This window comes from Pyxidicoccus fallax (genome assembly GCF_012933655.1).
GTDB lineage: Bacteria > Myxococcota > Myxococcia > Myxococcales > Myxococcaceae > Myxococcus > Myxococcus fallax.
In genome coordinates, this window is record NZ_JABBJJ010000028.1 from 1 (window position 1) to 56703 (window position 56703).

The 56703-nt window shown below is 69.7% G+C and carries 49 protein-coding genes, 6 tRNA genes and 1 pseudogene (1 of these 56 only partly in view); 41 read left to right on the plus strand and 15 right to left on the minus strand.

The genetic code is table 11. The features are described from left to right. The 11 genes and pseudogenes from HG543_RS08525 to HG543_RS08575 all read left to right on the plus strand — a co-directional run. Positions 1 to 217, plus strand: a pseudogene (locus HG543_RS08525) (hypothetical protein); the annotation flags it as partial. 39 nt (positions 218 to 256) lie between these two features. Beyond that, positions 257 to 979 carry a tetratricopeptide repeat protein gene (locus HG543_RS08530; protein ID WP_169344200.1) on the plus strand — a complete coding sequence of 241 codons (723 nt, stop codon included), beginning with the start codon at positions 257 to 259 and terminating at the stop codon, positions 977 to 979. Positions 980 to 984: 5 nt separating this feature from the next. Further along, on the plus strand, positions 985 to 1920 hold the full coding sequence (locus tag HG543_RS08535; RefSeq protein ID WP_169344201.1) for an FHA domain-containing protein: 936 nt from the start codon (positions 985 to 987) through the stop codon (positions 1918 to 1920). Positions 1921 to 1986: 66 nt separating this feature from the next. Beyond that, on the plus strand, positions 1987 to 3027 hold the full coding sequence (gene selD, locus HG543_RS08540) for a selenide, water dikinase SelD (RefSeq protein WP_371876564.1): 1041 nt from the start codon (positions 1987 to 1989) through the stop codon (positions 3025 to 3027). 130 nt (positions 3028 to 3157) lie between these two features. Beyond that, positions 3158 to 3967 carry an N-acetylmuramoyl-L-alanine amidase family protein gene (locus tag HG543_RS08545; RefSeq protein WP_169344203.1) on the plus strand — a complete coding sequence of 270 codons (810 nt, stop codon included), beginning with the start codon at positions 3158 to 3160 and terminating at the stop codon, positions 3965 to 3967. A 95-nt stretch (positions 3968 to 4062) separates the two neighbouring features. Beyond that, positions 4063 to 4776: a ribonuclease PH gene (rph, locus tag HG543_RS08550; RefSeq protein ID WP_169344204.1), complete on the plus strand. Its 714-nt coding sequence runs from the start codon at positions 4063 to 4065 to the stop codon at positions 4774 to 4776. Next, positions 4773 to 5366, plus strand: coding sequence for an RdgB/HAM1 family non-canonical purine NTP pyrophosphatase (gene rdgB / locus HG543_RS08555; protein WP_169344205.1), 594 nt, complete (start codon positions 4773 to 4775; stop codon positions 5364 to 5366). Before rph ends, rdgB begins: the two co-directional genes overlap by 4 nt. A 69-nt stretch (positions 5367 to 5435) precedes the next feature. Then, positions 5436 to 5509: transfer RNA gene (locus tag HG543_RS08560), tRNA-Pro, on the plus strand. A gap of 40 nt (positions 5510 to 5549) precedes the next feature. Further along, positions 5550 to 5626 (plus strand) — tRNA-Arg (locus tag HG543_RS08565). 91 nt (positions 5627 to 5717) lie between these two features. Further along, a tRNA-His gene (locus tag HG543_RS08570) sits at positions 5718 to 5791 on the plus strand. A 26-nt stretch (positions 5792 to 5817) separates the two neighbouring features. Next, positions 5818 to 5891, plus strand: a tRNA-Arg gene (locus HG543_RS08575). A gap of 103 nt (positions 5892 to 5994) precedes the next feature. Here the strand turns inward: HG543_RS08575 and bet are convergent. Further along, positions 5995 to 7188, minus strand: a complete 1194-nt coding sequence (gene bet / locus HG543_RS08580; RefSeq protein WP_439332602.1) for a phage recombination protein Bet — start codon at positions 7186 to 7188, stop codon at positions 5995 to 5997. A 414-nt stretch (positions 7189 to 7602) separates the two neighbouring features. Here bet and HG543_RS08585 point away from each other — a divergent pair. The 9 genes from HG543_RS08585 to HG543_RS08625 all read left to right on the plus strand — a co-directional run bounded on the left by HG543_RS08585 (position 7603) and on the right by HG543_RS08625 (position 20387). Then, positions 7603 to 7675, plus strand: a tRNA-Lys gene (locus HG543_RS08585). 102 nt (positions 7676 to 7777) lie between these two features. Next, positions 7778 to 7859 (plus strand) — tRNA-Leu (locus tag HG543_RS08590). 104 nt (positions 7860 to 7963) lie between these two features. Next, positions 7964 to 9241: a trigger factor gene (gene tig, locus HG543_RS08595; protein WP_169344206.1), complete on the plus strand. Its 1278-nt coding sequence runs from the start codon at positions 7964 to 7966 to the stop codon at positions 9239 to 9241. Positions 9242 to 9281: 40 nt separating this feature from the next. Then, complete coding sequence (gene clpP / locus HG543_RS08600) at positions 9282 to 9902, plus strand: ATP-dependent Clp endopeptidase proteolytic subunit ClpP (protein ID WP_169344207.1); 621 nt, start codon at positions 9282 to 9284, stop codon at positions 9900 to 9902. 218 nt (positions 9903 to 10120) lie between these two features. Beyond that, positions 10121 to 11398 carry an ATP-dependent Clp protease ATP-binding subunit ClpX gene (gene clpX, locus HG543_RS08605; RefSeq protein WP_169344208.1) on the plus strand — a complete coding sequence of 426 codons (1278 nt, stop codon included), beginning with the start codon at positions 10121 to 10123 and terminating at the stop codon, positions 11396 to 11398. A 179-nt stretch (positions 11399 to 11577) separates the two neighbouring features. Then, positions 11578 to 13773, plus strand: coding sequence for a prolyl oligopeptidase family serine peptidase (locus tag HG543_RS08610; RefSeq protein WP_171817781.1), 2196 nt, complete (start codon positions 11578 to 11580; stop codon positions 13771 to 13773). 198 nt (positions 13774 to 13971) lie between these two features. Then, on the plus strand, positions 13972 to 16437 hold the full coding sequence (lon, locus tag HG543_RS08615; protein ID WP_169344209.1) for an endopeptidase La: 2466 nt from the start codon (positions 13972 to 13974) through the stop codon (positions 16435 to 16437). Positions 16438 to 16506: 69 nt separating this feature from the next. After that, a complete protein-coding gene (locus HG543_RS08620; protein WP_169344210.1) occupies positions 16507 to 16809 on the plus strand; it encodes a pentapeptide repeat-containing protein in 303 nt (100 codons plus the stop codon). A gap of 266 nt (positions 16810 to 17075) precedes the next feature. Further along, entirely contained in the window at positions 17076 to 20387 is a 3312-nt protein-coding gene (locus tag HG543_RS08625; protein ID WP_169344211.1) for an RCC1 domain-containing protein, read from the plus strand. Between the two features lie 355 nt (positions 20388 to 20742). On the opposite strand, the gene HG543_RS08630 is transcribed toward HG543_RS08625, so the two are convergent. After that, positions 20743 to 21078: a carboxymuconolactone decarboxylase family protein gene (locus HG543_RS08630; RefSeq protein WP_169344212.1), complete on the minus strand. Its 336-nt coding sequence runs from the start codon at positions 21076 to 21078 to the stop codon at positions 20743 to 20745. Next, positions 21075 to 21623, minus strand: coding sequence for a (R)-mandelonitrile lyase (locus HG543_RS08635; protein WP_169344213.1), 549 nt, complete (start codon positions 21621 to 21623; stop codon positions 21075 to 21077). Before HG543_RS08635 ends, HG543_RS08630 begins: the two co-directional genes overlap by 4 nt. A 460-nt stretch (positions 21624 to 22083) precedes the next feature. On the opposite strand from HG543_RS08635, the gene HG543_RS08640 reads away from it, so the two are divergent. From HG543_RS08640 to HG543_RS08675, 8 genes are all read left to right on the plus strand, one after another. After that, positions 22084 to 23673: a peptide ABC transporter substrate-binding protein gene (locus HG543_RS08640; RefSeq protein WP_246356854.1), complete on the plus strand. Its 1590-nt coding sequence runs from the start codon at positions 22084 to 22086 to the stop codon at positions 23671 to 23673. Between the two features lie 121 nt (positions 23674 to 23794). Further along, positions 23795 to 24679, plus strand: coding sequence for an ABC transporter permease subunit (locus HG543_RS08645; RefSeq protein WP_169344215.1), 885 nt, complete (start codon positions 23795 to 23797; stop codon positions 24677 to 24679). Next, positions 24676 to 25488: an ABC transporter permease subunit gene (locus HG543_RS08650; RefSeq protein ID WP_169344216.1), complete on the plus strand. Its 813-nt coding sequence runs from the start codon at positions 24676 to 24678 to the stop codon at positions 25486 to 25488. The genes HG543_RS08645 and HG543_RS08650 overlap by 4 nt, the downstream gene beginning before the upstream one ends. A gap of 104 nt (positions 25489 to 25592) precedes the next feature. After that, a complete protein-coding gene (locus HG543_RS08655; RefSeq protein WP_169344217.1) occupies positions 25593 to 26054 on the plus strand; it encodes a response regulator in 462 nt (153 codons plus the stop codon). Between the two features lie 67 nt (positions 26055 to 26121). Beyond that, positions 26122 to 26667, plus strand: a complete 546-nt coding sequence (locus HG543_RS08660) for a YqgE/AlgH family protein (RefSeq protein WP_169344218.1) — start codon at positions 26122 to 26124, stop codon at positions 26665 to 26667. Next, positions 26667 to 26924: a BolA family protein gene (locus HG543_RS08665; RefSeq protein WP_169344219.1), complete on the plus strand. Its 258-nt coding sequence runs from the start codon at positions 26667 to 26669 to the stop codon at positions 26922 to 26924. The genes HG543_RS08660 and HG543_RS08665 overlap by 1 nt, the downstream gene beginning before the upstream one ends. A 14-nt stretch (positions 26925 to 26938) precedes the next feature. Beyond that, positions 26939 to 27259, plus strand: a complete 321-nt coding sequence (grxD, locus tag HG543_RS08670) for a Grx4 family monothiol glutaredoxin (protein ID WP_169344220.1) — start codon at positions 26939 to 26941, stop codon at positions 27257 to 27259. 86 nt (positions 27260 to 27345) lie between these two features. After that, complete coding sequence (locus HG543_RS08675) at positions 27346 to 28767, plus strand: DUF2914 domain-containing protein (RefSeq protein ID WP_169344221.1); 1422 nt, start codon at positions 27346 to 27348, stop codon at positions 28765 to 28767. 22 nt (positions 28768 to 28789) lie between these two features. Here HG543_RS08675 and HG543_RS08680 read toward each other — a convergent pair whose 3' ends face one another. The 3 genes from HG543_RS08680 to HG543_RS08690 form a co-directional block, all read right to left on the minus strand. Next, complete coding sequence (locus HG543_RS08680) at positions 28790 to 30337, minus strand: aminopeptidase P family protein (RefSeq protein ID WP_169344222.1); 1548 nt, start codon at positions 30335 to 30337, stop codon at positions 28790 to 28792. 34 nt (positions 30338 to 30371) lie between these two features. After that, a complete protein-coding gene (locus tag HG543_RS08685; protein ID WP_169344223.1) occupies positions 30372 to 31136 on the minus strand; it encodes a 16S rRNA (uracil(1498)-N(3))-methyltransferase in 765 nt (254 codons plus the stop codon). Positions 31137 to 31224: 88 nt separating this feature from the next. Next, the gene (locus tag HG543_RS08690) at positions 31225 to 32379 is read right to left on the minus strand and encodes an alkaline phosphatase PhoX (RefSeq protein ID WP_169344224.1); all 1155 of its coding nucleotides are present in this window, start codon (positions 32377 to 32379) and stop codon (positions 31225 to 31227) included. Between the two features lie 250 nt (positions 32380 to 32629). Here HG543_RS08690 and HG543_RS08695 point away from each other — a divergent pair, with 250 nt between their 5' ends. Continuing rightward, positions 32630 to 33817, plus strand: coding sequence for a tRNA-uridine aminocarboxypropyltransferase (locus HG543_RS08695; protein WP_343073302.1), 1188 nt, complete (start codon positions 32630 to 32632; stop codon positions 33815 to 33817). Between the two features lie 18 nt (positions 33818 to 33835). On the opposite strand, the gene HG543_RS08700 is transcribed toward HG543_RS08695, so the two are convergent. From HG543_RS08700 to HG543_RS08710, 3 genes are all read right to left on the minus strand, one after another. Next, positions 33836 to 34189: a hypothetical protein gene (locus HG543_RS08700; protein ID WP_169344225.1), complete on the minus strand. Its 354-nt coding sequence runs from the start codon at positions 34187 to 34189 to the stop codon at positions 33836 to 33838. A 305-nt stretch (positions 34190 to 34494) separates the two neighbouring features. Next, positions 34495 to 36153, minus strand: coding sequence for a FecR domain-containing protein (locus tag HG543_RS08705; protein WP_169344226.1), 1659 nt, complete (start codon positions 36151 to 36153; stop codon positions 34495 to 34497). Then, positions 36140 to 36733 (minus strand): RNA polymerase sigma factor, encoded by a 594-nt coding sequence (locus tag HG543_RS08710; RefSeq protein ID WP_343073303.1) that lies wholly within the window; start codon positions 36731 to 36733, stop codon positions 36140 to 36142. Before HG543_RS08710 ends, HG543_RS08705 begins: the two co-directional genes overlap by 14 nt. A 303-nt stretch (positions 36734 to 37036) precedes the next feature. Here HG543_RS08710 and HG543_RS08715 point away from each other — a divergent pair, with 303 nt between their 5' ends. Beyond that, on the plus strand, positions 37037 to 38233 hold the full coding sequence (locus HG543_RS08715) for a DUF7107 domain-containing protein (RefSeq protein WP_169344228.1): 1197 nt from the start codon (positions 37037 to 37039) through the stop codon (positions 38231 to 38233). A gap of 32 nt (positions 38234 to 38265) precedes the next feature. On the opposite strand, the gene HG543_RS08720 is transcribed toward HG543_RS08715, so the two are convergent. Next, on the minus strand, positions 38266 to 39252 hold the full coding sequence (locus HG543_RS08720) for a class I SAM-dependent methyltransferase (RefSeq protein ID WP_246356855.1): 987 nt from the start codon (positions 39250 to 39252) through the stop codon (positions 38266 to 38268). On the opposite strand from HG543_RS08720, the gene HG543_RS08725 reads away from it, so the two are divergent. Both HG543_RS08725 and HG543_RS08730 read left to right on the plus strand, forming a co-directional pair. After that, the gene (locus tag HG543_RS08725; protein WP_169344230.1) at positions 39251 to 39940 is read left to right on the plus strand and encodes a UdgX family uracil-DNA binding protein; all 690 of its coding nucleotides are present in this window, start codon (positions 39251 to 39253) and stop codon (positions 39938 to 39940) included. The two genes, HG543_RS08720 and HG543_RS08725, sit on opposite strands and share 2 nt — an antisense overlap. Positions 39941 to 40121: 181 nt before the next feature. Next, on the plus strand, positions 40122 to 40601 hold the full coding sequence (locus HG543_RS08730; protein ID WP_169344231.1) for a DUF2147 domain-containing protein: 480 nt from the start codon (positions 40122 to 40124) through the stop codon (positions 40599 to 40601). Between the two features lie 33 nt (positions 40602 to 40634). Here the strand turns inward: HG543_RS08730 and HG543_RS08735 are convergent, their stop codons facing one another. After that, positions 40635 to 41420 (minus strand): TetR/AcrR family transcriptional regulator, encoded by a 786-nt coding sequence (locus HG543_RS08735; protein WP_246356856.1) that lies wholly within the window; start codon positions 41418 to 41420, stop codon positions 40635 to 40637. 60 nt (positions 41421 to 41480) lie between these two features. Between HG543_RS08735 and HG543_RS08740 the strand changes: the two genes are divergently transcribed. After that, positions 41481 to 42671, plus strand: a complete 1191-nt coding sequence (locus HG543_RS08740; protein ID WP_171817784.1) for an epoxide hydrolase family protein — start codon at positions 41481 to 41483, stop codon at positions 42669 to 42671. Between the two features lie 26 nt (positions 42672 to 42697). Here the strand turns inward: HG543_RS08740 and HG543_RS08745 are convergent, their stop codons facing one another. Beyond that, the gene (locus HG543_RS08745) at positions 42698 to 43825 is read right to left on the minus strand and encodes a hypothetical protein (protein ID WP_169344233.1); all 1128 of its coding nucleotides are present in this window, start codon (positions 43823 to 43825) and stop codon (positions 42698 to 42700) included. 102 nt (positions 43826 to 43927) lie between these two features. Here HG543_RS08745 and HG543_RS08750 point away from each other — a divergent pair, with 102 nt between their 5' ends. From HG543_RS08750 to HG543_RS08770, 5 genes are all read left to right on the plus strand, one after another. Beyond that, complete coding sequence (locus tag HG543_RS08750) at positions 43928 to 44689, plus strand: crotonase/enoyl-CoA hydratase family protein (RefSeq protein WP_169344234.1); 762 nt, start codon at positions 43928 to 43930, stop codon at positions 44687 to 44689. Between the two features lie 61 nt (positions 44690 to 44750). Beyond that, a complete protein-coding gene (locus HG543_RS08755) occupies positions 44751 to 45896 on the plus strand; it encodes a cystathionine gamma-synthase (protein ID WP_169344235.1) in 1146 nt (381 codons plus the stop codon). Between the two features lie 186 nt (positions 45897 to 46082). After that, a complete protein-coding gene (locus HG543_RS08760) occupies positions 46083 to 47960 on the plus strand; it encodes a metallophosphoesterase (protein ID WP_169344236.1) in 1878 nt (625 codons plus the stop codon). Positions 47961 to 48504: 544 nt separating this feature from the next. Next, complete coding sequence (locus tag HG543_RS08765) at positions 48505 to 50949, plus strand: FG-GAP-like repeat-containing protein (RefSeq protein ID WP_169344237.1); 2445 nt, start codon at positions 48505 to 48507, stop codon at positions 50947 to 50949. A gap of 12 nt (positions 50950 to 50961) precedes the next feature. After that, complete coding sequence (locus HG543_RS08770; protein ID WP_169344238.1) at positions 50962 to 51405, plus strand: MaoC family dehydratase; 444 nt, start codon at positions 50962 to 50964, stop codon at positions 51403 to 51405. An 82-nt stretch (positions 51406 to 51487) separates the two neighbouring features. On the opposite strand, the gene HG543_RS08775 is transcribed toward HG543_RS08770, so the two are convergent. Beyond that, a complete protein-coding gene (locus HG543_RS08775) occupies positions 51488 to 52861 on the minus strand; it encodes a pyridoxal-phosphate dependent enzyme (protein ID WP_169344239.1) in 1374 nt (457 codons plus the stop codon). A 348-nt stretch (positions 52862 to 53209) separates the two neighbouring features. Here HG543_RS08775 and HG543_RS08780 point away from each other — a divergent pair, with 348 nt between their 5' ends. Then, positions 53210 to 54250, plus strand: a complete 1041-nt coding sequence (locus HG543_RS08780; RefSeq protein WP_169344240.1) for an aminoglycoside phosphotransferase family protein — start codon at positions 53210 to 53212, stop codon at positions 54248 to 54250. Positions 54251 to 54278: 28 nt separating this feature from the next. Continuing rightward, positions 54279 to 55310 (plus strand): nucleotidyltransferase family protein, encoded by a 1032-nt coding sequence (locus HG543_RS08785; RefSeq protein ID WP_169344241.1) that lies wholly within the window; start codon positions 54279 to 54281, stop codon positions 55308 to 55310. A gap of 133 nt (positions 55311 to 55443) precedes the next feature. On the opposite strand, the gene HG543_RS08790 is transcribed toward HG543_RS08785, so the two are convergent. Together HG543_RS08790 and HG543_RS08795 are read right to left on the minus strand one after the other, a co-directional pair. Further along, positions 55444 to 56208 (minus strand): Stp1/IreP family PP2C-type Ser/Thr phosphatase, encoded by a 765-nt coding sequence (locus HG543_RS08790; protein ID WP_169344242.1) that lies wholly within the window; start codon positions 56206 to 56208, stop codon positions 55444 to 55446. 92 nt (positions 56209 to 56300) lie between these two features. Next, entirely contained in the window at positions 56301 to 56684 is a 384-nt protein-coding gene (locus HG543_RS08795) for a DUF192 domain-containing protein (RefSeq protein ID WP_169344243.1), read from the minus strand. Between the two features lie 17 nt (positions 56685 to 56701). Between HG543_RS08795 and HG543_RS08800 the strand changes: the two genes are divergently transcribed. Continuing rightward, positions 56702 to 56703, plus strand: partial view of a tRNA (cytidine(34)-2'-O)-methyltransferase gene (locus HG543_RS08800; RefSeq protein WP_169344244.1) — a 2-nt sliver only. It continues 502 nt past the right edge of the window; just 2 of its 504 coding nucleotides fall inside the window; the start codon is cut by the window's right edge — 2 of its three bases fall inside, at positions 56702 to 56703; the stop codon falls past the right edge of the window.

Sequence of the window (56703 nt, forward strand, 5' to 3'; positions counted from 1 at the left end):
GGGCGGGCCGGAGTGGGAGGAGCTGCGCCAGATGAAGGCGCGGGGCTACCGGGCGGAGGTCTGGTACGTCCGGCTGGAGCGGGAGGAGGCCATCGTCACGGAGCACTGGCGGCTCCAGGGGGCCCTCCCGGCCCGTCCGGTGGATACCCGGGGCGAGCGTCAACTGTCACTGACGCTTCGCGGTGATGAATTCTTGTTTTCGCCCGGGCTCATGTAGGCTAGCCGCCTCGGAGGCAGGGCCCGTTCGGGCCGATTCATGGAAGAGCCCCTCAAGCAGCTACTGACCCTCGGGCGCGGCTACTTCGAGAAGAAGCAGTACGCCCAGGCCGAGCAATACCTCGCGAAGATCGTCGAGCAGAATCCGACGTTCGCGGACGTATTCAACATGCTCGGCATCATCTACCACGACCAGGGCCAGTTCGCCCGGGCACAGCGCGCCTTCGAGTCGGCGCTCAAGCTCAACCCCGCGTACACCGAGGCGGCCCTGAACCTGGCCGTCATCTACAACGACATGGGGAAGTACGCCGAGGCGAAGGAGGTCTACCAGTCCGCGCTCTCGCAGCAGAAGGCGGGCCCCGGCGAGCTGGACCCCTACGTCGAGAAGAAGATCGCCAACATGTACGGCGAGATTGGCGACGTCTACGCCTCCAGCGGGGCGTGGGCGAAGGCCATCGAGGAATATCGGCGGGCGCTCGGACTTTGCCCCCAGTTCGTGGACATCCGCCTCAAGCTGGGCAATGCCTTGCGAGACGCGGGTGACAACGCGGCGGCCCTCGTCGAGTACGAACAGGTCATCGCGCAGAACCCGGCTTTCATCCCGGGCCGTATCCAGTATGGAGTGGCGCTGTACTCGGCCGGGAGACGGGCGGAGGCGGTGACGGTGTGGGAGGACGTGCTGGCGCGCAGCCCGGACAACAAGAGCGCGCAGATGTACCTCAACCTCGTCAAGGACCCCGGCAAGGCGGAGCAGGCAGGTTGAACACCATGGACACCTCAAAGACCTACGCCCTCAAGTTCATCTCCGGGAAGTACCAGGGTGGCGAGTTCCCGCTGAAGGCGGACAAGCAGGTCGTCATCGGCCGCTCGAGCGAGCTGGACATGGTGCTCGTCGAGGACATGGTCTCTCGCAAGCACGCGAAGATCGTCTTCTCCGACGGGAAGATCACCATCGAGGACCTGGGCTCCACCAACGGCACCTTCGTCAACGGCGAGAAGGTGAAGCAGGCCCGCCTGAAGGAAGGGGACCGCATCCTCATCGGGACCTCCATCCTCAAGCTCGTCCACCAGGGCGCCGACGGCGCCAACGTCGACGAGAGCATGGCCAAGCAGAAGCTGGAGGAGGCCGCCGCCGCCCAGGCCGCGCGCACCACCAACAAGGCCAGCTCCATGACGGGGAAGATTGAAGAGATTCCCCTGCCGGACCTGCTGCAGCTCTTCCACACGTCCAAGAAGAACGGCGTGCTGGTGGTGATGGGCGACCAGGAGGGGCGCATCTACCTGCGCCAGGGCCGCGTGTACTACGCCGTCATCGGCGAGAACCACAACCTGGGTCCGCAGAAGAGCTTCAACCGCATCATCACCTGGGAGACGGGCGACTTCGAGCTGCGCCCCGCGGACAACCAGGAGTTCATGGTGGAGCTGGACTCGTCCACCGAGGCGCTCCTGATGGACGCGCTCCGCCAGCTCGACGAGTTCAAGCGCCTCCAGGCGAGCCTGCCGCCGCTCAACGCGGCGCTGGCGCTGGCCTCGCCGCTGACGCCGCCGCTCAAGGAGCTGTCGCCGGAGCTCCTGGACGTGCTCCAGCTCGTCCACAACTACGGCTCGCTCGGCGCGGTGCTGGACCGCGCGGACGCGGACGACGTGGTGACGGCGGAAGCAGTGGTGCAGCTGTTGAAGCGCGACTACATCCGGCAGGCGTGACGGACTTTCGCGGCCTCATGGGCCGCGAGCAGGGAAGGGGAGAGCACCATGGCGGACGAGCAGCCGGTGAAGCCGAAGCGCCTCACCGAATTGAGTCACTGCGCGGGCTGAGCGGCGAAACTGCGGCCCGCGGACCTGGCGCAGGTCCTGCGCCACCTGAAGACTGCTGAGGGTCCTCACGCGTTGGTGGGCTTCAACACCAACGACGACGCGGCCGTCTATCGTCTTTCGCCCGGCATGGCCGTGGTGGAGACGGTGGACTTCTTCCCGCCCGTGGTGGACGACCCGTTCCAGTTCGGGGCCATCGCCGCGGCGAATGCCCTGTCGGACATCTACGCCATGGGGGCGCGGCCCCTGTTCGCCCTCAACCTGGTGGGCTTCCCGGACGGCCAGCCGCTGAAGGTGCTGTCGAGGATTCTCGCTGGCGGCCAGTCCAAGGCGGACGAGGCGGGCATCCCCATCCTCGGTGGCCACAGCGTGAGGGACCCGGAGCCGAAGTACGGCATGGCCGTCACCGGCGTGGTGCACCCGAAGAAGGTGCTCACCAACGCGGGCGCGAAGCCGGGCGACGTGCTCCTGCTCACCAAGCCCCTGGGCTCGGGCATCGCCACCACCGCCATCAAGCGGGGCGTGGCCTCGAAGCAGCTCTCCAAGCGCGTGGTGGCGGTGATGTCCGCCCTCAACCGCGCCGCGGGGGAGACCTTCGCTTCGGGGAAGTTCAAGGTGAACGCCCTCACGGACGTGACGGGCTACGGCCTCCTGGGCCATCTGCTGGAGATGATGACGGGCGCGAAGGCGCGCGCGGCGCTCGACCTGGAGCGCATCCCGCTCATCACCGAGGTCGCCGGGCTGGCCGAGCAGGGCGTGGTGCCCGGTGGCACCAAGGCGAACCTCGCCCACGTGAAGAAGAAGGTCCGCTTCCCGGAGGGGCTGCCCGAGCACATCCAGTGGGTGCTCGCGGATGCGCAGACCAACGGTGGGCTGCTGGCCAGCGTGCCCGCCCGCCACGCGTTGAAGGCCCTCAAGGCGCTCGACGCGGCTGGCGTGGACGCGGCCCTCATCGGCGAAGTGCGCGAGGGCAAGCCCGGCATCGACGTCATCGGCTGAGCCCCCGGCCGTGCGCTGTCGCCGGACGGGCATCGGCGTAGAGCCCGCGGGCGGCGCCCGGAGCGCCGTCATCGGCTGAACGCCCGGGATTTCGCCCTTGGGGGACACCTCCGCTAGCATTCCGGCCGTCATGCCGTCGCCGCACCGCCCCCTCCTGGCCGTCCTCTCGCTGCTCTGCCTCGTCCCCGTCACCGCCGGGGCGGCGGAGCGGCCCGCGCGCATCGTCATCGACCCGGGCCACGGTGGCTCGCAGGAGGGCGCGAAGGGCCCGGGCGAGATGCGCGAGAAGGAGGTGGCCCTCCAGATTGCCCAGCGCCTGCGCTCGCGGCTGGAGGCGGCCGGCGGCGACGTGTACCTCACCCGCGAGCGCGACTCGCAGGTGTCCCTCACCGAGCGCGTGGAGATGACCAACGACCACGACGCGGACCTGTTCATCTCCATCCACGCCAACTCCATGCCCACGAAGAGGATGCGCGCGCGCACCGAGGGCATCGAGACGTACTTCCTCTCCGCCAACGCCTCCGGCGACGCCGCCCGCGCCGTGGCCGACCGCGAGAATGCCGAGGCCCCCGTGTCCCGCGCCGCGCGCGGCGACTCCACGCTGGCCTTCATCCTCCAGGACCTGGTCCGCACCGAGGCCCACACGGACTCGTCCCGGCTGGCGTACTCCATCCACCCGCGCCTCATCCGCGCCACCCGCGCCGCGGACCGCGGCGTGCAGCAGGCGCCCTTCTTCGTCCTCTCCGGCGTGGAGTGCCCCGCCGTCCTCGTGGAGGTGGGCTACATCTCCCATCCCCAGGAGGGCCTGAAGCTGGGCCGCTCGGAGTACCAGGAGAAGGTGGCCGAGGCCATTGCCGACGGCGTGCTGGCCTTCCTCAAGGACACCCGCCGGCGCGACGCCGTCCGGGGCCCCGAGGTGGCCGGCCCCGTGTCGCGGTGAGTGCACACCGGCGGTGCTAGACGCCCCCGGGAGGCGCGGCTCTGGTAGACAGGGCCCAGGTCGCCCCCTTCCCACCCATTTCCCAGGAGCCCGCCGTGCGTTCCTTCCAACGTGGTGCGCTGGACCTTCGCCCCGTCGTCCTCACCCCCAACGTCTCCCGCTACGCCGAGGGCTCCGTGCAGGTGGAGTTCGGCCACACCAAGGTGCTCGTCACCTGCTCCACGGAGGAGCGCGTGCCGCCGCACCTGATGGGCAAGGGCACCGGCTGGGTGACGGCCGAGTACGGCATGCTCCCCCGCGCCACGCACTCGCGGAACCAGCGCGAGTCCGCCAAGGGCAAGCAGACGGGCCGCACCATGGAAATCCAGCGCCTCATCGGCCGCTCCCTGCGCGCGGCGGTGGACCTGGCCACCCTGGGGCCCCGCACCCTCACGCTGGACTGCGACGTGCTCCAGGCGGACGGCGGCACCCGCACCGCCTCCATCACCGGGGCCTACGTGGCGCTGGTGCTCGCGCTGCGCTCGCTCCAGAAGGCGGGCACCCTTTCGAAGCCGCCCAAGCTGACGCCGCTGGCCGCCGTGTCCGTGGGCGTGGTGAACGGCGAGGTGCGCGTGGACCTGGACTACGACGAGGACTCCAACGCGGACGTGGACCTGAACCTCGTGGCCACCGCGGACGGCCGCATGGTGGAGCTGCAGGGCACCGCCGAGCACCAGCTGTTCGACCGCAAGACGCTGGACGCCATGGTGGACGGCGGGCTGGCCGCCATCCAGCAGCTCGTCGCCGCCCAGGCCAAGGTACTCGGATGACGGCGACGAAGCCCCGGCTCCTCTTCGCCACCACCAACAAGGGCAAGCTGCGCGAGCTGCGCGAGCTGGTGGGAGACGCGGTGGAGGTGGTGTCCCTGGCGGACCTGCCGCCCATGCCCGAGCCCGAGGAGGACGCCGACACCCTGGAGGGCAACGCGCTGAAGAAGGCCCGCGAGTATGCCCAGGCCACCGGCCTGCCCGCGCTGGCGGACGACTCCGGCCTGTTCGTGGACGCACTGGGCGGCAGGCCCGGGGTGTACTCGGCGCGCTATGCGCCAGGGGATGACCGGGCCCGCTATGAGAAGCTCCTGGCCGAGCTGGCCGGCGTGCCCGACGACCAGCGCACCGCGTCCTTCCAGTGCGCGCTGGCGCTGGTGAAGCCCGGGGGCGAGGCCCGGGTGGAGGTGGGCCGGTGCGACGGCCGCATCGGCCACGCCCCGGGCGGCACCCATGGCTTCGGGTATGACCCCGTCTTCATCCTTCCGGACAAAGGCCGGACGATGGCGGAGCTGACGGCGGAGGAGAAGTCGGCCATCTCCCACCGGGGCGCGGCCTTCCGGAAGATGAAGCCCCACCTGCTGGGCCTTTAGGCAGGCCGTCAGGCACGTTGGCCTTGCGCGTCCGTTCGCAATGGTTCAACAATGCCGGACTCTACTTCACGGGGCGTAGCGCAGCCTGGTAGCGCACCTGCCTTGGGCGCAGGGGGTCGGAGGTTCAAATCCTCTCGCCCCGACTTGAAGTAAAGCAGTGGGAAGAAGCAGGCGGCTCGGCCAGCTCCAGTAGCTCAGCTGGATAGAGCACCGGCCTTCTAAGCCGGGGGTCGCAGGTTCGAGCCCTGCCTGGGGCGCCAATCTGCCTGCTGGAGTCGTGACATTTGGGCCTTGAAAGGCCCCGGTTTCCACGATAGGGAAGCCGCCGCTTCAACGCCGTACGCAGTGACGGCGGCCATAGCTCAACTGGTTAGAGCGCCGGACTGTGACTCCGGAGGTTACCGGTTCGATCCCGGTTGGCCGCCCACCTTTTCCCGACCCGTTTCGTTCTGCGCTCGTAGCTCAACCGGATAGAGCACTGGGCTTCGAACCCAGGGGTTGGGGGTTCAAGTCCCTCCGAGCGCGCTCCTCCCCTTCGCGAGTCGAGCGGCCGGAACGGAAAACGCCCCCGCCACTTCCTCGCGGCGGGGGCGCTCCCTCACTTCTTCAGCGGTGTAACGACGCCGGCTCAGGCCTCGTGGGCCGCGCCGTTGCGGGCGCTGGCGGGGACGCGGCAGCGCAGCTCCGTCTCCGCCTCCAGCGCGGCCAGGTTCTCACGCATCGCCTTGGCCCAGCGCGCCTTCGGCTGCTCCATCAGCTTCTCGTTGGCCATGTCGATGGTCTCGCTCAGCTCCTCGTCGGAGAGCTCGGACGCCGTGCGGCCCTTGTAGGGGCCGAAGGCCACCACCACCGCGCTCGGCTTCGGGCGCGGCGCCGCCACCGCCTCGACCACCACTTCCTTCTCCGCCACCGGCTCCTCGACGGGAACGGCGGCGCGGGCGGCCTTCTTGCCGGGGCCGCTGACGGGGGCGGGCTCGGTCTCCACCGCGGCCTCCCGCGCGGGGGCGGGCGGCGGCACCGGCACGTCGATGTTGAGCGGCTTGTCCTCCCGAGCCTCCCGAGCCTCCCGGGCCGGCGGCGTGGGCGCCAGCGTGGGGAAGGACGCCTTCACCGGGCCCGGCTTCGAGCCCAGCACCTCGTAGGGGCCACCCGCGTGGAGCGGCTCCTCGTGCGAATGCGCGGACTCGAAGTCCTCGGCCGGCATCTCCTCGCGCACGTACAGGCCGCCGAAGGCCTCCGGGTACGCCTTGCGCAGGGCCGCCACGCGCGCGCACTTCTCAATCATCGTCGTGGGAATCTTCGCCCACAGCGGCGTCTGCTGGACGTAGCCGCTGAAGTCCAGCCACACCACCACCGGCAGCTTCCCGTCGCGCACCACGCGCGCCCAGGCCCCCACCAGCGCGCCCTTGCGCTTGGCCGGGTTGAAGCGGTGCACCACCTCGCCCTTGCCCTGGTCCACGATGATGTCGTCCTCGGCGAACACCGCGCTCGCCTGGATGCCCCGGAAGTCCGGGAAGCGCTCGGCCCGGGCGAGCATGCCCGCCTCCGAGGGCTGGAACTCGTACTTGGTGACCCAGTTGGGCCGCTCGCGGTTGCCGGCGTTCTGCCGGCGCGCCACGCAGAAGGCCTCCTTGAGCAGGGGGTCCAATCCGCTGCGCTTGCACTGCTCGATGAAGAGGGCGAACTCGTCGTCGCTGATGCCCTTGGGGCAGATGGTCCGCTTGACGAGCTCCACGCGCTCCCGGCTCCAGCTCCCCTGCTGCTGGGGGCCCTGGGCCGTCGCCGCGCCGTCCGCCTTCAGGTGGGTGTTGGCTTCCGTCACTGTCGTCTCCTGCATACGTCCTTCGCGAAAAGGGCGAACGACCTCCGTCCGCCCGCCTGGGTGCCGCGGCGGCGAACCCTCATGCGGCATGAGTGCCCACGAATGCTTCGCGGTGCTTCGTGTCCCGGAGTGCGGCTCATTCCCACGGTGAGTGGGGCCGGGACGAAAAGCGTGCCGTGGCCATGTTGAACATCCGGGATGGGCGCCGGCTTCGGCCCCGCCGGGAGCCGTTCCGGGGGCTGGCCGCCGGGCGAGCGGACCGGCGTCAGGTGCTGGCCCACGCATCCGTCAGATGATCAGCAGGCGGGAATGAAGGGGGGCCCGAAAATACTTTTTGACAGCACGGTCGGGCTTCTGTAGTTACCGCCGCCACCTGGACGTCGCGCTGACGACGCGCCGGGACAAAGCAGTGCCGGGAGCGTAGCTCAATTGGCAGAGCAATGGACTCTTAATCCATAGGTTGTGGGTTCGATTCCCTCCGCTCTCACTCCGGGGCCCCTTCAGAAATGGAGGGGCCCCGTTTCTTTTTCGGGCCTCTGCCGTCCACCGGACGTTTCGCGGTAAGACGGCGCACGGTGTCGACGCACCCGGGCGGGTGGCGAAACTGGTAGACGCACCAGACTTAGGATCTGGTACCGCAAGGTGTGAGGGTTCGAGTCCCTCCTCGCCCATTTCGCGTTGACCCGCTCGTGCCTATCCCCTAAAGGCGCACGTCCCACTTTTCTCCGCGCCGCCCGGGTTTCACGTCCAGAGGCGGGCGGCGAGCGAGGCCCGAATGAAGGTCCAGGTCGAGGAGCTCTCTCCCATCGAGAAGAAGCTCTCCATCGAGGTCGAGAACTCCCGCGTGGCCGAGGAGCTCAACCGCGCGTACTCCCGGCTCGGTCAGCAGGTCCGGCTGCCCGGCTTCCGTCAGGGCAAGGTGCCCCGCCGCATCCTGGAGCAGCGCTTCCGCGACCAGGTCGAGGACGAGGTCATCCAGCGCGTCGTCCAGGCCGCCTACGTCGAGGCCATCCGCGAGCACAAGGTGGAGGTCGTCGCCAACCCCCAGGTCACCAACTCCGGCATCAAGGCGGATGCCCCCTTCACCTTCGAGGCCCGCGTCGAGGTGAAGCCCAAGGTGGAGCCGAAGGACTACAACGAGCTGCCGCTCACGAAGACGGACACCGCCGTCACCGACGAGCAGCTCAACGACCAGCTCGAGCGCATGCGCCGCTCGCTCGGCCGCCTGGATCCCGTGACGGACCGCGACACCGCGGCCGCCAACGACTTCGTCACCGTGGACTTCGAGGCCACCATCGACGGCCAGCCGTTCACCGGCAGCAAGGCCGACGGCATCAGCGTCCAGGTGGCCCCCGGTGAGCTCGTCGAGTCCAAGATCGCCGCCCTGGAGGGCGTGAAGGTGGGCGAGGCCAAGGACATCGACTACGCCTTCCCGCAGGACTACCGGGTGGAGGAGGTGCGCGGGAAGACGGCGCGCTTCCACATCACCGTGAAGGACCTGAAGAAGGAAATCGTCCCCGAGCTCAACGACGAGTTCGCCAAGGAGACCGGCATCGCCCAGTCCCTGGACGAGCTGCGCACCAAGATGCGCACCGACATGGAGCGCTCGAAGAAGGCCCAGGTCGAGGGCGAGGAGCGCGAGGCCCTGATGAAGGTCCTCATCGAGCGCAACCCCTTCGAGGTCCCCCGCGCCATGGTGGAGCGCGCCATGGACTCCATGCTCCGCGGCGCCCTGCAGCAGCTGCAGCGCCAGGGCGTGGACCCCAGCCGCCTCAACCTGGACTTCAACCGTCTGCGCGAGGACATGCGCGAGAAGGCCGTCCAGGAGGTGAAGGGCACGCTCCTGTTCGAGGCCATCGCCGAGAAGGAGAGCATCCAGGCCTCCGACGCGGACGTGGACGCCCGCATCGAGCAGCTCGCCAACGAGGCGGGCCAGCCCGTCGCCGTCGTGCAGCGCTACTTCAAGGGCCCGGACGAGCGGCTCGGGTTGTCTCTCCGACTCCGCGAGGAAAAGACGATTGAATTCCTGAGGAGCCGGGCGAAGTATTCGTGAGGTTCACCTTCCGAGCTTCCGGTTCCTCACTGAGGTCGACATGCCCTTCATGCCCGTTCCCTACGTCATCGAGCAGACCCACCGCGGTGAGCGCTCGTACGACATCTACAGCCGGCTCCTGAAGGACCGCATCGTCATGCTGGGCACCGAAATCGACGATGACGTGGCCAACGTCATCGTCGCCCAGCTCCTCTTCCTGGAGTCCGAGGACCCGGACAAGGACATCAACCTCTACGTCAACTCGCCCGGTGGCTCCGTCACGGCCGGCCTCGCCATCTACGACACCATGCAGTACCTGAAGTGTCCGGTGTCCACCATCTGCGTGGGGCAGGCCGCCTCCATGGGGGCCGTCCTCCTGCTCGCCGGCGCCAAGGGCAAGCGCTACTCCCTGCCCTCCAGCCGCATCATGATTCACCAGCCGCTCGGCGGCGTGCGCGGCCAGGCCACGGACATCGAAATCCAGGCCAAGGAAATCCTCCGGATGAAGGCCAAGCTCAACGAGCTCATCGTCAAGCACACCGGCCAGTCCATCGAGCGGGTCGAAAAGGACACGGATCGCGACTACTTCATGGGCGCGACCGAGGCCAAGGCCTACGGCATCATCGACGAAATCCAGAGCCCCCGGAAGGTCGTGGGACTGGGCAAGGAAGAGAAGAAGTAGTCGGGTTTCCGGGGCCTTGGGGCCTCGGTTGGCGGCCGGAGTCGCGGGAATTCACACCCGCGTCTCCGGCTTTCTGCTTTCTGCGTCGTGCGAATCGCCCTGTTAAGTACCTGGAAGCCGCGTGGACGTTCCGGACATGGGCTGACTAGATTGGGCCAGAGGCAGGGGTAGGGGCGTTTACCAGGAGTGGGGGCCTTTCAGGCGCAGCGAGGGAATCAATGGCGGGCAAGAACGTGGAGAAGCGAGACAACCAGACCCTCTGCTGCTCCTTCTGCGGCAAGTCGCAGAAGGAAGTGAAGAAGCTCATCGCGGGGCCGACGGTCTACATCTGCGACGAGTGCATCGGGCTCTGCAACGACATCATCGCGGAGGAGATCGACCGCGAGGAGACCAAGGACACCAAGCTGCGCATCCCCCGGCCCTCTGAAATCAAGGCCGTGTTGGACGAGTACGTCATCGGCCAGGAGCGCGCGAAGAAGACGCTGTCGGTGGCGGTGCACAACCACTACAAGCGCATCGAGTCCAAGGTCGCCATGGAGGACGTGGAGCTCCAGAAGAGCAACATCCTCCTCTTGGGCCCCACGGGCAGCGGCAAGACGCTGCTGGCGCAGACGCTGGCGCGCATCCTCAACGTCCCCTTCACCATCGCCGACGCCACGTGCCTCACCGAGGCCGGCTACGTGGGCGAGGACGTCGAGAACATCATCGTCAACCTGCTCCAGGCGGCCGACCACGACATCGAGCGGGCGCAGCGCGGCATCGTCTACATCGACGAAATCGACAAGATTGCGCGCAAGTCCGAGAACCCCTCCATCACCCGCGACGTCAGCGGCGAGGGCGTGCAGCAGGCCCTGCTCAAAATCATCGAAGGCACGGTGGCCAACGTTCCGCCCAAGGGTGGCCGCAAGCACCCGCAGCAGGAGTTCCTGCAGGTGGACACCACCAACATCCTCTTCATCTGCGGCGGCGCCTTCGGCGGGCTGGATCAGGTGATTGAGCGGCGGCTGGGCGGGCGCAGCCTGGGCTTCGGCGCGGACATCCAGTCCAAGAAGCAGCGCAACCTCACCGAGCTGCTCAAGCACGTGGAGCCGGAAGACTTGCTGAAGTTCGGCATGATTCCGGAGTTCATCGGCCGCCTGCCCATCATCACCGCGCTGGAGGAGCTGGATGAGCCCGCGCTCATCAACATCCTCAACCAGCCGAAGAACGCGCTCACCAAGCAGTACCGCAAGCTCTTCGAGCTGGACGGCGTCACCCTGAAGTTCACCGACGGCGCCCTCAAGGCCATCGCCACCGAGGCCATCCGCCGCAAGGCGGGCGCCCGCGGCCTGCGCTCCATCCTCGAGTCGGCCATGCTGGACGTGATGTACGAAATCCCGTCCCGCAAGACGGCCCGCGAGGTGCTCATCTCCGAGGAGGTCATCCTCAAGAAGAGCGAGCCCGTCGTCCTCCACGCCCACGAGAAGGAAGCCGAGGCGAAGAAGGAATCCGCCTAGCGGCCACCACCACCCCTGGAGCCCCTCGCGGCGCCAGGGGGACTCGAAGCATGACGGGGCGCGTCATGGAGCGGAATGGCTCCGGCGCGCCCCTCGCTTTGTGGAAGGGGCGGGCGCTTCCGGCCCCACCGCACTTTTTGTGGGACGGCCGGGGCCCTTTCTGTATGTGCTGGGACCCCATGAGAAAGCTGCTCGTCCCCGCCCTGCTGTCCCTCGCCGCGTGTGCCACCCAGAAGGAGGCGGCGCGGGAGGAACTTCCGGCGTCCGCGTCCGCGGCGCCTCCCCAAACCCAGGAGTCCTCGCGAATGGCATACCCGGCGACCCGGGCGGAGCAGGTGGTGGACACGCTTCACGGCGTGCAGGTGGCGGACCCGTATCGCTGGCTGGAGGACGAGAAGTCCCCCGAGGTCCAGGCGTGGATGAAGGCGCAGGACGCGCTCACGCGCGAGCACCTGGGGAAGGTGCCGGGGCGTGACGCGCTCGTGCGGCGCTTCACGGAGCTGTTCTACGTGGACTCCATCTCCCCGCCGGCGCGCCGGGGCGGCCGCTACTTCTACATCCGCACCCACAAGGACAAGGAGAAGGCCGTCCTCTACTGGCGTGACGGGGAGAAGGGCCAGGAGAAGGTGCTCCTGGACCCGAACACCTGGAGCAAGGACGGCACCGTGTCCATGGGCACGTGGGCGCCGTCGTGGGACGGCAAGAAGGTCGTCTTCGCCCAGAAGCCCAACGCCGCGGACGAGGCCGTGCTGCACGTCATGGACGTGGACACCGGCGAGTGGTCCAAGGTGGACGTCATCGAGGGCGCCAAGTACGCCTCGCCCAAGTGGACGCCGGACAACAAGGGCTTCTACTACGAGTGGCTGCCCACCGACCCGAGCATCCCCGTGGACGCGCGGCCGGGCTACACCACCGTCCGCTACCACGTGGTGGGCACGGACCCGAAGCAGGACGCGCTGGTGCACCCGCGCACCGGGGACCCCACCACCTTCCTGCAGAGTGACTTGAGCCGGGACGGCAAGTACCTCTTCATCTACATCGTCCGCGGCTGGAGCGAGAACGACGTCTACTGGAAGCGGCCGGGCGAGAAGGACTTCCGGCTGCTCGTGAAGGGGCAGGGCGCCAAGTACAGCGTCAACGCGTGGAAGGACCGCTTCTACGTCACCACGGACGAGGGCGCCCCGCGCCAGCGCGTCTTCGAGGTGGACCCGGGCAAGCCCGAGCGCGCCGCGTGGAAGGAAATCGTCCCCGAGGACAAGGTGGCCTCGCTCCAGGCCGTCAACATCGTCGGCGGACACCTGGCGCTGGAGTACCTCAAGGACGCCACCACCGAGGTGCGCGTGGCCACCCTGCAGGGCAAGCCCGTGCGCACCGTGCAGCTGCCGGGCGTGGGCGCCGCCTCCAACCTGGTGGGCCTGGAGGACCTGGACGAGGCCTACTTCGTCTTCACGTCCTTCACCGTGCCCCGCCTCGTCTTCAAGACGTCCGTGGCCAGCGGGAAGACGGAGGAGTGGGCGCGGGTGGAGCTGCCCATGGACCCGGACCTGTACACGACCGAGCAGGTCTTCTACACGTCCAAGGACGGCACGCGGGTGCCCATGTTCCTCGTGCACCGCAAGGACCTGAAGCGCGAGGGCAACGCGCCCACGCTGCTCTACGGGTACGGCGGCTTCAACGTCAGCATGGAGCCCACCTTCCGCGGCAGCATCCTGCCCTGGCTGGACGCCGGCGGCGTGTACGCGGTGGCCAACCTGCGCGGCGGCGGTGAGTACGGGAAGGACTGGCACGAGGCCGGCCGGCTGGGCCGCAAGCAGAACGTCTTCGACGACCTCCACGCGGCGGCCGAGTTCCTCGCGCGCGAGAAGTACACGCAGCCCAAGCGGCTGGCCATCTACGGCGGCAGCAACGGCGGCCTGCTGGTGGGCGCGGCCATGACGCAGCGTCCGGCGCTGTACGGCGCGGTGGTGTGCGCGGTGCCGCTGCTCGACATGGTGCGCTACCACCTCTTCGGCAGCGGCCGGACGTGGATTCCGGAGTACGGCACGGCGGAGAAGGCCGAGGACTTCAAGACGCTGCACGCCTACTCGCCCTACCACCACGTGCGGCCGGACGTGCGCTACCCCGCACTGCTGATGATGGCCGCGGACCACGACGACCGCGTCGACCCCATGCACGCCCGCAAGTTCGTGGCGGCCGTGCAGAACGCGCCTGGAAACCAGGCACCCGTCCTGCTGCGCATCGAGACGAACGCGGGACACGGTGGCGCGGACCAGGTGGCCAAGACTATTGAGTCCAGCGCTGACCTGTACTCCTTCCTCTTCCAGACCCTGGGGGTGGAGATGCGCCAGGGTGGGGTGGCGGCGCAGGGCCGCTGACACCCCGAGCGGACACCCGAGTGGGCACGGGGTGTTCCCTTGAAGGCAACGGGCCGTTCCCCAATCTTGTCCCGGGGAACGGCACACGAAATCGCCGTGTTATAGACGTGCTTCACCCCGTGTGCGCGCTCACTGAGCGGGCGGACGGGCAACTCTTCAGTGGCCTGCCCAGCAGGCGGGCCAGCAGGTGGCGGATACATGTTCTTCGGACGTGACGACAAGAAGGAAGCCCAGAAGCGGGGACTCACCGTCCCGCTCTTGCCCCTTCGGGACATCATCGTGTTCCCGCACATGGTGGTGCCGCTGTTCGTCGGCCGGGAGAAGTCCATCGCGGCGTTGAAGGACGCGATGGCGCACAAGGGGCCGGACGACAAGGCCGTCATCCTGCTGGCTGCGCAGAAGAAGGCCAAGACGAACGACCCCACCCCGGACGACATCTTCCACTTCGGTACGCTGGGCCACGTCATCCAGCTCCTCCCCCTGCCGGACGGCACGGTGAAGGTGCTGGTCGAAGGCGTGCGCCGCGCCCGGGTGAAGAAGTTCCACCCCAACGACGCCTTCTTCATGGTCGAGGTGGACGAGGTCGAGGAGCAGACGGAGAAGAGCGTGGAGCTCGAGGCGCTCGTTCGCAGCGTCCACTCCGTGTTCGAGGCCTTCGTCAAGCTCAACAAGCGCATCCCGCCCGAGATGCTCATGCAGGTGGCGAGCATCGACGACCCGGCGCGGCTGGCCGACACCATCGTCGCGCACCTCTCCCTCAAGCTGAACGACAAGCAGGCCCTGCTCGAGACGGAGTCCCCGGCCAAGCGCCTGGAGAAGCTCTACGAGCTGATGCAGGGTGAGATCGAGATTCTCCAGGTGGAGAAGAAGATCCGCACGCGCGTCAAGAAGCAGATGGAGAAGACCCAGAAGGAGTACTACCTGAATGAGCAGATGCAGGCCATTCAGAAGGAGCTGGGTGAGCGCGACGAGTTCAAGAACGAGATCCAGGAGATCGAAGAGAAGCTGAAGAACAAGCGGATGAGCAAGGAGGCCACGCTCAAGGTCAAGAAGGAGCTGAAGAAGCTCCGGATGATGAGCCCGATGAGCGCCGAGGCCACCGTCGTTCGCAACTACATCGACTGGATCATCAGCCTGCCCTGGTACGACGAGACCCAGGACCGCCTGGACGTCACCGAGGCGGAGCGGGTGCTCAACGAGGACCACTACGGCCTGAAGAAGCCGAAGGAGCGCATCCTCGAGTACCTGGCCGTGCAGCAGCTGGTGAAGAAGCTCAAGGGCCCCGTGCTGTGCTTCGTCGGTCCTCCGGGCGTCGGCAAGACGTCGCTGGCGCGCTCGATTGCTCGCGCCACGGGCCGCAAGTTCGTGCGCCTGTCGCTGGGCGGCGTGCGTGACGAGGCGGAGATTCGCGGCCACCGGCGCACGTACATCGGCGCGATGCCGGGCAAGCTCATCCAGTCGCTGAAGAAGGCGGGCAGCAACAACCCCGTCTTCCTGCTCGACGAAATCGACAAGATGTCCACCGACTTCCGTGGCGACCCGAGCGCGGCGCTGCTGGAGGTGCTGGACCCCGAGCAGAACCACAACTTCAACGACCACTACCTGGACCTCGACTACGACCTGTCCAAGGTGATGTTCATCTGCACCGCGAACACGATGCACAACATCCCCGGTCCTCTGCAGGACCGCATGGAGGTCATCCGCATCGCGGGGTACACCGAGCCGGAGAAGCTCTCCATCGCTCGCCGCTACCTCATCCCGAAGGAGCAGGAGGCCAACGGGCTGACGGACATCAAGGTGGACATCAGCAACGAGGCGCTGAAGACCATCATCCACCGGTACACGCGTGAGTCCGGCGTGCGCTCGCTGGAGCGTGAGATTGGCGGCGTGTTCCGCAAGATTGCGCGCGACGTGCTGAAGAACGGCAAGCGCGACATCGAGGTGGACCGCAAGACGGCGATGAAGTTCCTGGGCACCCCGCGGTTCCGCTACGGCGTGGCGGAGCGCGAGGACCAGGTGGGCATCGTCACCGGCCTGGCGTGGACGGAGCTCGGCGGTGAAATCCTCACCACCGAGGCCACGGTGATGCCGGGCAAGGGCAAGCTCATCATCACCGGCAAGCTGGGCGAGGTGATGCAGGAGTCCGCGCAGGCGGCCATGTCGTACGTGCGCAGCCGGGCGGAGCGCTTCGGCATCGACCGGAAGGTGTTCGAGAACTACGACATCCACGTGCACCTGCCCGAGGGCGCGATTCCGAAGGATGGACCTTCGGCGGGCGTCACCATCTGCACGGCGCTGGTGAGCGCGCTGACGCGCACCCTCATCCGCCGCGACGTGGCGATGACGGGCGAAATCACGCTGCGCGGCCGGGTGCTGCCCATCGGCGGCCTGAAGGAGAAGACCCTGGCCGCTCACCGGGCGGGCATCAAGACGGTCCTCATCCCGAAGGCCAACAAGAAGGACCTGAAGGACATCCCGCTGAAGATTCGCAAGCAGCTGCGCATCGTCCCCGTGGAGTTCGTGGACGAGGTGCTCCGCGAGGCGCTCGTGCTGGAGAAGCCGGAGGAGTTCGGCCGCAAGCCGCTGTCCACCGACGGCGCCAAGACGACGTCGACGACCGCCGCCGAGCTGCCGGCCTCGTCGCCGGCTTCGGCCCCGGCGTAGCGCTGAGTCGCACGGGTTGAAGGCTCCCTCCCTGGAAGGGGAGGGGCACCGGGTTGAAGAGAAGCCAGGATGCCGGACGACACAGGTCGCCGGGGTCCTGGCTTCTCTGTTTTCTGGCGAGGCAGCTCGCCCAACTTCGCGCGGGCGAAGCTCCAGGGGCGCTACATCACCCATCACTTCGAGGACTGCGACTTCACGAAGTCGAACCTGAGCGACTCCCACCTCGGAGGGACGTTCGTGCGATGCACCTTCTCGGGCGCCAACCTCAAGGGCGCGAACCTGCACCACTGCACCTTCGAGCGCTGTGTCTTCGAGGATGCCCGACTCGCTCACGTCTCGTTCAACGGCAGCACGCTGTCCGACTCCCCCTGAGCGCGGAGCAGGCCGCTGGCTGCATCCTGGTCAATGTCCGCCAGGTCGAGACAGGTTCCTAGCGAGGGTGCGCCTGGGTGCCTGTATGCCTTGGACAGACGTTCGCGCTCACGGTTCGAGGCTGACTCTCATGGTGCAGGGGTGACCCAGGTTCAACGGCGATTCGAGTCCTGTAGCTTCTCTCGGCTTCCACTCTGGGCTCCTCACGGCCGCCGTACCGCCGGGGTCCTCGGAATGGCGGCGCTCGCACGCCGAGAGAGGATTCCATGACGCGAGTAGGACCGAAGTGGTGGATAGGTGTGACGTTGGCCGTCTGCGCCGCGCTGGCGGGCTGCGGTCCGCAGGACGCTCAGGACACGACGCAGGCGGAGGTGATGCCGTCGGGCTCGTCCGACAGCACCTCGTTGGGATTGGAAGCCACGGGGCCCATCCTCGCCGCGGGTAGCAACCACACGGTGACCTTGAGGCAGGACGGCACCGTCTGGACCTGGGGCGACAACGCCTACGGCCAGATGGGAGATGGCACCACCACGCGCCGCTTCACGCAGGTGCAGGTGCAGGAGCTGACGGGTGTCACCGCCGTCGCCGGAGGTATCTTCCATACTGCGGCCGTGAGGCAGGACGGCACCGTCTGGACCTGGGGGCGCAACAACGCCGGCCAGTTGGGGGACGGGACGACCCTCACACGCCTCACCCCGGTGCAGGTGCCGGGACTGACGGGCATCACCGCCGTCGCGGCGGGTCGCAACCACACGGTGGCCCTGCGGCAGGACGGCACCGTCTGGGCCTGGGGCGGCAACACCTCCGGTCAGCTGGGGGACGGGACGCAGATCCAGCGCCTCGCCCCGGTGCAGGTGGTGGGGCTGACGGACGTCACCGCCATCGCCACGAACACCGAGCACACGGTGGCCTTGCGGCAGGACGGCACCGTCTGGGCCTGGGGCAACAACACCTTCGGACATCTCGGGGATGGGACCTTCACGCGCCGCGCCACGCCGGTGCAGGTGGTGGGGCTGACGGGCGCCACCGCCATCGCCGCGGGGAGCACCCATACGGTGGCCGTGAGGCAGGACGGCACCGTCTGGGCCTGGGGCTTCAACCTCTTCGGTCAGCTGGGGAATGGAACGAACTCCATCTCCGCCACGCCGGTGCAGGTGCAGGGGCTGACGGGCGCCACCGCCGTCTCCGCGGGTACCGGTCATACCCTGGCCGTGATGCAGGACGGCACCGTCTGGGCCTGGGGTGACAACGGCTACGGCCAGCTGGGCAATGGGACGACCTCCGCGTCCTCCATGCCGGTGCAGGCGCAGGGCGTGACGGGCATCACCGCCGTCGCCGCGGGTGCCGCTCACACCATGGCCATGAGGCGGGACGGCACCGTCTGGGCCTGGGGCTTCAACCACTCCGGCCAGCTGGGCGAGGGGTCCGCCAGCCAACGCCACACGCCGGTGCAGGTGCAGGGCGTGACGGGCATCACCGACATCGCCGCGAGTGACGGCCACACGATGACCTTGCGGCAGGACGGCACCGTCTGGGCCTGGGGTGACAACGTCTACGGCCAGCTCGGGGATGGGACGACCACGCGCCGCCTCACCCAGGTGCAGGTGCAGGGGCTGACGGAGGTCACCGCCATCTCCGCGAGTGACAGCCACTCGGTGGCCTTGCGGCAGGACGGCACCGTCTGGGCCTGGGGCCGCAACTCCAACGGCCAGCTCGGGGATGGGACGAACACGAACCGCTCCACGCCGGCGCAGGTGCCGGGGCTGACCGACGTCATCGCCGTCGCCGCGGGTAGCTCCCACACGGTGGCCTTGCGACAGGACGGCACCGTCTGGGCTTGGGGCCTCAACTCCAACGGCCAGCTGGGGGATGGGACGACCACCCAACGCCTCACCCCGGTGCAGGTGCTGGGGCTGACGGACGTCATCGCCGTCGCCGCGGGTAGCGCCCACACGGTGGCCCTGCGGCAGGACGGCACCGTCTGGGCGTGGGGCCTCAACTCCAGCGGCCAGCTGGGAGATGGAACGACCACGCGCCGCCTCACCTCGGTGCAGGTGCCGGGGCTGACGGACGTCACCGCCATCTTCGCGGGTGAAAATCACACGGTGGCCTTGCGGCAGGACGGCACCGTCTGGACCTGGGGCAGCAACTCCTCCGGTCAACTCGGGGACGGGACGAACACGAACCGCTCCACGCCGGTGCAGGTGCTGACGGATGTCACCGCCATCTCCGCGACTGACGGGCACTCGGTGGCCGTGAGGCGGGACGGCACCGCCTGGGCCTGGGGCGACAACTCCTTCGGTGAGCTCGGGGACGGGACGACCGACCAACGGCCCACGCCGGTGCAGGCGCAGGGGCTGACGAGCGTCGTCGCGATGGCCGCGGGGAGCACCCACACCGTGGCCCTGCGGCAGGACGGCACCGTCTGGACCTGGGGCATCAACTCCGTCGGTCAGCTCGGGAGCGGACCGCTCGCCTACCGCGTCACGCCGGTGCAGGTGCAGGGACTGACGACGAGCGTCACGGCCATCTCCGCCGGTGACGCCCACACGGTGGCCCTGCGGCAGGATGGCACCGTCTGGACCTGGGGCATCAACACCTACGGCCAGCTGGGAGACGGGACGACCACCCAACGCCGCACGCCCGCGCAGCTGCAGGGAATGACGGACGTCATCGCCATCGCCTCGGGGGCCTATCACTCCGTGGCCGTGAGGCAGGACGGCACCGTCTGGGCCTGGGGCTACAACGCCTACGGCCAGCTGGGCGACGGAACGTCCACCCAACGCCTCACGCCGGTGCAGGTGCAAGGGCTGACGTCGGTCGCGGCCATCGCGGCCGGTGAATCCCATACCGTGGCCTTGCAGCGGGACGGCACCGTCTGGGCCTGGGGGCGCAACTCCTGGGGCCAGCTCGGAGATGGGACGACGGCGCACCGCCTCAGGCCCGTGCGCGTGCAGGGGCTGACGGGCGTCGCCGCCATTGCCGTGGGCTCCCTCCACACCGTGGCCTTGCGGCAGGACGGCACCGTCTGGACCTGGGGCTACAATGATCTCGGCCAGCTGGGGAATGGGACGACCACGCGCCGCCTCACCCCGGGCCAGGTGCAGGGCCTGACGGGTGTCACCGCCATTGCCGCGGGCTACTTCCACACCGTGGCCGCGCGGCAGGACGGCGGCGTCTGGGCCTGGGGCTTCAACCCCTGGGGACAGCTCGGCGATGGCACGGCCACCAACCGCACCACGCCGGTGCAGGTGCAGGGGCTGACGGGCGTTGCCGCGCTCGCCGCCGGTTACGCGCACACGGTGGCCCTGAAGCAGGACGGCACCGTGGCGGCCTGGGGCAACAACTCCAACGGCCAGCTGGGCGATGGGACGACGACGAGCCGCTCCACGCCGGTGCTGGCGCGAGGGCTGACGGGCGTCGTCTCGCTGACGGCGGGCCGTCTGCACTCGGCGGCCATGAGCCCGGACGGCACCGGCTGGACCTGGGGACGCAACAACGCCGGCCAGTTGGGAGACGGGGCGACCGCTGACCGCTCCACGCCGGTACGCGTGCTGGTCCCGGCGGAAGGGACCTGAACCGTCCCATCGGTCAGGTCGCTCGATGAAGGCTCCCTCACGTCAGGTGAGGGAGCCTCGGGCCCGGGCAGTCGAAGGGGAGTGCGGCTGGAGCCGGTCGTTCATCGTCAGCGGGAGCGGGAGCAGTGAGTGAAGTCCCGGGCGGCCTCGGCGTCGCGCAGCGTGGCGGTCAGGACCTGGTCTCCTACGCTCAGGCGAAGCTTCCGGGTGCTTGCCTCGACCGGGGCACAGAGTTGAGCGAGGACGGGAGGCGCGGCCAGGGCCAGGCCGATGGCGAGCGACGCCATGACGGCCACCCGGATGCCTCTCGGGCTCGACCCAGGCGCCTGTCGCTTCCTCGCGGATGGCGCGGTGCTCAAGGCTCCTTCCTTCCAAGGAGCTCCCTGGCGCGCGTCATGGCGGACATGGCGTTGGGCCAGCCAACGTAGAACGCCAGGTGGGTGATGAGCTCGACGAGCTCCTCCCGCGTCACGCCGTTCTCGATGGCGCGAGGGAAGTGGAAGCCCATCTGCTCCGTCTTGCCCGTCGCCACCAGCGCCGCGCAGGTGATGAGGCTGCGGTCGCGCTTGGACAGCTCTGGCCGCTCCCAGACGTCCCCGAAGAGCACGTCATCGGTCAGCTCGGCGAGCTTGGGTGCGAAGTCGCCGAGGGCCTTCTGGGCGGCGGTGGCGGGCTTGTCGGTGGTGCTCATGGTGCGTTCTCCCTTCCAGGCTGCGCGCCGTACTGCGCGTCGGTGACCTTCTCCATCCATTCGACGACCTTGCCGTCGAGCGCCTCCTGGATGGCGAGGTGGGTCATGGCGGTGGTGGGCGAGGCGCCGTGCCAGTGCTTCTGGCCGGGCGGAATCCACACCACGTCACCGGGGCGAATCTCCTCGGCGGCGCCGCCCCAGAACTGGACGCGCCCAAGGCCCGCCGTCACGACGAGCGTCTGCCCCAACGGGTGGGTGTGCCACGCCGTGCGGGCACCGGGCTCGAACGTGACGGAGGCGCCCGAGGTGCGCGCGGGGGCATTCGCCGCGAACAGCGGGTCCACGCGAACGGCGCCGGTGAAGTTCTCGGCCGGCCCCTTGGCGGAGGGCTGAGAGCCGGCGCGGGCAATGCGCGGGGACGGAGCCGCACCGCGCGACGCGGCCGTGGAGGTGCCCGCGTCGGCGCTGGCGCTCCGGGGGTTGGCCTGGGCGAACGCGACGCCGAGCAGTGGCAGTGAGACGAGCGTGGCGACGAGCAGCTTCATGTTCATCCTCCGTTTCGGTACCGGATGGCAGCGATTGCTCGCCGGTCAGGTCTTGGAGCGCGTGGCGGCGCTCATGGAATCGACACCTGGAGGGATAAGCCCCGCCCCCGCGGGGAACTAGAGGGCACAAAGCCAACGGGCCGTTAACCCAGGATTGATAATCGGGTGCCGTCTTCGTGGATGTGCCGAGCCCTGCCTGCCGAGGCGCACCCGGGCGACGGCTCCCTCGGCAGGCGGGAGGGGCCGCCGGGTTGAAGAAAAGCCAGGAGGCCGGACGACCGAGGTCGAACGGGTGCTGGCATCTCCTTTTCTGGAGTGGCGCGCTTTCGGGGTACAACTCGGCACGGTGGCTTCGCGCGCTCGACTCCGGTGGTCATTCCTCCTGCTGGTCCTGGCGGCCACGGCCTGCGGGCCGTGCGGCTTCCAGCCAGACCCCGGCGTGAAGGTGGTGGTGCCGTCCATGCCCACCACGCTGGACTGGAGCCACTCGGACCCGGAGAGCTGGGCGAACTATCCGGTGATGCTCGCCACGCAGCGCGGGCTCACGGAGCTGGGCTCGGACTACGCCGTGCGGCCCGGACTGGCCGAGCGGTGGGAGCGCGTCACGGATGCGCAGGGCCGAGAGGTCTACACGTTCCACCTGCGGCGGGACGTGAACTGGTCGGATGGCTCGCCGCTCACCGCGCGCGACTTCGTCGTGGGCTGGAGGCGCGCGCTGCGCGGACGTGAGCGCGGGGAGATGGTGGACCTGGCGGGCGCGGCCGAGGCGCTGGCCGCGCAGGAGCGCGGTGCTCCCGAGGCGGAAGTGCGCGCGGCGCTGGAGCGCGTAGGCGTGGTGGCCGTGGACGCGCACACCCTGCGGGTGACGCTGGCCCGGCCGCGAAGCTACTTCCTGGCCCGCGTGGCCAACGTCTACATCTTCTATCCTGCGCCCGCGGCGGACCTGGCGGGCAAGTCGGACGAGGAGGTCCGCGACTACTTCGACCGGCCGCGCGATGGGCGCCCGTTGGCGCTCGGACCGTACCGCGTGGAGCGGTGGGACCGCGCCGGAGAGCGCGTGCGGCTGGTCTACAACCCGGCCACGGCGTTCCCTCCGCCGATGCAGCCCGGTGAGACGCCCGCGCCGGTGATTACGCTGATGAAGTCGGAGATTGGCCCGGCGCTGTACGAGCGTGGCCGGGTGGACTTCGTCTTCATGGACAGCGCCGCGGCGCTGCGCGTGAGCCGGCCGGAGGACCTGCAGCGCGAGCCGCTGCTGTCCACGTACTTCCTCGCGTTCAACACGGAGCGGCCTCCGCTGAACCGGCCCGAGGTGCGGCGCGCGCTGGCGAAGGCGCTGGACCGCGAGGCGCTGGTGGCGGGGCTGCTGCCGGCGGCGCGTCCGTCCAACGTGCTGCTGCCTCCGGACCTGCCGGGGGCCGCGACGACGGAGGAGGCCGCTCGCCTGCCGCGCTTCGACGCGGAGGCCGCTCGGAAGGAGCTGGCCGGAGTGCCAGGGCTGGACCGGCCGCTGCGGCTCGTCTACCGGCAGGGCGACGGGTTCCTCCCGGAGGTCGCCATCGCCGAGCGGGTGGTGGCACAGCTCGCGCGCGTGGGGGTGACGGTGGTGCTGGAGGCGCGCTCGGATTTCTCGGCGGAGATTGCCCGGCGCTCGGCGCAGGGGCCGCGCACGTATGACCTGTACCTGCGCCGCCTCGGCGGCGACTACGCGCACCCGAATACGTTCTTCACGCTGTTCGAAAAGGAAGGCAACCACCAGACGGGCTGGGAGACGCAGGCGGGCGGCGAGCCCATGGCCCGCTTCGAGCGGCTGCTGGAGGCGGGAGACGGAGAGCCGGACGAGGCGAAGGCGCGCGAGTTCTACGCGCGGGCCCAGGAGGTGCTGGTCGGCGAGCAGGCGGTGATTGCGCCCATCTACCACCCGGACCGGTACTTCCGTGCGCGCGCTCGGCTGCGCGGGCTCGACGTGGACCCGTTCAACTTCCTCGCGCTGCGCACGCTGCGATTGGGGCCGAACGCAGCGGGTGCCCAGGCCGAGGTCACGCGATGAGGGCTGGGACAGTGCAGCGATACGCAGTGGCCTCGTGTTTCCTCACCGCGTCGAGCGTGCCCTTCCTCTCGCGGATGCGAAATGACCTGCTGCGTGGGCATCGCCTCGCTGGGGTGACGCCATGAGGGCCATCGCGCAGCGACTGGCACGGCAGCTGGTGCTGGTGCCCGTGGTGGCGGTGGCCTCGTACTTCCTCATGGCCGCGCTGCCGCTCACCACCGAGACGGACGCGAAGCGCCAGGTGTCCAAGGAGCTGGCCGCTTCGTACCAGCGGGACCTCGGCATCGGCGAGCCGCTGGGCTTCCTGCGCCCCTGGGAGAAGCTCTTCCGGGGCGAGCGGCTGGGCACCAGCGCGCAGGGCATCACCGGCGACGAGCTGCTCCTGAAGCTCTCCGGCAGCGTGGGCGTGGGATTGATGGCGCTGCCGCTCGCGCTCGCCTGGGCGCTGGGCTTCGCGCTGCTGCGCACGCGGTGGCGCCGGGGCCGCTGGGCGGCGCTCGGTGACGCGGTGCCGGCGGTGGCCTTCGGCACGCCCGTGTTCATCCCCGCGCTGCTGCTGGCGCCCGCGGTGGTGGAGCGCGGCCACATGCTGCCGGAGCTGTGCGCGGCGCTCGTCACCTCGGTCTGGCCCGGCATCTTCCTGGGCACGCTCGTCGGCGACGCGCTGGAGACGGAGCTGTCCCGCGACTACGTGCGCACCGCGCTGGGGAAGGGGCTCGCGCAGGGCACGGTGCTGCGCCGCCACGTGCTCCCCAACGTGTGGCCCGCGCTGCTGGACGCGGTGGGGCCGGTCGCCACCTCGCTGCTGGCCGGCTCATTCGCCGCGGAGCGCGTCTTCGGCCTGCCGTACTTCGGCCAGCTCTACGTGCTGGCGGTGCTCAACAAGCAGGTGGCCGTCGTCGTGGTGGCCACCACCACCTTCGCCTCGCTGCTCGTCTTCGTGAGCCTCGCGGTGGAGGTGCTGCGCTACGTCGTGGACCCGCGCTCCCGGGAGGCCACGGCATGAGCCGCATTCCGCCTCGCGCGCGCTTCGGCCTCGTGCTGCTCGTGGGCCTCGGCCTCCTCAGCCTCATCGCCGGCCGCCTCTTCCCGGACGTCCTCTCCAGCACGTGCCCGCTCGGCATGGACCCCACGCGCCCGGACCGCACCGTGTGCGAGCTGGCCTTCGGCGGCCTCTGGGTCTCCCTCGCGGTGGGCCTCGCCGCCGGTGCCCTGTCCACGCTCATCGGCCTCACCGTGGCCGCCGTGGCCCGCCTGTCCGGTGGCACCGGGGAGCAGCTCATCCTGCGCGCCGTGGACGCCGTCTTCGCGCTGCCCGACGTGCTCGTCGTCATGGTGCTCCAGCTCGCGGGCCAGTCCCTCTCCGACGCGGGACAGGCCGGCGGACTGGGCCCCTTCGGCCTCATGGTCGCCTCGCTCGCCCTCGTCGGCTGGGCGGGCCCCGCGCGCATGTTCCGCAACCGGCTGGCCACCCTCGAAGCCCAGGAGTACGTCACGGCCGCCCGCGCGCTCGGCGGGGGAGGGGCACACCTGCTGCGCGTCCACCTGTGGCCCGCGCTGCGCCCCTTCGCGCTCGCCGTCTTCCTCAGCCGCCTGCCGGCCGCCATCCTCACCGAGTCCACCGTGAGCTTCTTCGGCATCGCCCGCATGGAGCCCATGTCCCTGGGCCGCTATCTCGGCACCAGCTACGCCGCCCTCATCTACGAGGGCGGTGGCCGCGTCGTGCTCCCCGCGTGGGCCCTGCTGGTCCTCCTCGTCCTCGGCGCCTCGCTCGCTTCCCAGGCACTCTCGGCGACCCCGCGCCGCGCCGCTTGAGGGGCCCGTCACGGGTGGGAGAAGCACCGCTTTCCTGAGGAATTCCCACCGATGGGAGGTGCGTTTCCATCTCACGGAAACCTTTTCCCCAGACCGGTGCCTTCATGTCCCTGCCCACCATCGAAGAGCTTCCCCTCACCACCGGACTCGATCGCGACGAGCGCAAGGAGCGCACCGACGAGCTGAAGCTGGAGCCCGCGCGCGGCGCGGTGCTGGTCGTGGAGGATGACCCGACGCACCGGGAAATCCTCGTGGAGATGCTCGCGGGCTGGGGCTACGAGCCGCTGCCGGTGGGCAGCGCCGAGGAGGCCGAGTTCGCCGTGCGCAACAAGCGCATGGACGCGGCCATCGTCGACGTCTTCCTCCCCGGCCGCAGCGGCGCCACGCTGATGTCCCGCCTGCGCGAGCGCTTCCCCCAGTCCGTCCTCATCGGCGTCAGCGCCATGAGCGACGCGGCCATGGCGCGCAAGTGCAAGGGCCTGGGCGCGGACCTCTTCATCGGCAAGCCCCTCAACCCCGAGAAGCTCGCCGAGGCGCTCCAGTCCAAGCACACGAGCTGGCACTGAGGTTGCCGGCACACACAGGGGGCGGGTTCCGGTTGCACCCTCTCCCCGGACGGCCGATGCTCTTCTCGTGAAGACCCTCGCTCCCGGATTCCTGCTGGCCATGCCCCGGCTCGGGGACCCGAACTTCTATCGCTCGGTCATCCTGATGATCGAGCACAGCGAGACGGGCTCCATGGGGCTCGTCATCAACCGGGGGGCCCCCCTGACGCTCGGCGAGCTGGCGCGCGGCCAGAGCATGGGCATCGCCGCCGCGCGCGAGCCGCAGCCCGTCTTCGTGGGCGGGCCGGTGGAGCCGCAGCGCGGCTTCGTCCTTCATGACGACGCGGAAGTGCTGGAGAAGCACCCCGTCATGCCCGGCCTGTTCCTCAGCGTCACGATGGACGCGCTGGGGCCGCTCTTGGAGAACCCCACGCCCCGCCTGCGCTTCTGCCTGGGCTACGCGGGCTGGGGCCCCAAGCAGCTCGAGAACGAGATTGCCGAAGGTTCCTGGCTGTTCGCGGACGCCACTGTCGAGGCGGTGCTCGGCCAGGACCCCGCGAAGCTGTGGGAAACCACTTTGCGTGGCATGGGCGTGGACCCGGCCATGCTGGTGATGGGAAGGGGAATGAACTGATGCTCAATGCCGACTTCGTCCGGGACCGCATCCTGGAAGCCCTGCCGGGCTCCGAGGTGGAGGTTAGAGACACCACCGGGACGGGAGACCATTTCGAGGCCCGCGTGGTGAGTCCCGCGTTCGCGGGAAAACCCATGGTGCAGCAGCACCAGCTCGTCTATGCGCCACTCCAGCAGTGGCTGAAGACGGGCGAGCTGCACGCCCTCGCACTCAAGACCTATTCGCCCGAGCAGTGGCAGAAGCTCGGGCAGCGCTAGAAGGAGACGCAGTCATGACCCCCGAGCTCAAGGCCCGACTGGAGAAGGAGACCCAGTCGCACAAGATCGTCCTCTTCATGAAGGGCAATGCCCTGTTCCCGCAGTGCGGCTTCTCCGCGCGGGCGCTGCAGCTGTTGCAGCCCTACGGCGAGGTCCACACGGTGGACGTGCTGGCGGACCCCGAGGTGCGCCAGGGAATCAAGGACTTCACGAACTGGCCGACGATTCCGCAGATCTTCATCAACGGGCAGTTCATCGGCGGCTCCGACATCCTGATGGAGCTGGCCGAGCGCGGTGAGCTGGCCGACCTGGTCGCGGGCAAGTCCCCGGCCTGAGAAGGCTTTTTCCGGCGGCGGGGGAGGGGGAGACCGCTTCCCCCCGCAGCGGCTAGGATGGGTGGCCGCTGCCGGAAGGAACCGCCGTGGCCACCGCTACACAGCCCAACACCCCCGAGAAGAAGGACGAGTCCGTCGAAGCGCCGGGAACCCCGGCCGCCTCCGGGAACGTCGTCATCCCCGACACGAACGCCGCCGTCGCGCTGCCGGCCACCTCGCCCCAGGCGGTGGTGGACCCGGATGACCTCGTCGCCACGGCGAAGACGCCCACGCTCATGGAGAAGGTGCAGGAGTTCCGCACCCGCCACGAGAAGTGGGAGATGGCCGCGTTCTTCTTCGGCGGCTTCATCTACGACATCGTCTCGCTCAGCCGCATCGACGACACGCTGACGCTCGTGCAGAGCTTCGCGTACCTCGTCATCCTCACGTCGCTGCTGCTCCTGGAGCAGCGCTTCCCGGACGGCACCGAGCCGCCGAAGCTGCTCGCGAAGGTGTGGCGCTGGCGCGAGGACGCGGTGCACTTCTTCTTCGGAAGCCTGCTCAGCGTCTTCATGCTGCTGCTGTTCAAGGCCACCTCGGGCGTCATGCCCTACCTCTTCGTGGTGGGCCTGTTCGCGCTGCTGGTGGCCAACGAATTGCCGCGCTTCCGGCAGGTGGGCCCCGTCATCCGCGTGGTGCTGCTCAGCCTGTGCGTGACGCTGTACTTCGCGTGCCTCCTGCCGGTGGTCATCGGCCGCATGGGCTTCTGGGTGTTCCTGCTGGCGGTGGCCCTGGGCAGCGCGAGCGTCTTCGGGCTGATGCGCGTGATTCAGCGCTGGCGCCCGGACGTGGAGTTCCTCGTGCGCAACGTGGCCATCCCCGGCTTCGGCGTGCAGGCCGCGATGCTGGTGCTGTACCTGGTGGGCGTGATTCCGCCGCTGCCGGTGGCCGTGCAGTTCGCGGGCATCTACCACAAGGTGGAGCGCGTGAGCCCCGGCGTGTACTACCTGTCCTCGGTGGACGAGAGCATCTGGTACAAGCCGTGGACGTGGTTCGGCCCGGACTTCGTCATGCAGCCGGGTGACAAGCCCAACTACTTCTTCCGCATCTTCGCGCCCAAGGGCTTCGCGCCGTACCGCGTGCGCGTGCGCTGGTACTACGACCACCCGGAGAAGGGCTGGACGACGAACGGCAGCGGCCACATGGCCAGCGTCAGCAGCAACGGCACGGACGGCGGCTACCGCTACTACGCCAACACGTCCAACCTGAAGCCGGGTGACTGGCGCGTGGTGCTGGAGACGGAGGACGGGCACGAAATCCACCGCATCAACTTCTCCGCCGGCCCCAGCCAGCGCACCGAGCCCCGCGAGTACGCGGTGGAGGTCTCCACGCTGAAGGAGGTCAAGCCGCTGCCGCTGGAGGAGTTCCTGGCGACGCGCAAGACGCCCGCGAAGCCGGGTGAGCCCACGCCGCAGGCCGGTGGGACGGGCACCGAGCCCGCCCCGCAGGCGGCGGGGACGGCGCCGTAGCACCGTCCCTTCGGAAGGCCGCCTACTTCTTCTTGGCGGCCTTCCACACGGACTTCATCCACGCCTCCACGTCCCTGGCCTCGCGCGGAATCTTCGCGGAGAGCACCTTGCAGCCGCGCTCGGTGACGACGACGTCATCCTCGATGCGCACGCCGATGCCGCGGTAGCGCTTGGGCACGGTGAGGTCGTCCGGCTGGAAGTACAGGCCGGGCTCCACCGTCAGCACCATGCCCGGCTGGAGCTTGCCGTACTTGTACGCCTCCTGCCGGGCCTGCGCGCAGTCGTGCACGTCCAGGCCCAGCATGTGGCTGACGTTGTGCAGCGAGTAGCGCTTGTAGAACTGGTGCTCGTCCTTGAGCGCGTCCTCCGCGTCCTCGAGGATGCCCAGCGCCTCCAGGCCTTCGGCGAGCACGCGCATGGCCACGCGGTTGGGCTCCATGAAGTCGTTGCCCGGCTTCACGGCCTTGATGGCCTGCGTCTGCGCCTCCAGCACCAGCTCGTAGATTTCGCGCTGCTCCTTGGAGAACTTCCCGGAGATGGGCAGCGTGCGGGTGATGTCCGCGGTGTAGAGCGTCTGTCCCTCGACGCCCGCGTCCAGCAGCAGCAGGTCGCCGGGCACCAGCGGGCCGTCGTTGTGGCGCCAGTGCAGCACGCACGCGTGCGCGCCGCTGGCGGCGATGGTGTTGTAGCCCACGTCGTTGCCCTCCACGCGGGCGCGGAGGTTGAAGATGCCCTCCACGTAGCGCTCCGTCTTCGCCGTCTTCAGGCCGCGGATGACGTCCTCGAAGCCGCGATGGGTGGAGTCGATGGAGGCCTGCAGCTCGCTCAGTTCCTGCGCGTCCTTGAGCAGCCGCATCTCCGACAGCGCCTGGGCCAGCTGCTTGTCGCGCTCGCCGCCCTCGGACACCGTGGTGTCCACCATGGGCGAGTAGCCACGCAGCACGCGCGTGGGGCGGCTCACCGCGCCGCTGAGGCCGGAGAGGTAGCTCGTCAGCTCGTTGAGGCCGCGCGCCTCGTCCACGGCGTAGCGGGCCTTGCTCTCCGGCACGCCCAGGCGCGGGCCCTCCCACAGCTCACCCTTGCGGCGGTCCGTGAAGAAGGTGGCGTCGCTGCGGCCCGGGTTGGGCTCCACGAAGAGGATGTCCGTGTGGCCGCCCCCCTCCTTGGGCTGGAGGACGAGGACGCAGTCCGGCTCCATGTTGCCGGAGAGGTAGTAGAAGTCGGTGCCCGGCCGGAAGCGGTAGTAGGTGTCGTTGGCGCGCACCTTCTCGTGGCCGGTGGGGATGATGAGCGTCTCGCCGGGAAACAGCTTGGAGAGCGCCTTGCGGCGGGCGCGGAACGCGGCGGCGTTCTTGAGCTTCGGCGGCAGCTTCTTCGCCTGCGGCTTCCAGCGCTTCATCATGAAGTCGAGCAGGGCCGGGGGCGGCACCGTGTCGTGGCTGGCGGGCTTCGCGGGCGCGGCCTGGGGGGCCTGCGGCTCCGAGGTGACGAGGGGCTGCTGCTCACCGATGGCGGGCTGCACGGTGCCGTCGGCGACGGTGGAGGTGGCGGAAGGGTTGGACGTGGCCATGGCGTGTGACTCTTGAACAACGCCCGGCGGCCCTTCAAGCCCGAGATGGCTGATGACGCGGGGCGGTGTCCTCTCGCAGAAGGGCGACCTGCCCCAGGAGGACGGGCACGGCCGTCTCCACCCGGAGGATGCGCGGGCCCAGGGAGAAGGGGCGGAAGCCGTGCGCCTCCAGTAGTTGGGCCTCGAAGGGAACCCAGCCCCCGTCCGGACCGATGGCCAGCACCACCCGCTCGGCGGTGTCCGCTCCCGTCGCGCGCAGCGGCTGGCTCGCGGGCGGGTGGGGGAGCAGCCGGACGGCCGTGGGGCCGAAGAGGGCGTCGGCCTCGTCCTCGACGAAGGGGCGGAAGCGCTCGCGCACCAGGACCTCCGGCAGGTGCGTGTCGCGGGCCTGCTCCAGGCCCTGGATGAGCAATTCGCGGACGAAGGCCTCGTCGAGCACCTTGGAGTCGAAGTAGCTCTTCTCCACGCGGGCCGCGTTGACGAGCACCACCCGGTCCACGCCGAGCGAGGCCACCGCGGGCAGCACCTTCTTCAGCGCCTTGGGGCGCGGAATGGCGAGCAGCAGGTCCACGCCCGCTCGTGGGGGCGGGGGCTCGGAGAGGGAGACGCGCAGGTGCAGCACCCCGGCGCTGTTCTCCAGCACCTCGCCGGTGCCGGTCAGGCCCCCGAGCCGGCCCACGCGCAGGGACTCGCCCGGCTCGGCGCGCAGCACCTCGCGCGCGTGCTGGGCCCGGCGCCCGGTGAGGCGCGCGGTGCCGTCCGGGAGGAAGTCCTCATCGAAGAGCAGCAGCAGGTTCACTCGCTCTCTGTACCCCGTCACCTGGGCGCATTGGGGGACATTCTCGGCCCGTGCACGGCGTGGTACCCGGCCGCGCCCGGGCGGAGGCTCAGCGGAAGGGCCCCGTCACCTCGAAGGTGACGCCGCGGCCGTTCGTGCCGCGCTGCGAGCTGAAGTAGAGCCTGCGCCCGTCCGGGCTGAACGCGGGGCCGGTGATTTCCGAGCCGGCGTGGCCCTCGAGCTGGAGGAACGGCGCCACCACCCGGTCCGGGGTGATGATGCAGATTTGGAGGTCGCCGCCGTCCTCGGCCACGTAGAGGTCGCCCGAGCGCGACACCGTGACGTTGTCCACGCCCGTGAGCGGCGAGTCCGGGTGCAGGCCGTCGTCGTAGATGATTTCCAGCTTCCCCGTGGCCGGCGTATGGGCCCACACGCGGTTGTCGCCCTTCGTGGTGAAGTAGACGACGCCGCTGTCGTACCAGCAGCCCTCGCCGCCGTCGAAGGCGGAGGTCCACAGCGCGGAGAGCTGGAGCCACGCGGGCACCGACGCGGACACCTTGTGCCAGCTCAGCGTGGCGGTGCCCGCCAGCGCGTCACCGGAGATGCGCGCGGCCTCCAGGGTGCCGGACTCCAGCGACGGCCAGCTGGACGGGGTGAAGCGGTAGAAGCGCCCGTTGGAGCGGTCCTCCGTCAGGTACAGCCGCCGGCCCTCCGGGTCCACCGCCACGGCCTCGTGCGCGAAGGTGCCCAGCGCCTTGCGTCGCACGCCCTGCGAGGAATTGTACGGGTCGCATTCCCAGACATGGCCTCCGTCCCACTCCTCGCAGGACAGCCACGTGTTCCACGGCGTGGGCCCACCGGCGCAGTTGCTCACGGTGTTGCCGAGGATGCGGTACGCGGACACCATGGTGCCGCCACCGTCGAAGCGCACCGCGGACGCGCCGCCGCCCAGGGGCAGCTCGCTGTTGGACGTGTAGACCCAGCCGCCGTCACCCGTGGCGAAGCAGGCGCCACCGTCCGGGCTGCCGTGCCACGTGTAGCCCGTGCCCGGAACCACCTCGCCCGTGCGCGCGATGATGCGCGAGGCGAAGCCCGCCGGAAGCCGCACGCCCTGGGCATCCGGCGAGCCGGAGATGGCGCCGTAGGGGCTCGGACCGGGCAGGGCCGGCGCCGCGTAGGCCTTCTTCCAGAAGCCGGGGCCCAGCACCAGGGCACCGCTGCCCACCGCGGAGAGGTGAAGGAAGTGACGACGATTCAAGCGCATGCGGATTCCTCCCGTTCGTCAGGGAGGGCGGAGCCTTCCGCTTCCGCCGCGCGGGCATCGTCAACACCCGGTCAGGAGTGGCTGACGAAATGGTCGAGGCCCGGTGACGGGTCCGAGCGGACTGGAAAGGCGGCAGGGGGGCTGCAACGCCCCCTGGATGGACGGCCCGGGGCCTGCCCGGCCGGCCGGGGTGCTCCCGGCGTGTCGGCAGTGCTTGCCCCGCCCGGGGGCGTACCGTAAAGCCTGGAACGTGCGTTCCCTGTGCCTTCGCTGCCGCCGTCCCGAGAGCGCGTGCTACTGCGCGCAACTGCCGCCCCAGCTGGAGACCAAGACCCGCGTCGTCTTCCTCCAGCACCCCCGTGAGCGGAAGGTGGCCATTGGCACCGCGCGCATGGCGCACCTGGCGCTGAGCAACTCGGAGCTGCACGAGGGCGTGGACTTCACGGGCCACGCGCGCCTGGAGGAGCTGGCGAAGCGGCCGGAGTCGGTGGCCGTGCTCTTCCCGGGCGAGGAGGCCATCAGCGTGGAGGAAGCGCGCGGGCGCCCGCCGGAGACGCTCATCGTCGTGGACGGCACGTGGCCGCAGGCGCGGAAGATTGTCACGCGCAACCCGGTGCTCGCCGGGCTGCCGCGCATCGGCTTCGTGCCGCGCCGGCCGAGCAACTACCGCATCCGCTCCGAGCCGGCGGACCACTGCGTGTCCACCATCGAGGCGGTGGTGGAAATCCTGGGCATCCTGGAGGGCGACTCGGCGCGCTTCGACACGATGCTGAAGGCGTTCGAGTACATGGTGGACACGCAGCTCGACCGGCAGTCGACGCGGACGTCGCCGAACCGGCGGCGCATCTACTTCGGGCCGTGGCGTCCGCCGCTGGAGCTGCGCGAGCTGGCGGAGAGCTACGAGAACCTCGTGCTCTTCTACGGCGAGGCCAACGCGCATCCGGATGGAACGAACATTCCTTCCGAGCTGGTGCACGCGGTGGCGTGCCGCCCGGCGACGGGGGAGCGCTTCGAGGCCATCCTGGCGCCCGAGCTGGAGCTGGCGCGCAGCACGCCGCTGCACGTGGAGCTGCCGGAGGCGACGCTGCTCGCGGGAGAGCGCCGGGCGGATGCGCTCGCGCGGTTCGAGGCGTTCCTGCGGCCAGACGATGAGCTGGCGGTGTGGACGACGTTCGCCCTGGACCTGCTGTGGGCCGGAGGCGTCACCCGGCGGAAGGCGCATAACGTGCGGCTGGCCACGGCGCGGGCGCTGAAGGGCAAGGCGGGTGGGGTGGAGCAGGCCGCTGAGTTGCTGAAGGGGCCGGACCTCCCGCTGTGGGCCCCGGGACGCGCGGGCCGGCGCATCCGCGCGCTGGAGTCCGTGGTGCGTGAACTGGTGGCGCGCGGCAATGCCACGGAGCCGCCGCAGAAGCTGCCCCGGACGGGGACGGGCGGCTGAATCGGAACCGGGGCCGCTTCACTCGTCGCCAGCGAATGAGGAGAGCAGCCTCTCGATGACTGCCTCGCCAGCCTCGTCCGTCGCATCGGCGGTCGCCCACAAGAGCAAGGGCCCGTTGACCGTTCCGGCGACCTGCCGGCCCGCGGGCGCCTGGGCCTCCAGCTGGGCCTCCGCCGCACTCGCTTCGTCATGGCTGTCGAACAGGTAGACAGACGCTCGGACCGAGGTCGACGTCCAGGCCCGGCCGAAACCCGCTCGGGCGCCGATGTCCCGGACAGAAGGAGCCGGCTCGGCCGGCAGGACCTCTTCGCCGCCTGCGCCGCGGCGCACCAGCGCCTCGGCTCGTCCGAGGTGTGAATCGTCGTGGTTCACGAGGCTCCTTTGCCGCCGGTGAGCATCCCCGGGCTCTCCCGTGATTGTCGTCGCACCTCGTGACGGAGAGCCCGCACACCCGCACAGCAGCAGCGGGAAGAGCAGCGCGGGGCCGGCAAGCGGCGCGAAGAGGTGTCGCATGGCCTCATGCGATAACACCTCCCAGCGCCACACCGCCAGCCGGCCTCCGCGCGACGGTGAGCCGTGTCATCCGCATCCGCCGGCCGGCCCCATCGCGTCTGAACCGGCCGTACGGGCGCGAGCAGACCGGATGGAGCCGCCCGGATGCAGGCAGCGCACGTGACTCAAGGCAACAGCGCGGTCCGGGCCTCGTGCACGTAGCGGCCCCGGGGGAACTCGTTGAGGTACTGGCGGTACTCACCCTGGGCGGCCTTCGGCTGGAGCTTCTCCTCGAAGCAGCGCGCGCGCAGGTAGCGCGCCTGCTCGCGGTGGCTCGCGCGCGGGCTCTTCCGGGCAATCTCCTCCAGGCCCACGAGGAAGCTCTCGCAGGTGCGGGGGCTCAACTGCAGCCGCGCGTACCCGAGGAACCGCTCGTCCGCGTCCTTCGACAGCAGCGCCATCGGAATCAGCGGCTGCTTCTCCTTGGGCCGCTTTGGCGGCTCCGCCACCGCGACGGGCGGCGCGGGTTCGGAGGCAGTCTTCGGCGGCAGCTGCGTCGTCACGGACTCGACGGGGTAGGGCGCGAACTCCTCGTCCGGCTCCGCTCCGGCGGGCACGGTGGCCACCTTCATCGGCGCGGCCGGAGGAGTCGTGGCCAGCGCCTGCGCGGGAGCAGGAGGCTCCACCGGCTGGATGATGGGCTCTGGTGGGACCGGCGGCGTGCGCGGCGCCGCCAAAGCCACCTGCGTCCGGCGCTCCAGCACCGCGGGCTTCACCGCGGCCGGAGCCTGCGTCGCCCGCGCTACCGCCGGCAGCGTGGCGGTCCCGGCGGCCGGCGTGGTCGCGGCCGTGGGCACCACCTCACCCGGCAGCGGCCCCGACTCGTTCAGCTCCTCGAAGGCCCGCTGGTCCGGCACGGACACCGGCTGGTGCTTCAGCGTCTTCTCGTTCGCGTTCAGCTCCACCCGCTCCCCGGCGCTCACCAGCAGCGCGGGCTGACCGTCCACCTCCACGCGGACCCGGCCCTCCGCCACGGCCACCGCCGCGCCGTGCTCCGTCCGCTCCACCGTGAAGACCGTGCCCACCACGGACACGCGCAGGCCCGCGGCCTCCACCAGGAACCCGCGCCGCTCCGCGTGGGACGCCTGCACCGACAGCCGGCCCTGCCGCACCGTCAGGTGGACATCGCGCGCCTCCGCCTTCGACAACTCCACCTCCGAGCCCGAGGACAGCCGCACACGGCTCGCGTCCGGCAGCCGCAGCAGCGCCGTGGACCGCGTGGGCGTCCGGACCGCCACGCCCGAGCGCAGCTTCGTGCCCGCCTCCAGCGTCCGCTCCGCGCCACCGGCCTCCCGCAGCACCGCGCCCGCGACCCGCTCCGCCTGGGCGGTGGCGCCCGTCGCCGCGGGAACACCGTCCACGGTGGGCTCACCCTCCGCCTGGGCAGTGGCCGCCGCATCCAACACGCCGCTGCCGGAGCCCGCCCCCGTACGCTCCGCCACCACCTCCGCGCCCGGAGCCGCCTCCGGCACCCGCAGCATCCAGAACCCGAGCATCGCCGCGCACGCCCCGGCGAACGCCATGACCCACGGCAGCCGCGCCCGGGGCGGCTGCGCCAGCTTCCGCGCCACCGCTTCCCGGAGCCCCGCGTCCACCCGCGCCCAGCGCACCTCCGGCTCCACCGCGCGCGCCTCGTGCAGCACCGCGCGCGACCGCCTCACCCGCTCCAGCTCGCGCGCGCACGACTCGCACCCGGCGACATGCAGCTCCACGCGCGCCCGGTCTCCCGCCCCGAGCTCGTCCGCCGCGAGCGCCCACAGTGCCTGGACCTCATGGCGCGCCATGGGGACCTCCAGGGTCGCGGGTGACGAGCAGTCGCTGCATGGCCTCGTTGAACTCCAGTCGCGCGTGGTGCAGGCGGCTGCGAACAGTATTCACCGAGCTTCCCACGGACTCGGCAATCTCATCCGGACTCATCCCACACAGCTCGTAGTACACGAAGACGATGCGCTTCTTCGGCTTCAGCCGCTCCAGCGCCAACTCCACCAACCGCGCCGCCTGACGCCGCTGGGCGGCGCGCTCCGGGTCCTCCCCGTGCGCCTCCTGGTCCGGCGGCTCCGCGAACGGGTCCTCCGGCCTCCGCCGCTTCCAGCGCAGGTGCGACAGCGCCACATTCGAGCACACCCGGTAGAAGAACGTCCGGAAGCGCGACTCGCCCCGGTAGCCCTTCACCGCCGTCAGAAGCCGCAGGTACGTCTCCTGGAGCAGGTCCTCCACCTCCACCCGGTTGCCCACCAGGTGCCGCAGCGTGCGCGCGGCATCCGACCGCGTCAGCGCGTAGAGCTGATCGAAGGCGGTGAGGTCTCCCTCCTGGACCCGGCGGACCAGCAGCTGCAACCGCGGCTCGTCACCGCCCCCGGGCACGTCCCGCTCCTGGCGCTCCCCGGGCGCGGGAACCTCTGCCAGTGACCGGACGCCGCGGAACGACACCGGGGGCTCTCCCTTAGGGGCGCGCGTCGAGCCGGTCCCACCGAGCAGCGCCCCGCTGTCCATGTGAAAGGTCCAGGCCAGCACACTACCTCCGTGTGCCTGGGTCGCCGAGGCGACGGAAGACGATCAAAAATTATTTTTGATCACCCGTCACGTCCTCGGCGTCCTACGACGCTGAAACCGGATAACTCACCCGGTGGCCGGACCGGTCCCCCAGTTTTCTCGGAGTCCCCACTCATGAGGAACACCCCTGCCCGCGGCTGGCTATTGCCGCTTGTCGTGCTGCTCGGAGCCACCCTCTCGGGTTGCATCATCCACGAGAAGGACGACTACGACGACTACGACTACGACTACTGCGAGAGCACGGCGGACTGTCACGACGGACAGATCTGCCGCTCGGGCTCGTGTCGGAACATCGACCCGGACGCGCAGAACTGCCTGTCGTCCAGCGACTGTGACTCGGGCGAGATCTGCATCAACTCGGTGTGCAACCAGCCCTGCCGCCGGGATTCGGAGTGCGCCTCGGGCAGCCGTTGCCAGAACCACTTCTGCACGCCCACTGGCTCCAGTGACGGCGGCACGCGCCCCGACTCCGGCACCGACGGCGGCACGCGCCCCGACTCCGGCACCGACGGCGGCACGCGCCCCGACTCCGGCACCGACGGTGGCACGCGCCCCGACTCCGGCACCGACGGCGGTCCGACTTCCGCGTGCCGTGTGAACGCGGACTGCGGCTCGGGCAACTACTGCATCAACAACCAGTGCCTCCACGGCTGCTCGACGGACGCGCAGTGCTCCTCCACCGAGGCGTGCGTCCAGGGCGTGTGCCGCCCGCGCCCGCCGGACCCGAACGCCTGCACCACCGCGTATGACTGCCCGTCCGGCAAGGACTGCGTGGACGGCCAGTGCCGCGCCTCCTGCGACTCCACCACCGAGTGCCCGACCGACTACACCTGCCAGATTGGCTACTGCATGCCCATTCCGAGCGGGGGCGAGTGCCGCGCCAACTGCGAGTGCCCCGCCGGCCAGGTCTGCACCAACGGCCAGTGCCGCTCCACGCAGCCGGACCCGGGCCAGACGTGCGTGGCCAACTGCGACTGCCCCTCGGGACAGGTGTGCACCAATGGCTACTGCAAGTCGCCTACGCCTCCGCCCCCGCCCCCGGACGCGGGCACGGGCACCGCGTGCAACGCCAACTGTGACTGCCCCTCCGGTCAGGTGTGCACCAGCGGCTACTGCAAGGCGCCCACGCCTCCGCCCCCGGCGGACGCGGGCACCTCGCCGGTGTGCCGCGCCAACTGCGAGTGCCCCTCCGGCCAGGTCTGCACGGAAGGGCTCTGCAAGCCGGTGAACCAGGGCAGCGGCCAGTCCTGCGTGGCCAACTGCGAGTGCCCCGCCGGCGAGCGCTGCCTCGACAACGTCTGCTGGCTGTAGCGCGGGCACCCCGGTGGCGCCCGGGCCTCACCTCAGGGCGCCACCATCCGCCAGCAGCGGTGGATTTCCTTCCGCTGGAAGTCCTCGGGGATGGAGCCGGGGGTGATTTCCTCCACGTCCATTCCCCGCGTCGCGGACTCGGTGAGCTCGAAGCCGAGGAAGTTGGTGGAGAAGTAGAGGATGCCGCCGGGCGCGAGCAGCGCCCGGATGGCCGCGAGCAGGCGCGGGTGGTCTCGCTGCACGTTGAAGCTGCCCGTCATCTTCTTCGACGTGGAGAAGGACGGCGGGTCGCAGACCACCAAATCGTAGCGGTCCGGCCCTTCGGCCTGCGCCTCCACCCACGCCTTGGCGTCCGCGCGGATGAGCACGTGCCGCGCGTCGGCGAGCCCGTTCAGGTCCAGGTTGTCCTCGGCCCAGTCGAGGTACGTGTTGGACAGGTCCACCGTCGTGGTGCGCGCGGCCCCTCCGGCGGCGGCGTAGACGGTGAAGGCCCCCGTGTACGCGAAGAGGTTGAGGAAGCGCTTGCCCTTCGCCTCCGAGCGCACCCGCGCGCGGGTGTTGCGGTGGTCCATGAAGAGGCCGGTGTCGAGGTAGTCGCCCAGGTTCACCCAGAACTTCAGGCCCTGCTCCTCCACCACGATGCGTCCGCTGCCCTGGCCCACCCGGCCGTACTGCGAGCGGCCCCACGGCTGGGGGGTGTGCGTCTTCACGAAGATGCGCTCCGGAGGGACGCCCAGCACCTCCGTCACCGCGGCGAGCACCTCCTCGCGCTGCGTCTCCGCCGTGCCGGACTTGAGGGCGCGGCGGCGCGGGTACTCCACCACGTGGGCGCAGTCGCCGTAGACGTCCACGGCGTAGGGGTACTCGGGAATGTCCCGGTCATAGACGCGCCAGGCCGTCAGCCCCTGGGCGCGGGCCCACTTGCGGAAGCGCTTCACCCCCTTGCGGAGGCGGTTGGCGAACATACCCGCCGGGTCGGGTGCCTCTTGCGTGTCGTGGTTACCTTCTGAATCAGCCATGCCCAAGCGTCCTCCCGTCCAGACCGCCGCCCCTCTCATTCCCGAGTCTCCGACGTACGACAAGCTCCGAAAGGCGGCTTCCGGCTGTCAGGCGTGTCCTCTTTGGAAGACGGGCACGCAGACGGTCTTCGGCGAGCCCGCCGGCAGGCCCCATCCCGGCCCCCGCGTCATGCTGGTGGGGGAGCAGCCGGGGGACCAGGAGGACCGCGCGGGGAAGCCCTTCGTGGGCCCGTCCGGCCGGCTGCTGGACGAGGCGCTGGAGGCGGCCGGCATCGACCGCTCGCAGGTGTACGTCACCAATACGGTGAAGCACTTCAAGTGGACCGGGGAGGGGAAGCGCCGCATCCACGCGAAGCCGAACACGACGGAGATTCGCGCCTGCCTGCCCTGGCTGGAGGCGGAAATTCGCGTGTTCCGCCCGGACGTCATCGTGTGCCTGGGCGCCACGGCGGCGCAGGCGCTGCTGGGCAAGGACTTCCGGGTGACGCAGTCGCGCGGCCGGCCCATGCCGTCCGACCAGGCCCAGGTGGTGGTGGCCACGGTGCATCCGTCCTCCATCCTCCGCGCGCCGGACCCGGAGGCGCGCGAGGCGCAGCTCGCCGCGTTCATCGACGACCTGCGCGTCGTGGCGCGGCTCATCCACGGCCGGGGCGCGAAGGCGCACGAGGACGCGCACGCGCCGATGTGAACGGTAGGGCCGCGGCCACGCCACCATGCGCAGTGCGTCATGACCGGAAGCCGGGTCACGCACGCGGTGCGCCATGTCTTCTCCGATTCCCGAATCAGCCAGGGTAGGCTTCCGCGCCGAGTGAAGAGAAACGTCGCCCGGACGTCTCTCCGCACATGACCCCGCGCAGGAGGACCTCAGAATGAGTGCAAGCCGTTGGTTGGGACTGGCCACGCTGACCGTGCTGTTCGCCACGAGCTCCCTGGCACAGGAGGCGACCCCGGTGGGGCGCTGGACCACCATCGATGACGAGACGAAGAAGCCCAAGTCCGTCATCGCCATCTACGAGGAGAACGGCAAGCTCTTCGGGAAGATCGAGAAGCTCTTCCTGGAGCCCAACGAGAAGCCGGACCCCGTCTGCGAGAAGTGCGAGGGCGCGCTGAAGAACAAGCCCATCATCGGGATGGTCATCATGCGCGACCTCAAGAAGGACGATGACGAGTGGACGGGTGGCTCCATCCTCGACCCGAAGAATGGCAAGACCTACAAGTGCAAGATTGCCGTCGAGGACAAGGGCAAGAAGCTGAAGGTGCGCGGCTACATCGGCACGCCGATGCTCGGCCGCACCCAGCACTGGGTCCGCGCGGAAGAGCAGCAGCCGGCGCAGACGCAGCAGCAGTAGTCCGCCGCGGCCAAAGCCCGGCGGGGGAGGGCGCTACCTCCTCCGCCCGGGCTTCGCCGTGCGCCGCTCGATGAGCACCTCGATGCCGTCGAGCACCCGCTGCAGCCCGAACTCGAAGGCGTGCTCGGGCTCCACGGCGGCGCCGTACGCCTCGCCCGCCGCCGCGCCGACCCGCGCCGCCGTGGGATGGCGGCTGGCGTCGAAGACCTTCTCCAGCAATGGAGCATGGGCGCGCCACCACTGCTCGTGGCTCATGCCCGTCTGCTGCTCGGCCTGGGCGGACTCCAGCGCCCGCCGCGCCGCGCCCTCCACGTGGCCCAGGACGAGGCTGAGCACCGAGTCCATCTCCACGTCCGTGAGGCCGATGCCCTCGACGGCGCGCAATTCGTGGTCGTACTTGGCGATGGTGTTCGGCCCCATCACCGGGCGGCTGGTGGCAATCTGAAGCAGCCACGGGTGGCGGCGGTACAGCTCCCAGTTGCGCCGGGCGACGCGCTCCAGACGGGCCCTCCAGCCCGTGTCCGCTTCCTCGGGCCTTTCCACCTCGCCGTGGACCGAGTCGAGCATCACGTCGATGAGCTCGGCCTTGCCGGGCACGTACGTGTACAGCGACATGGTGCCGACCTTGAGCGCGTCGGCCACCCGCCGCATGGACACCGCGGCGAGCCCCTCCGCGTCGGCGACCTCGATGGCCACCCGCACGATGCGGTCCACGCTCAGCTCGGGCTTGCCCCTGCGGCTCGACGGCTCCTGGGTCTTCGTCCGCCACAGCAGCGCGAGGCTGCGCGCGGGGTCTCCGCGTCCGCTGTACTCCGTCATGAGGCCCGGCATCCTACGGGTCCTTGACCCTTCCGTACGGTGTACGGTACAGCGTACGGAATGAGCCTGCCGACGCCCCTGGACGAGACGAAGACGTTGCGGCCGTTCCGTATCGACATCCCCCAGGCCGACCTGGAGGACCTGCGCGAGCGGCTGTCCCGCACGCGCTGGCCGGACGAGCTGCCCGGCGCCGGCTGGTCCCTGGGCCCGCCGCTCGGCTACCTGAAGGAGCTGGTCGAGTACTGGCGCACCACCTACGACTGGCGCGAGCACGAGGCGCGGCTCAACGCGCTCCCGCAGTTCACCACCCCGATTGACGGGCAGGACATCCACTTCCTCCACGTGCGCTCACCGGAGCCGCACGCGGTGCCGCTCATCGTCACGCATGGCTGGCCCAGCTCGGTGGTGGAGTACCTGGACGTCATCGGCCCGCTGACGAATCCGCGCGCGCACGGGGGCAACCCGGCGGACGCGTTCCACCTGGTGATTCCGTCACTGCCGGGCTACGGGTTCTCCGGGCCGACGCGCGATGCGGGGTGGGACGTGAAGCGCATCGCCCGCGCGTGGGCGGAGCTGATGCGCCGGCTCGGCTATGCGCGGTACGGGGCGCAGGGTGGGGACTGGGGCTCGTGGATTTCGCGCGAGCTGAGCCTGGTGGACCCCGAGCATGTCATCGGCGTGCATGGGAACGGGTTCATCACCTTCCCGTCCGGAGACCCCGCCGAGTTCGAGGGGCTGAGCGACGTCGAGCAGCAGCGACTGGCCTTCAGCGGCTACTACCTGCGCGAGCTGTACGGCTACAAGCAGATCCAATCCTCGCGGCCGCAGTCGCTGGCGTACTCGCTGGCGGACTCGCCCGTGGGCCAGCTCGCGTGGATTGTCGGCGTGCTGAAGGAGTGGACGGACTGCGAGCACACGCCGGAGGAGGCCATCGGCAGGGACCGCATCCTCACCAACGTGATGCTGTACTGGCTCACCAACACGGCGGGCTCGGCGGCGCGCTCGTTCCTGGAGACGCCGGACACGCCGGACGAGGAGGGCGCGAAGGAGAGCGTCGTGGTGTCCACGGCGCCGATTGGAATCGCGGTGTTCCCCAAGGACATCCTCCGGCCCATCCGCCGCTTCGCGGAGCGGATGAACAGGAACGTGGTGCACTGGACCGAGTTCGACCGGGGCGGGACGTTCGCCGCGATGGAGGAGCCGGACCTCTTCACCGGCGACGTGCGCGCCTTCTTCCGCCGCTTCCGCTGAGCGCCCGCGGCCCCCACGGCCGCTCATCAGCTCCTGCCGCTCGGGCTCGAGGTGGGCGGTGGCACGCTCGTGGCCATGACATCCGGGCCCTCGTGCTTCTCCGCCATGACGACCAGCCTGTTCAGCACCTTGTCCATGACGGGGCCCAGGCGTCTCTCGGCCGAGAAGCCCACCGCGATGAACAGGAGGGCATAGGTGCAGACCAGGGCCTTGTCGCTGCCCAGGACAATCTGCACGGGAGGGTCGGAGCGGAGCTGCTCCTGCTGAAGCGCCGCGGGCCTGCTCTCGATGCTGAAGAAGAGCTGGGAGACGGCGAGCAGATAGAAGACGAACGCGGCGATGGCGCCCATGGAGGGCTTGATGAAGAGGTAGTAGACGAATTGCCTCCAGATGGGGCCCTTGGTCGTGGCGACGGGCTCCTCCGAGAGCATGTTGGCCGCGATGGCGCCGCCTGCTCCCAGCAGGATGAAGGACAGGTCTCTGAGCATCGTGATGCCCTCGGGGCTTCCCCCCGTGTCTCCGTCGATGAATCGGTAGAACTCCCTGGGCAGCTCGAACATGGCCGCCAGGATGAACAGGAGCACGAGCAGGACGCCGCTCATGCTCCGGATCCACATGGTGAGGGTCAGCTGCCGGAAGTACCTGTCCGAATGCTTGTTCACCACACTCAAGGCGCTGCGCAGGACCTGCCGGGCATGGTCCAGCCGGGCCTCCCCGAAGGACTTCGAACCTTCCTCGGCGGCCTTGCAGATGACACGGATGGCCTGACAGAGCGGGCCTGACTTTCCGTCGTGCCCCAGCCACGTCGCTGCCGCGATGGGCTCCCGGATGTTCCGCCGGAAATGCGACTCCACGGACAGGGCCTCGGAAGCCAGCATGTCGATGGGCATGATGAGCAGCAGCCCCTCATGGACCCGATGGACGAGTCCCCAGAACCGGGGATTGTCCAAGGCCGGGAAGAGTCTTCTGCGGCGCTTCTGGATGCAGTTGCTCGCCTCGACCAGAAATTCCCGGTACTGGCGGATGGCGCTCAGCACGTCCTCGGAGGCAGCCGACCTGCTCTCCAGGAAGCTCAGGGTGCATCGCAGGTCCTGGATTTTCGCCCAGAGGATTCCCGTGGGAATGGGCTCCGCGGAGCGAGCGGCGTCTTCCATTGCAGACCTCCCTTGGGAGAGGGAGGCGGCACCGTGGCCCGCGTGACGGGGCCGACCTTCGTCGGATGGTGCGCCCGGGCTGCTCCATGCGAGGGTGGCGTCATGAGCGTGCGCATCGCGAAGAACGGCCCCATCACCACCGTGGTCCTCCACCGTCCCGAGGTGCGCAATGCCGTGGACGGCCCCACCGCCCAGGAGCTCGTCGCCGCCTTCCGCGCCTTCGACGCGGACCCGGACTCGCGCGTGGGCGTGCTGTACGGCGAGGGCGGCACCTTCTGCGCGGGCGCCGACCTCAAGGCCATCTCCGAGGGCCGGCTCAACCGCCTCGCTCCGGACGGCGACGGCCCCATGGGCCCCTCGCGCATGGTGCTGAGCAAGCCCGTCATCGCGGCCATCTCCGGCCACGCCGTGGCGGGCGGACTGGAGCTGGCCCTCTGGTGTGACCTGCGAGTCGCCGAGGAGGACGCCGTGCTCGGCGTCTTCTGCCGGCGCTGGGGCGTGCCGCTCATCGACGGCGGCACCGTGCGGCTGCCCCGGCTCATCGGCCTGTCGCGCGCCATGGACCTCATCCTCACCGGCCGCCCCGTACCGGCCCAGGAGGCACTGGCCATGGGCCTGGTCAACCGGGTGGTCCCCAAGGGCCAGGCCCGCGAGGCCGCCGAGGCGCTCGCCCGGGAGGTCGCCGCCTTCCCCCAGGCGTGCATGAACGCGGACCGCATCTCGGCCTATGAGCAGGCGGGCCTGCCCATGGAGGAAGCACTGCGTCAGGAGTTCACCCGCGGCGTCCAGGTCCTGGAGTCCGAGTCCATTGGCGGCGCCACCCGCTTCGCCCGGGGGGCGGGCCGGCACGGGAAGTTCGAGTAGGGAAGGGCGGGTCGGCGGCGCTCCTGGTGCGTGGCCCGGAGGGCTGTGTTAGTTCCCGCCCATGCGCTTCGACACGCTTGCCATTCATGCCGGCCAGGAGCCGGACCCCACGACGGGCGCCATCATGACCCCCGTCTATCTGACGTCCACCTACGTCCAGGACGGGCCCGGGGAGCACAAGGGCTACGAGTACAGCCGGACGCAGAACCCCACCCGCAAGGCGCTCCAGGACTGCCTCGCCGCCCTGGAGGGCGCGAAGTACGGCGCCGCCTTCGCCTCCGGCCTCGCCGCCACCGACACGCTGATGCACCTGCTGGACGCGGGGGACCACGTCGTCGTCTCGGATGACGTGTACGGCGGCACCTTCCGCATCTTCGACAAGGTCTTCAAGCGCCTCGGCCTCAACTTCTCCTTCGTCGACCTGTCGAAGCCGGAGAACTTCGAGGCGGCGATTACGCCGAAGACGAAGATGGTGTGGGTCGAGTCCCCCACCAACCCGATGCTCAAGCTCATCGACCTGGCGCGCATCGCCGAGGTGGCGAAGAAGCGGAACATCCTCTCCGTCGCGGACAACACCTTCATGACGCCGTACTTCCAGCGCCCGCTGGACCTCGGCTTCGACGTGGTGACGCACTCCACCACCAAGTACCTCAACGGCCACAGCGACGTGGTGGGCGGCTTCGCCTGCACCAGCCGCGATGACGTCGCCGAGCGGATGTACTTCCTGCAGAACGCCGTGGGCGGCGTGTCCGGCGCCTTCGACAGCTTCCTCGTGCTGCGCGGCGTGAAGACGCTGCACGTGCGCATGGACCGCCACGCGCACAACGCGATGAAGGTGGCGCAGTACCTCTCCACGCACCCGAAGGTGAAGAAGGTCACCTACCCGGGCCTGGAGACGCACCCGCAGCACGCGCTCGCCCGCCAGCAGATGAAGGGCTTCGGCGGCATGCTCACCTTCGACATCCACGGGGGCCTGGAGGCCGCGCGCCGCTTCCTCAAGACGGTGAAGGTGTTCGCCTGCGCCGAGTCGCTCGGCGGCGTGGAGTCGCTCATCGAGCACCCCGCCATCATGACCCACGCCTCCATCCCGAAGGAGACGCGCGAGAAGCTCGGCATCGCCGACGGCTTCATCCGCCTGTCCGTGGGCATCGAGGACGCGCAGGACCTCTGCGACGACCTCGCCCAGGCGCTCGACGTCGTGAAGTGAGGTAGCCACCCGGGCAGCCAGCCCGACGGGCCAGGGCCTCCCCGCTCCCCCTCCTGGGGATGCGCGGAGGCCCTTCGTCTGTCCGCGGTTGCAGCGCTCGCCTGTCCGTCCGCACTCCGGCCGGGCCATGGACTGCCGGGTCCCTCGACGGAATGTCCGCTGGTAGACACCGTTTGGGGTCCCACCATGCGCAACCGCTTCATTCCCTCTTCATGTCTGCTGGGTGCGTTGCTCGTGGCCGGTTCCGGCTGCGACACACCTCCCACTCCCATCGACCAGGACTTTCCCGTCGAGCTTCCGGCGCCGGACGCCCGGGGCTCGGCGGCGGAGCTGACCGCTCCCGGCTGCAGCATCCTCACCACCGCGTCCGTGACCGCGAGCGGTGATGACGGCACCGGCAGCGTCGCGGCCAACTCGCAGGACGACAACCTCACCACCCGCTGGAGCGGGCCGGGCAAGGGCGCCTGGCTCAACATGGACCTGGGTGCGAGCAAGTCCGTCGCCGGCGCCACCGTGGTGTGGCACCAGGGCAACACGCGGCAGAACTACTTCGTCATCTCCACGTCGACGGACGGCACCAACTTCACCCAGGCGTTCTCGGGGACGAGCGCCCTCAACACCTCCGCGCAGACGTATGCCTTCAGCGCGCGGCAGGCCCGCTACGTGCGCGTCACCGTCAACGGCAACACGGTGAATGACTGGGCCTCCATCCTGGAGGCGCGCGCCTGCGCCCAGCAGACGACGCCTCCGGCGCCCACGGCGGACTCGGGCCCGGTGCTGCCTCGGCTGCCGTACCTCCAGAGCGTGGGCCAGACGAGCGCCATCGTCGCGTTCCGCTCCGGCGTGTCCTGCACGCCCTTCGTGCGCTACGGGGAGGGCACGGACCTGTCGCGCACGGCCACCGCCACGGCGGCGGGCTGGCGGCACGCGGTGAAGCTGACGGGCCTGCAGCCGGGCCGCACGTATGGCTACAGCGTGGAGGCCTGCGGCTCCGTCACGGGCGTGCGCAGCTTCCGCACCGCGTCCGCGCCGGGCACCCCGCGCGTGCGCTTCACCACCATGGGTGACTTCGGCACCGGCGGCTCCTCGCAGAAGGCCGTGTTCGCGATGATGAACAAGCCCGAGTGGCGCGGCGAGTTCCTCGTGGCGCTGGGCGACAACGCCTACTCCTCCGGCACCGAGCAGGAGTTCCAGGACCGCATGTTCACCCCCATGGCGCCCCTGCTGCGCGAGGTGCCGATGTTCCCCTCGCTGGGCAACCATGAGTACGTGACGAACCAGGGGCAGCCGTACCTGGACAACTTCTACCTGCCGACGAACAACCCCGCGGGCACCGAGCGCTACTACTCGTTCGACTGGGGCAACGTGCACTTCGTGGCGCTCGACTCGAACTGCGCCATCGGCCTCGCGTCGTCGGACCGCTGCACGACGGCGGCGCAGAAGGCGTGGCTGGAGACGGACCTGGCGGCCACCACGCAGCCCTGGAAGATTGTGTTCTTCCACCACCCGCCCTGGTCCAGCGGCGAGCACGGCTCGCAGCTGTCCATGCGCCGCAACTACGGCCCCATCCTCGAGAAGTACAACGTGGACCTCGTCCTCACGGGGCATGACCACAACTACGAGCGCAGCAAGCCGATGAAGGGCGACGCCGTGGCCCCCGCAGGCACGCGCGGCATCGTCTACCTCGTGGTGGGCAGCGGCGGCGCGACGCTGCGCACCTTCCCGGCCGCCCAGCCCTCGTGGACGGCCGTGCGCGACAACCAGGTGTACGGCTTCATGGACGTGGTGGTGGACGGCGGCACCCTGACGGCGAAGCTCATCACCTCCACCGGCTCGGTGCGTGACAGCCTCACGCTGACGAAGACGCTGCCGGCCGTTACCTCCACGCAGACGTCGGCCCTGAAGGCCTCGTCGATGGAGACGGCGCCCGGCCCCGTGGACGACCCTGCGCGTGCCCCCGCGGGCCTGCGCTTCGAGAAGGAGCTGCCGCCCGCGGACCGCCTGGAGGACGTGGCGGACCATGACGAGCCCGCGCCCGAGGCCAGCACTCCCGCTGCCCGGTAGTCACCGCTCGCTGTAGCAACAGGGAAGGGCCTCCCGTCCTCTTCGGGGACGCGGAGGCCCTTCGTGTTTCCGGGACGCCCGCGACGAATCGCTCCAGCACGCGGGCCCGCACCGTCTCCAGGCGGGTTGCCGCGGCCCGCTCGGTCCGGGAAACCAGGCTCCGTGGAACGGCGCGCCGTGGGAAGAGCTTTTCCCTATGTGGGCATCCGTGGACACGGTCGCCGCGGATACCGGACGGCAGGCATCTCGGGGAACACGACAGTGCCCTGCCGGGCGGACTTGCCGCTTGCGCGAGGCATGGCACGTGCACACCTGCTGCGCGGGGTCGGGCTGGGGAGCAGGGCCAATGCGGGCGGGAGCGGTGTTTGGGCGCGTGGCGCGCGTGTCTGCGTGCGCGCTGGGGTTGTGGCTGTCTGTCGGGTGCGGTGGAAATGGCGGGGAGGGGCCGGCGGGGGAACAGCCGCCCCCGGACACCGCGCCGTCCGTGACGTCCGACGCGGGGACCGACTCCGGGACGGACACGCCTGACGGGGGGAGCGTCATCGTGGAGCCTCCGCCGGATTCCGGCTCGGAGCCGGACGACGGCACCGAGCCGTTCCCGGACGCCGGAACTCCCGATGGTGGCGGTGGCACCCCTCCCGGAAGGGATGGCGGCACTCCGGGCCGGGACGACGCGGGCACCGACGCGGGCACGCCGGACGGCGGCACGAAGCCGGAACCGGACGCTGGCACCGAGCCCGAGCCGGACGCGGGCACGCATGAGCCTCCCATCTCGGGCGGCCCCGCCACGCGCAGCCAGCAGTGGCGCGCCTCGTACTACGCGGGCGTGGCGCCGGGCGGCCTCGCCGTGGCGGACTTCAACGGCGACGGGGCGCAGGACGTCGCCGTCAACGCCATGGGAGACGCCCACCAGAGCCAGTACAGGGCACGGCTGGGCAACGTCTTCCTGCTGCTCAACGACGGCGAGGGGAGACTCCAGACGTCCACCTCGCGGCACCTGCTGAGCAGCTCCTCCGGCCTCATCGCCGCGGGAGACGCCGACCGGGACGGGAAGATGGACGTGGTCGTGGGCACGATGCGCCTGGCCACCCTCCTGCGAGGGCAGGGGGATGGCACCTTCGTGGAGGCGTATCCCTCGTTCGCCCAGGGCGCCATCTCCAGCCTCGGCTTCTGGCCGGGGGAGGGGGACTCCGCCCCGCGCGTCTGGGCCGCGGGCAACAGCAGTGTTGCCTACGACATGCCTCGCGCGCAGGCGGGCATCGAGTACCTGAGCGTCACCAACGGCGAGTTCATGTCCCACCGTTTCCTCCGGCCCGACGGGTTGCCGGTGGTCTACTGGGGGGACTCGCGCGTCTCGGCCACGGCCGCTGACTTCAACGAGGACGGCCAGATGGACGTGGCCGTCGCCTCGGACGACCAGCCCCTGACCCGCTACCTCGCGACGTCCACGGGCTTCTACTCGGGGGAGACCGTCGCACCGGTGTACGCGAACTCCGTGGAGACCGCGGACATGGACGGCGATGGCCACGCGGACCTCGTGGTGGAGAACTCGCAGGCGCTCTGGGTGTACCGGGGCCGCGGGTACGGCGGCTTCCACGAGCCCATCCGCACGCCCATCCCGTACGCCGCCAGCCGCCTCCGGGTGAGCGATGTGAACGTCGACGGAAAACCGGACGTGGTGCTCCTCCACCCCGCCGAGCGCCTCGTGTCGCTGTGGCAGGGCAACCAGGCCGGCGGCTTCAGCCCTCCGTACCTGCTGACCACGGGCCGCTCCCCGCGCGACGTCGCCGTGGCGGACCTGGACCGGGACGGCTCGCCCGAGCTGTTGGTGGCGGAGGCCGGCGACAACACCGTCTCCGTCTACGACATCCCCCGGGCTCCGCTCCTCGAGCAGCCCGCCCTCGACAGGTGTCCCATGGTGCTGCATGACCGGCTGTCGAACGCCGACGCTCCCACACCGCGCATCAGCGTGGACACCGGCGTGGCCCCGCGGTCCATGGCGGTGGGGGACTTCGATGGGGATGGGCGCCAGGACTTCGCGGTGCTGACCCGGGACCCCTCCGTGCGGCTGCTGCTCCAGTCCAGGCCGGGGAACTTCGAGAAGCGCGACGTGCTCCAGGAGTCGGAGGTGCAGGACCTCGCGGCGGGAGACTTCGACGGCGATGGCAAGGCAGACCTGGCCACCATCGGCTGGCAGGGACTCCAGCTCCATTGGAGCGACGGGCTGGGCGCCTTCCCGACCCGGACGGACCTTCCCGGCTACTCGTCGGGGGGCGGCTACGTGGTGGCGGAGGACTTCAACCGCGACGGGCGATTGGACGTGGGCGCCACGCTCACGACGCAATGCTCGCCGTACGGGGCCCTCTTCATGAACCAGGGGGAGGGAGTGCTGGCGCGCGTCGACCTGTCGGACCAGAACTACGAGCCAGGTGTCCATTGCGCCATCAACAGCCGTCCCACGGTGGGCGACTTCAACGGCGACGGCACGCTGGACTTCATGTACGCGACGCTGGGGCTCAACCTCTACTACGTGATGAAGGACGGGACGGTGACGGGCCTCGACGGCTTCGCCAACGGCACGCCCTTCCCCACGCGCAGCGCCGCGGATGTGGATGGCGACGGCGCGCTGGACGTGCTGCTCATGGGCCCACACGGGGAACTGCTCGTGCGGCGCGGGGACGGCGGCGGCACCCTCCAGAGGCCGCTGACGTGCCCGTCGAAGGCGCTGAGCGTGTCCTCGGTGGAGGCGCTGGACGTCAACGGCGACGGACACACCGACCTGCTCGGGCGCGACGCGACCGGGATGCTGGTGGCGCTGGGCAAGGGGCAGGGCCGTTACGCCCGCGTCCAGCGCTACCCGCTGGAGGCCTGGCCCCTCTGGGTCCGCCCGATGAAGCTCCTGGGCGACGCTCCCGCGGAGCTGGTGGTGCTGCTGGAGTCCGGCAAGCTGCTGGTGTTCCCGACGCCGACCTTCCCAGAGGGGGAGTGATATAGCGGCCCCATGCGCTACTTCGATGACTTCCAGGTGGGAGAGGTGAGCGAGTACGGGTCGTACGTCATCTCGCGCGAGGAGATCATCTCCTTCGCGAAGCAGTTCGACCCGCAGCCCTTCCACCTGAGCGACGAGGGCGGCCGCGAGGGCATCTTCGGCGGCCTCGTCGCCAGCGGCTGGCACACCGCCTCCATCTGCCACAAGCTCATCGTGGAGGGGCTGCTGGGCAAGGCCGCGAGCCTGGGCTCTCCGGGCCTGGATGAGCTGCGCTGGCTCAAGCCCGTGCGGCCCGGTGACACGCTGACGGTGCGCACCGAGGTCCTCTCCACCACGCCCTCGCGCAGCAAGCAGGACCGCGGCGCCATCAAGTTCCGCTTCGAGGTCCGCAACCAGCACGGCGATGTGGTGATGAGCGAGGTGGCCAACGCGCTCTTCGCCCGGCGCCCGGCCTAGCCTGAAACACCGAGGGCCTCCTACTCCCGAGACGCTGGGAGCAAGAGGCCCTCCGTGCATCACGTGCCCCTGAGGGCCTACCTTAAGCCGCCGTGCGGTGCAGGTAGTCGATGAGGTCGATCTTCGTGACGATGGCGACGACCTTCTCGCCCTCCTTCACGACGGCCACGTTGTCCGCGGCGAAGACCTCGCGCAGGCGGGCGATGCTGGTGTCCGGCGACAGCGCGCCCTGCAGCGGGGCGACGATGGCGTCGATGGTGTCGGTGAACTTCACCTTCCCGGCCACCAGGGAGTTGAGCAGGTCGTACTCGTGCACCATGCCCACCGCGCGCCCGTCCTCCGTCACCACCGGCATCTGGCTGATGCCCAGCGAGCGCATGGTCTCCACGACCTGGTCCACGCGGTCACCCTTGCGCGCCGTCTTCACCTCGCGGCGCTTGTCGCCCGAGCCGATGATGTCGCGGACGGTGCCGGAGCCCTTGTCCTCCAGGAAGCCGTTGTCGCGCATCCACTCGTCCGAGTGGAACTTGCTGATGTAGCTGCTGCCGGAGTCGGGGAGGACGACGACAATCGTCTTGCCCTTGCCCACTTCCTTGGCCAGCTGCACGGCCACGTGCACCGCCGCGCCGGCCGAGCCACCCGCGAAGATGCCCTCCTCGCGCGCCAGGCGCCGCGCCGCGATGAAGCACTGGCGGTCATCCACCTGCCGCACGTCGTCCACGACCTTGAAGTCCATGGCGCCGCACAGCATGTCCTCGCCGATGCCTTCCACCTTGTAGACGTGCGGCTCGGTGAGCTTGCCCGTCTTGAAGTAGCCCTCGTACACCGAGCCCACCGGGTCCACGCCGACGTTCTTCAGGCCGGGGATCTTCTCCTTGAGGAACTTGCCGGCGCCGCTCATGGTGCCGCCGGTGCCCAGGCCCGACACGAAGTAGTCGAACTTGCCCTCGGTCTGCTCGTAGATCTCAGGCCCGGTCAGCTTGTAGTGGGCCTCGATGTTGTCGGGGTTGTGGTACTGGTTCAGCATGAACGCGCCGGGCGTCTCGCGGAACAGGCGCTTGGCCGTCTCGTAGTAGCTGCGCGGGTCCTCGGCCGGCACGTTCGTCGGCGTGACGACGACCTGGGCGCCGAGCGCCTTCAGGCGGTTGATCTTCTCCAGGGACATCTTGTCCGGCATGGTGAAGATGCACTTGTAGCCCTTCACCGCGGCAGCCAGGGCCACGCCCATGCCGGTGTTGCCGGACGTGTTCTCCACGATGGTGCCGCCGGGCTTGAGCTTCCCCTCCCGCTCGGCCTTCTCGATGATGTAGAGCGCCATGCGGTCCTTGATGGACGCGCCCGGGTTCATGAACTCGCACTTGACGAGCACGGTGGCGTCGTTCGGCCCGACGAGCTTGTTGAGCTTCACGAGGGGCGTGTGGCCGATGGCGGTGAGGATGGTGTCGTGGATGTCCATTGCTGCTTCCGAAAAAAGGGTTCGCGGCGCGTCTTATATGCCGCCGTCCGGGTTCGGTCGACAGCACCCGACGTCTCGGCGCCTCGGGGGGGAACATGCCAGGGTGGGGCGTCCTTCCGCACCCCGTCTCGGGGGACCTTCCAGGGCGGGCCCCGGCTCCTCCGCCCGGTGCCCAGGCGCTCCGACGCGGCGCGACGTGGGCTCGTGGGAACCCCAAGGTTCGCGTCTCGTACGTGACAGGCCGAGGGGCTTGCGGGCGTTCTCTTTTCGTGGGCTTTGACCCGCACCGAGGTGCCTCCCATACTCGGGAGCCTCTCGTCTCAACCCCCTCTGGAGAACCCCGTCGATATGGAACTCGAGGCCGCCCTGCGCGACCAGGTGGGACAGGCCATTGGCCGTCCCGTGCCCCACGCCGCCATCAAGAAGCTGAAGGGCGACGCCAGCAACCGCTCCTACTACCGCGTCGGCACCGCGCCGGACAGCTGGGTGGTGATGGTGATGCCCCTGGACGCGACGAAGAAGAGCGAGGAGGCCACCAAGGGCGAGCCGCCGAAGGAGCTGCCCTTCGTCAACGTGCACCGCTACATGGAGAAGCTGAACGTGCGGGTGCCGCGCATCCTCCGCTACGACGAGCCGGCGGGGATGATGGTGCTGGAGGACCTGAGCGACATCACCTTCGAGGCGGCGCTGGAGGGCGGCAAGCACCGCGACGCGCTCTACACCCGCGCCGTGGACCTGCTGGCGCGCCTGCGCGCGGCGGCGGAGAAGCATCAGGACCCGGAGTGCCTCGCCTTCACGCGCGCGTTCGACGAGGACCTGTACGACTGGGAGCTGCACCACTTCCGCGAGTACGGCCTGGAGATCTGGAGCGGCAAGAAGCCCACCGACGCCGAGCGCGCGGAGCTGGACCGCACCTTCCGCGACATCGCGAAGCAGCTGGCCGCCGCGCCGCGTGGCTTCACGCACCGCGACTACCAGAGCCGCAACATCATGGTGAAGGAGGGGGAGCTGGTCGTCATCGACTTCCAGGACGCCCTCCAGGGCCCGCGCCAGTACGACCTGGTGGCGCTGCTGCGCGACAGCTACGTGGAGCTGGACCGCGCCTTCGTCGACACGATGCTGGACCGCTACATCGCCACCTTCCAGGAGGCGAGCGGCGAGCGCATCGACGCGGCGTCGTTCAAGTCCTTCTTCGACCTGCTCACCATCCAGCGCAAGCTGAAGGACGCGGGCCGCTTCGAGTACATCAACCGCGTGAAGGGCAACCCGGGCTTCCTGGTGTCCATCCCCGCGTCGCTGCGCTACGTGCGCGACGCGTTCGCCCGGAAGCCGGAGCTGCGCAAGCTGCAGGAGCTGGTGGCGAAGTACGTTCCCGAGCTGGCCGCCTGAGGCCCGTGCCCGGGGAGGGGAGGCGACAATGAAGGCGATGGTCCTCTGCGCGGGGCTGGGTACCCGCCTGCGTCCGCTCACCGAGCGCTGGCCCAAGCCGGCCATGCCCTTCCTCGGGCAGCCGCTGCTGCGCTACCACCTCGCGGTGCTGAAGGCCGCGGGGGTGACGGCGGTGGGCATCAACACGCACCACCTGCCGGACACCATGGCGGAGGTGGCCCGCGCCGAGTGCGAGCGCGCGCAGCTGCCCCTGCACGTGGTGCACGAGCCCGTCATCCAGGGCACCGGCGGCGGCATCCGCGGCCTGCGCGACTTCCTCTCCGGGGATGACTTCCTCGTCTTCAACGGGGACATCCTCTACCCGGTGGACCTGCGGCCGGTGGTGGCCATGCACCGCGCGTCCGGCGCGGTGGCCACCATGGTGCTGCAGTCCATGCCGGAAGGGGAGAAGTACGCGGCGGTGGAAATGGACGCGGCCGGCCACGTGCGGCGCATCGCCGGCCACGGCCCCGGAGGCGAGGGGCTGACGCCGTGGCACTTCACCGGCGTGCACGTGATGTCGCCGCGCATCTTCGACTTCATGACGCCGGAAGGGCCCGAGGACATCAACCGCGAGGTCTACGTGCGCGCCATGCAGGCGGGCCAGATGGTGCGCGGCGTGCGGGTGGACGGGTACTGGTCCGACCTGGGCACGCCGTCGCGCTACCTCGCCACAGTGCTGGACGTGCTCGGCGGCCGGGTGCGGCTGGAGTGGCTGGGCGCGGACTCGCCGCTGGCGGGCACCGTGCGCGGCGCGGGCCAGTCCTGGGCGCACCCGGAGGCGCGCGTGGCCTCGCGGGCGGTGGAGGGCCCGGTGTACTTCGGCCGCGGGGCGAGCGTGGCGGAGGGCGCCTCCGTGGGCCCCGGCGTGTCCGTGGGCGCGGGCGCGAAGGTGGGCGCGGGCGCGCGACTCCAGCGGGCCGCCGTCTTCGAGGACACCGAGGTGGCGCCCGGCGAGACGCTCACCGAAGTGCTCGCGTGGGAGAAGCACCGGGTTCCCGCGCCGCTGACGGGGCGCTGAGGCTCCACGCCGCACGGAGCCGCGGCTGTTGGCTCCGGAGTTCCGCGCGGTGTCCCGGCGTGAGCGCGCCTCGCGCCGGAAGGTGGCCCCGGAGCTTCCCGGGGCCTCGTGCGCCTCGACGGGCGCGGCCCGCTCAGCTCAGGTGGTAGCGGGCCAGCACGCAGGTGACGTTGTCGTTGCCACCGGCCGCGTTGGCCAGGTCGATGAGCTGACCGCAGGCCTTGTCCAGCTCGGGCGTGCGCTGGAGGATGTCCTGCATCTGGGCGTCCGTCACCATGCCGCTCAGGCCGTCCGAGCACAGCAGGAAGACGTCGCCGTCCTGCGGCTCCACGCGCGACACGTCCACCTGGACGTTCTCCTTCATGCCGAGCGCGCGGACGATGACGTTCTTGTGGGGGAAGTTCTCGATTTCCTCCGGCGAGAGCTTCTTCGCCTTGAGGTAGTCGTTGAGGAGCGAGTGGTCCTCGGTCACCTGCTTGAGGGCGCCGCCGCGGAAGAAGTACACGCGGCTGTCGCCCACGTGGCCGACATAGGCCACGTCGCCCGCGAAGTGCACGCTGACGATGGTGGTGCCCATGCCCTTGTACTTCGTCTCGGTGCTGGCCCTCTCGTAGATGCGGGCGTTGGCGAGCTTGATGCCGGTGGCGAGCCGGTTCTCGTCGTAGTTGCGCGCCTTGTCCATCTTGAAGGGCCAGGTGCAGTCCTGGTCCCGGGACGTCATGCGGTAGAACTCACCCAGCTCGTCCACCGCGATGCGGCTGGCAATCTCGCCGGAGGAGTGGCCACCCATGCCATCCGCCACGCAGAAGAGGCTTTCCTCCTGGAGCACCAGGAAGTTGTCCTCGTTGTGATTCCGCTTCATCCCGACGTGGGTGCTACCGGCGACCTCGATGCGCATGCTCGGGAACTCTTCTGGAGGGGGCGGTGAAACTCGCGCCGGAGGTTAACAAAGCCCTCGGAAAACGGTCAAAACTCGTGCTTGCCGGCTTGTCAGGCAGGAGGCTCGAGGGCGGACGACTGGGAGACCGGCTCGAAGCTCAACCGGTCACCTTCTTGGGTGCCACTGGCCTCCAGTACACCCGCGGGCAGCTCCAGCACGGAACGTGACTGAAAGTACACGGAGGTTGCCCGCCAGGGCGGGAGCGCCGAGAGCTGCTTGACGATGACCCCCTGGGCGTCCAGGAAGGCGACGTCGATGGGGATGCGCATGAAGAAGGTATGGATGGAATTGCAGGGGAGGATGTGCATCCCCTCGCCCACGGCGAGCGAGCGCCGCCCCATGAGTCCCTTGAAGCGGTGATAGAAGCCGGTGGCCCGCTCGGCCCGGTCCGCCAACAGCCGCTGCCGCGTCTCGTTGTTCACCCTCCAGCGCATGTAGCGCGTTCTACCCCAT

Excerpts from the sequence above, each read along its gene's own strand:
- HG543_RS08530 (WP_169344200.1), top strand. The coding sequence starts at position 257 with ATGGAAGAGCCCCTCAAGCAGCTACTGACCCTCGGGCGCGGCTACTTC.
- HG543_RS08535 (WP_169344201.1), top strand. The coding sequence starts at position 985 with ATGGACACCTCAAAGACCTACGCCCTCAAGTTCATCTCCGGGAAGTAC.
- HG543_RS08545 (WP_169344203.1), top strand. The coding sequence starts at position 3,158 with ATGCCGTCGCCGCACCGCCCCCTCCTGGCCGTCCTCTCGCTGCTCTGC.
- rdgB (WP_169344205.1), top strand. The coding sequence starts at position 4,773 with ATGACGGCGACGAAGCCCCGGCTCCTCTTCGCCACCACCAACAAGGGC.
- tig (WP_169344206.1), top strand. The coding sequence starts at position 7,964 with ATGAAGGTCCAGGTCGAGGAGCTCTCTCCCATCGAGAAGAAGCTCTCC.
- clpP (WP_169344207.1), top strand. The coding sequence starts at position 9,282 with ATGCCCTTCATGCCCGTTCCCTACGTCATCGAGCAGACCCACCGCGGT.
- clpX (WP_169344208.1), top strand. The coding sequence starts at position 10,121 with ATGGCGGGCAAGAACGTGGAGAAGCGAGACAACCAGACCCTCTGCTGC.
- HG543_RS08610 (WP_171817781.1), top strand. The coding sequence starts at position 11,578 with ATGAGAAAGCTGCTCGTCCCCGCCCTGCTGTCCCTCGCCGCGTGTGCC.
- lon (WP_169344209.1), top strand. The coding sequence starts at position 13,972 with ATGTTCTTCGGACGTGACGACAAGAAGGAAGCCCAGAAGCGGGGACTC.
- HG543_RS08620 (WP_169344210.1), top strand. The coding sequence starts at position 16,507 with ATGCCGGACGACACAGGTCGCCGGGGTCCTGGCTTCTCTGTTTTCTGG.
- HG543_RS08625 (WP_169344211.1), top strand. The coding sequence starts at position 17,076 with ATGACGCGAGTAGGACCGAAGTGGTGGATAGGTGTGACGTTGGCCGTC.
- HG543_RS08630 (WP_169344212.1), bottom strand. The coding sequence starts at position 21,078 with ATGAGCACCACCGACAAGCCCGCCACCGCCGCCCAGAAGGCCCTCGGC.
- HG543_RS08635 (WP_169344213.1), bottom strand. The coding sequence starts at position 21,623 with ATGAAGCTGCTCGTCGCCACGCTCGTCTCACTGCCACTGCTCGGCGTC.
- HG543_RS08640 (WP_246356854.1), top strand. The coding sequence starts at position 22,084 with ATGCCCACCACGCTGGACTGGAGCCACTCGGACCCGGAGAGCTGGGCG.
- HG543_RS08645 (WP_169344215.1), top strand. The coding sequence starts at position 23,795 with ATGAGGGCCATCGCGCAGCGACTGGCACGGCAGCTGGTGCTGGTGCCC.
- HG543_RS08650 (WP_169344216.1), top strand. The coding sequence starts at position 24,676 with ATGAGCCGCATTCCGCCTCGCGCGCGCTTCGGCCTCGTGCTGCTCGTG.
- HG543_RS08655 (WP_169344217.1), top strand. The coding sequence starts at position 25,593 with ATGTCCCTGCCCACCATCGAAGAGCTTCCCCTCACCACCGGACTCGAT.
- HG543_RS08665 (WP_169344219.1), top strand. The coding sequence starts at position 26,667 with ATGCTCAATGCCGACTTCGTCCGGGACCGCATCCTGGAAGCCCTGCCG.
- grxD (WP_169344220.1), top strand. The coding sequence starts at position 26,939 with ATGACCCCCGAGCTCAAGGCCCGACTGGAGAAGGAGACCCAGTCGCAC.
- HG543_RS08680 (WP_169344222.1), bottom strand. The coding sequence starts at position 30,337 with ATGGCCACGTCCAACCCTTCCGCCACCTCCACCGTCGCCGACGGCACC.
- HG543_RS08690 (WP_169344224.1), bottom strand. The coding sequence starts at position 32,379 with ATGCGCTTGAATCGTCGTCACTTCCTTCACCTCTCCGCGGTGGGCAGC.
- HG543_RS08705 (WP_169344226.1), bottom strand. The coding sequence starts at position 36,153 with ATGGCGCGCCATGAGGTCCAGGCACTGTGGGCGCTCGCGGCGGACGAG.
- HG543_RS08715 (WP_169344228.1), top strand. The coding sequence starts at position 37,037 with ATGAGGAACACCCCTGCCCGCGGCTGGCTATTGCCGCTTGTCGTGCTG.
- HG543_RS08725 (WP_169344230.1), top strand. The coding sequence starts at position 39,251 with ATGCCCAAGCGTCCTCCCGTCCAGACCGCCGCCCCTCTCATTCCCGAG.
- HG543_RS08720 (WP_246356855.1), bottom strand. The coding sequence starts at position 39,252 with ATGGCTGATTCAGAAGGTAACCACGACACGCAAGAGGCACCCGACCCG.
- HG543_RS08730 (WP_169344231.1), top strand. The coding sequence starts at position 40,122 with ATGAGTGCAAGCCGTTGGTTGGGACTGGCCACGCTGACCGTGCTGTTC.
- HG543_RS08735 (WP_246356856.1), bottom strand. The coding sequence starts at position 41,420 with ATGACGGAGTACAGCGGACGCGGAGACCCCGCGCGCAGCCTCGCGCTG.
- HG543_RS08740 (WP_171817784.1), top strand. The coding sequence starts at position 41,481 with ATGAGCCTGCCGACGCCCCTGGACGAGACGAAGACGTTGCGGCCGTTC.
- HG543_RS08745 (WP_169344233.1), bottom strand. The coding sequence starts at position 43,825 with ATGGAAGACGCCGCTCGCTCCGCGGAGCCCATTCCCACGGGAATCCTC.
- HG543_RS08750 (WP_169344234.1), top strand. The coding sequence starts at position 43,928 with ATGAGCGTGCGCATCGCGAAGAACGGCCCCATCACCACCGTGGTCCTC.
- HG543_RS08755 (WP_169344235.1), top strand. The coding sequence starts at position 44,751 with ATGCGCTTCGACACGCTTGCCATTCATGCCGGCCAGGAGCCGGACCCC.
- HG543_RS08760 (WP_169344236.1), top strand. The coding sequence starts at position 46,083 with ATGCGCAACCGCTTCATTCCCTCTTCATGTCTGCTGGGTGCGTTGCTC.
- HG543_RS08770 (WP_169344238.1), top strand. The coding sequence starts at position 50,962 with ATGCGCTACTTCGATGACTTCCAGGTGGGAGAGGTGAGCGAGTACGGG.
- HG543_RS08775 (WP_169344239.1), bottom strand. The coding sequence starts at position 52,861 with ATGGACATCCACGACACCATCCTCACCGCCATCGGCCACACGCCCCTC.
- HG543_RS08780 (WP_169344240.1), top strand. The coding sequence starts at position 53,210 with ATGGAACTCGAGGCCGCCCTGCGCGACCAGGTGGGACAGGCCATTGGC.
- HG543_RS08785 (WP_169344241.1), top strand. The coding sequence starts at position 54,279 with ATGAAGGCGATGGTCCTCTGCGCGGGGCTGGGTACCCGCCTGCGTCCG.
- HG543_RS08790 (WP_169344242.1), bottom strand. The coding sequence starts at position 56,208 with ATGCGCATCGAGGTCGCCGGTAGCACCCACGTCGGGATGAAGCGGAAT.
- HG543_RS08795 (WP_169344243.1), bottom strand. The coding sequence starts at position 56,684 with ATGCGCTGGAGGGTGAACAACGAGACGCGGCAGCGGCTGTTGGCGGAC.